General features: G+C 51.7%; 54 protein-coding genes and 1 tRNA gene. 35 read left to right on the top strand and 20 right to left on the bottom strand.

Annotated elements, in window-relative coordinates:
* Window positions 1–15: 15 nt before the first annotated feature.
* The 3 genes from WN53_RS11290 to WN53_RS11280 form a co-directional block, all read right to left on the bottom strand.
* A complete protein-coding gene (locus WN53_RS11290) occupies window positions 16–699 on the bottom strand; it encodes an EcpB family pilus assembly chaperone (protein ID WP_024484739.1) in 684 nt (227 codons plus the stop codon).
* A 65-nt stretch (window positions 700–764) separates the two neighbouring features.
* Window positions 765–1,361, bottom strand: coding sequence for a common pilus major fimbrillin subunit EcpA (ecpA, locus tag WN53_RS11285; protein WP_024484738.1), 597 nt, complete (start codon window positions 1,359–1,361; stop codon window positions 765–767).
* Between the two features lie 201 nt (window positions 1,362–1,562).
* Window positions 1,563–2,141 carry a LuxR C-terminal-related transcriptional regulator gene (locus tag WN53_RS11280; protein ID WP_024484737.1) on the bottom strand — a complete coding sequence of 193 codons (579 nt, stop codon included), beginning with the start codon at window positions 2,139–2,141 and terminating at the stop codon, window positions 1,563–1,565.
* Window positions 2,142–3,473: 1,332 nt separating this feature from the next.
* Here WN53_RS11280 and WN53_RS11275 point away from each other — a divergent pair.
* A complete protein-coding gene (locus WN53_RS11275; protein WP_024484736.1) occupies window positions 3,474–3,857 on the top strand; it encodes a helix-turn-helix domain-containing protein in 384 nt (127 codons plus the stop codon).
* 17 nt (window positions 3,858–3,874) lie between these two features.
* On the opposite strand, the gene WN53_RS11270 is transcribed toward WN53_RS11275, so the two are convergent.
* From WN53_RS11270 to WN53_RS11255, 4 genes are read right to left on the bottom strand one after another with little or no spacing between them, the layout of a single operon-like run.
* A complete protein-coding gene (locus WN53_RS11270) occupies window positions 3,875–6,385 on the bottom strand; it encodes an energy transducer TonB (protein WP_024484735.1) in 2,511 nt (836 codons plus the stop codon).
* Window positions 6,385–7,791 carry a DNA-binding protein gene (locus WN53_RS11265; RefSeq protein WP_024484734.1) on the bottom strand — a complete coding sequence of 469 codons (1,407 nt, stop codon included), beginning with the start codon at window positions 7,789–7,791 and terminating at the stop codon, window positions 6,385–6,387. Before WN53_RS11265 ends, WN53_RS11270 begins: the two co-directional genes overlap by 1 nt.
* 5 nt (window positions 7,792–7,796) lie before the next feature.
* Complete coding sequence (locus WN53_RS11260; protein WP_024484733.1) at window positions 7,797–8,525, bottom strand: PP2C family serine/threonine-protein phosphatase; 729 nt, start codon at window positions 8,523–8,525, stop codon at window positions 7,797–7,799.
* Window position 8,526: 1 nt separating this feature from the next.
* Window positions 8,527–9,204 carry a vWA domain-containing protein gene (locus WN53_RS11255; RefSeq protein WP_024484732.1) on the bottom strand — a complete coding sequence of 226 codons (678 nt, stop codon included), beginning with the start codon at window positions 9,202–9,204 and terminating at the stop codon, window positions 8,527–8,529.
* A 260-nt stretch (window positions 9,205–9,464) separates the two neighbouring features.
* On the opposite strand from WN53_RS11255, the gene WN53_RS11250 reads away from it, so the two are divergent.
* Window positions 9,465–10,337, top strand: coding sequence for a phosphorothioated DNA-binding restriction endonuclease (locus WN53_RS11250; protein WP_024484731.1), 873 nt, complete (start codon window positions 9,465–9,467; stop codon window positions 10,335–10,337).
* Between the two features lie 430 nt (window positions 10,338–10,767).
* Here WN53_RS11250 and WN53_RS27235 read toward each other — a convergent pair whose 3' ends face one another.
* From WN53_RS27235 to WN53_RS11235, 4 genes are all read right to left on the bottom strand, one after another.
* Entirely contained in the window at window positions 10,768–11,016 is a 249-nt protein-coding gene (locus tag WN53_RS27235; RefSeq protein ID WP_071784961.1) for a hypothetical protein, read from the bottom strand.
* A gap of 283 nt (window positions 11,017–11,299) precedes the next feature.
* Window positions 11,300–11,983 carry a response regulator transcription factor gene (locus WN53_RS11245; protein WP_046808059.1) on the bottom strand — a complete coding sequence of 228 codons (684 nt, stop codon included), beginning with the start codon at window positions 11,981–11,983 and terminating at the stop codon, window positions 11,300–11,302.
* 177 nt (window positions 11,984–12,160) lie between these two features.
* Window positions 12,161–13,678, bottom strand: a complete 1,518-nt coding sequence (locus WN53_RS11240) for a sensor histidine kinase (RefSeq protein WP_024484730.1) — start codon at window positions 13,676–13,678, stop codon at window positions 12,161–12,163.
* An 11-nt stretch (window positions 13,679–13,689) separates the two neighbouring features.
* The gene (locus WN53_RS11235; protein WP_024484729.1) at window positions 13,690–15,021 is read right to left on the bottom strand and encodes a vWA domain-containing protein; all 1,332 of its coding nucleotides are present in this window, start codon (window positions 15,019–15,021) and stop codon (window positions 13,690–13,692) included.
* A gap of 333 nt (window positions 15,022–15,354) precedes the next feature.
* Between WN53_RS11235 and WN53_RS11230 the strand changes: the two genes are divergently transcribed.
* Window positions 15,355–15,999: an acyl-homoserine-lactone synthase gene (locus WN53_RS11230; RefSeq protein WP_021807856.1), complete on the top strand. Its 645-nt coding sequence runs from the start codon at window positions 15,355–15,357 to the stop codon at window positions 15,997–15,999.
* On the opposite strand, the gene WN53_RS11225 is transcribed toward WN53_RS11230, so the two are convergent.
* Together WN53_RS11225 and WN53_RS11220 are read right to left on the bottom strand one after the other, a co-directional pair.
* Window positions 16,000–16,716 carry a helix-turn-helix transcriptional regulator gene (locus tag WN53_RS11225; RefSeq protein ID WP_021179139.1) on the bottom strand — a complete coding sequence of 239 codons (717 nt, stop codon included), beginning with the start codon at window positions 16,714–16,716 and terminating at the stop codon, window positions 16,000–16,002.
* A 122-nt stretch (window positions 16,717–16,838) separates the two neighbouring features.
* On the bottom strand, window positions 16,839–17,474 hold the full coding sequence (locus tag WN53_RS11220) for a carbonic anhydrase (protein ID WP_024484728.1): 636 nt from the start codon (window positions 17,472–17,474) through the stop codon (window positions 16,839–16,841).
* A 374-nt stretch (window positions 17,475–17,848) separates the two neighbouring features.
* Here WN53_RS11220 and WN53_RS11215 point away from each other — a divergent pair, with 374 nt between their 5' ends.
* The gene (locus WN53_RS11215) at window positions 17,849–18,352 is read left to right on the top strand and encodes a helix-turn-helix domain-containing protein (RefSeq protein WP_024484727.1); all 504 of its coding nucleotides are present in this window, start codon (window positions 17,849–17,851) and stop codon (window positions 18,350–18,352) included.
* Window positions 18,353–18,354: 2 nt separating this feature from the next.
* The gene (locus WN53_RS11210) at window positions 18,355–19,626 is read left to right on the top strand and encodes a type II toxin-antitoxin system HipA family toxin (protein ID WP_024484726.1); all 1,272 of its coding nucleotides are present in this window, start codon (window positions 18,355–18,357) and stop codon (window positions 19,624–19,626) included.
* Between the two features lie 77 nt (window positions 19,627–19,703).
* Here WN53_RS11210 and WN53_RS11205 read toward each other — a convergent pair whose 3' ends face one another.
* The 5 genes from WN53_RS11205 to WN53_RS11190 form a co-directional block, all read right to left on the bottom strand.
* Entirely contained in the window at window positions 19,704–20,702 is a 999-nt protein-coding gene (locus WN53_RS11205) for a PDDEXK family nuclease (protein WP_024484725.1), read from the bottom strand.
* Window positions 20,703–21,713: 1,011 nt separating this feature from the next.
* Window positions 21,714–22,226: a P-loop nucleotide/nucleoside kinase family protein gene (locus tag WN53_RS11200; protein ID WP_024484724.1), complete on the bottom strand. Its 513-nt coding sequence runs from the start codon at window positions 22,224–22,226 to the stop codon at window positions 21,714–21,716.
* A gap of 43 nt (window positions 22,227–22,269) precedes the next feature.
* Window positions 22,270–22,545, bottom strand: coding sequence for a type II toxin-antitoxin system RelE/ParE family toxin (locus WN53_RS27225; protein WP_071784959.1), 276 nt, complete (start codon window positions 22,543–22,545; stop codon window positions 22,270–22,272).
* Between the two features lie 3 nt (window positions 22,546–22,548).
* The gene (locus WN53_RS11195; RefSeq protein ID WP_024484723.1) at window positions 22,549–22,797 is read right to left on the bottom strand and encodes a CopG family ribbon-helix-helix protein; all 249 of its coding nucleotides are present in this window, start codon (window positions 22,795–22,797) and stop codon (window positions 22,549–22,551) included.
* Between the two features lie 245 nt (window positions 22,798–23,042).
* Window positions 23,043–23,127: transfer RNA gene (locus WN53_RS11190), tRNA-Leu, on the bottom strand.
* A gap of 548 nt (window positions 23,128–23,675) precedes the next feature.
* On the opposite strand from WN53_RS11190, the gene melR reads away from it, so the two are divergent.
* The 25 genes from melR to WN53_RS11065 all read left to right on the top strand — a co-directional run bounded on the left by melR (window position 23,676) and on the right by WN53_RS11065 (window position 47,968).
* A complete protein-coding gene (gene melR / locus WN53_RS11185) occupies window positions 23,676–24,614 on the top strand; it encodes a transcriptional regulator MelR (RefSeq protein WP_024484722.1) in 939 nt (312 codons plus the stop codon).
* Window positions 24,615–24,815: 201 nt separating this feature from the next.
* A complete protein-coding gene (nhaC, locus tag WN53_RS11180) occupies window positions 24,816–26,276 on the top strand; it encodes a Na+/H+ antiporter NhaC (RefSeq protein ID WP_046808058.1) in 1,461 nt (486 codons plus the stop codon).
* Between the two features lie 132 nt (window positions 26,277–26,408).
* The gene (locus WN53_RS11175; RefSeq protein ID WP_024484721.1) at window positions 26,409–27,617 is read left to right on the top strand and encodes a MalY/PatB family protein; all 1,209 of its coding nucleotides are present in this window, start codon (window positions 26,409–26,411) and stop codon (window positions 27,615–27,617) included.
* Between the two features lie 432 nt (window positions 27,618–28,049).
* The gene (locus WN53_RS11170) at window positions 28,050–28,817 is read left to right on the top strand and encodes a DeoR/GlpR family DNA-binding transcription regulator (protein WP_024484720.1); all 768 of its coding nucleotides are present in this window, start codon (window positions 28,050–28,052) and stop codon (window positions 28,815–28,817) included.
* Between the two features lie 27 nt (window positions 28,818–28,844).
* Window positions 28,845–29,807, top strand: coding sequence for a D-erythronate dehydrogenase (denD, locus tag WN53_RS11165; protein WP_024484719.1), 963 nt, complete (start codon window positions 28,845–28,847; stop codon window positions 29,805–29,807).
* 2 nt (window positions 29,808–29,809) lie between these two features.
* Window positions 29,810–31,195, top strand: coding sequence for a GntP family permease (locus WN53_RS11160; protein ID WP_024484718.1), 1,386 nt, complete (start codon window positions 29,810–29,812; stop codon window positions 31,193–31,195).
* A 234-nt stretch (window positions 31,196–31,429) separates the two neighbouring features.
* A complete protein-coding gene (locus WN53_RS11155; protein ID WP_024484717.1) occupies window positions 31,430–31,996 on the top strand; it encodes a TetR/AcrR family transcriptional regulator in 567 nt (188 codons plus the stop codon).
* A 40-nt stretch (window positions 31,997–32,036) separates the two neighbouring features.
* Entirely contained in the window at window positions 32,037–32,831 is a 795-nt protein-coding gene (locus WN53_RS11150; RefSeq protein WP_024484716.1) for a winged helix-turn-helix domain-containing protein, read from the top strand.
* A gap of 3 nt (window positions 32,832–32,834) precedes the next feature.
* Window positions 32,835–33,356, top strand: a complete 522-nt coding sequence (locus tag WN53_RS11145) for a FidL-like protein (protein ID WP_024484715.1) — start codon at window positions 32,835–32,837, stop codon at window positions 33,354–33,356.
* Between the two features lie 621 nt (window positions 33,357–33,977).
* Complete coding sequence (locus WN53_RS11140) at window positions 33,978–34,256, top strand: BMC domain-containing protein (RefSeq protein ID WP_004249182.1); 279 nt, start codon at window positions 33,978–33,980, stop codon at window positions 34,254–34,256.
* Between the two features lie 24 nt (window positions 34,257–34,280).
* On the top strand, window positions 34,281–34,565 hold the full coding sequence (locus tag WN53_RS11135; protein WP_021807825.1) for a BMC domain-containing protein: 285 nt from the start codon (window positions 34,281–34,283) through the stop codon (window positions 34,563–34,565).
* A gap of 14 nt (window positions 34,566–34,579) precedes the next feature.
* Complete coding sequence (locus tag WN53_RS11130; RefSeq protein ID WP_021179127.1) at window positions 34,580–34,858, top strand: BMC domain-containing protein; 279 nt, start codon at window positions 34,580–34,582, stop codon at window positions 34,856–34,858.
* 88 nt (window positions 34,859–34,946) lie between these two features.
* Entirely contained in the window at window positions 34,947–36,563 is a 1,617-nt protein-coding gene (locus WN53_RS11125; RefSeq protein WP_024484714.1) for an acetaldehyde dehydrogenase (acetylating), read from the top strand.
* A gap of 22 nt (window positions 36,564–36,585) precedes the next feature.
* Window positions 36,586–36,843 carry a EutN/CcmL family microcompartment protein gene (locus WN53_RS11120; protein ID WP_021179125.1) on the top strand — a complete coding sequence of 86 codons (258 nt, stop codon included), beginning with the start codon at window positions 36,586–36,588 and terminating at the stop codon, window positions 36,841–36,843.
* 18 nt (window positions 36,844–36,861) lie between these two features.
* Window positions 36,862–38,016 (top strand): 1-propanol dehydrogenase PduQ, encoded by a 1,155-nt coding sequence (locus WN53_RS11115; protein WP_024484713.1) that lies wholly within the window; start codon window positions 36,862–36,864, stop codon window positions 38,014–38,016.
* Between the two features lie 70 nt (window positions 38,017–38,086).
* Window positions 38,087–41,506 carry a choline trimethylamine-lyase gene (gene cutC / locus WN53_RS11110; RefSeq protein WP_024484712.1) on the top strand — a complete coding sequence of 1,140 codons (3,420 nt, stop codon included), beginning with the start codon at window positions 38,087–38,089 and terminating at the stop codon, window positions 41,504–41,506.
* Between the two features lie 64 nt (window positions 41,507–41,570).
* Entirely contained in the window at window positions 41,571–42,521 is a 951-nt protein-coding gene (cutD, locus tag WN53_RS11105) for a choline TMA-lyase-activating enzyme (RefSeq protein WP_024484711.1), read from the top strand.
* A gap of 10 nt (window positions 42,522–42,531) precedes the next feature.
* Window positions 42,532–42,966: a BMC domain-containing protein gene (locus tag WN53_RS11100; RefSeq protein ID WP_024484710.1), complete on the top strand. Its 435-nt coding sequence runs from the start codon at window positions 42,532–42,534 to the stop codon at window positions 42,964–42,966.
* A 35-nt stretch (window positions 42,967–43,001) separates the two neighbouring features.
* Window positions 43,002–43,637, top strand: a complete 636-nt coding sequence (locus tag WN53_RS11095; protein ID WP_024484709.1) for a phosphate propanoyltransferase — start codon at window positions 43,002–43,004, stop codon at window positions 43,635–43,637.
* A 10-nt stretch (window positions 43,638–43,647) separates the two neighbouring features.
* The gene (locus WN53_RS11090; RefSeq protein ID WP_046808057.1) at window positions 43,648–44,316 is read left to right on the top strand and encodes a hypothetical protein; all 669 of its coding nucleotides are present in this window, start codon (window positions 43,648–43,650) and stop codon (window positions 44,314–44,316) included.
* A gap of 261 nt (window positions 44,317–44,577) precedes the next feature.
* Window positions 44,578–44,937, top strand: a complete 360-nt coding sequence (locus WN53_RS11085; RefSeq protein WP_024486362.1) for a DMT family transporter — start codon at window positions 44,578–44,580, stop codon at window positions 44,935–44,937.
* Between the two features lie 11 nt (window positions 44,938–44,948).
* On the top strand, window positions 44,949–45,278 hold the full coding sequence (locus WN53_RS11080; protein WP_021179117.1) for a DMT family transporter: 330 nt from the start codon (window positions 44,949–44,951) through the stop codon (window positions 45,276–45,278).
* Between the two features lie 89 nt (window positions 45,279–45,367).
* Complete coding sequence (locus WN53_RS11075) at window positions 45,368–45,613, top strand: type II toxin-antitoxin system CcdA family antitoxin (protein ID WP_024486363.1); 246 nt, start codon at window positions 45,368–45,370, stop codon at window positions 45,611–45,613.
* On the top strand, window positions 45,613–45,930 hold the full coding sequence (locus WN53_RS11070) for a CcdB family protein (protein ID WP_024486364.1): 318 nt from the start codon (window positions 45,613–45,615) through the stop codon (window positions 45,928–45,930). The genes WN53_RS11075 and WN53_RS11070 overlap by 1 nt, the downstream gene beginning before the upstream one ends.
* A 241-nt stretch (window positions 45,931–46,171) precedes the next feature.
* Window positions 46,172–47,968 carry a glycoside hydrolase family 28 protein gene (locus WN53_RS11065; protein WP_051346379.1) on the top strand — a complete coding sequence of 599 codons (1,797 nt, stop codon included), beginning with the start codon at window positions 46,172–46,174 and terminating at the stop codon, window positions 47,966–47,968.
* Between the two features lie 101 nt (window positions 47,969–48,069).
* On the opposite strand, the gene lptG is transcribed toward WN53_RS11065, so the two are convergent.
* Window positions 48,070–49,140, bottom strand: a complete 1,071-nt coding sequence (gene lptG / locus WN53_RS11060) for an LPS export ABC transporter permease LptG (protein WP_024486366.1) — start codon at window positions 49,138–49,140, stop codon at window positions 48,070–48,072.
* A complete protein-coding gene (lptF, locus tag WN53_RS11055; RefSeq protein WP_024486367.1) occupies window positions 49,140–50,234 on the bottom strand; it encodes an LPS export ABC transporter permease LptF in 1,095 nt (364 codons plus the stop codon). Before lptF ends, lptG begins: the two co-directional genes overlap by 1 nt.
* A gap of 280 nt (window positions 50,235–50,514) precedes the next feature.
* Here lptF and pepA point away from each other — a divergent pair, with 280 nt between their 5' ends.
* From pepA to WN53_RS11030, 5 genes are all read left to right on the top strand, one after another.
* Window positions 50,515–52,026, top strand: a complete 1,512-nt coding sequence (pepA, locus tag WN53_RS11050) for a leucyl aminopeptidase (RefSeq protein WP_024486368.1) — start codon at window positions 50,515–50,517, stop codon at window positions 52,024–52,026.
* 81 nt (window positions 52,027–52,107) lie between these two features.
* Window positions 52,108–52,557: a DNA polymerase III subunit chi gene (locus WN53_RS11045; protein ID WP_021179113.1), complete on the top strand. Its 450-nt coding sequence runs from the start codon at window positions 52,108–52,110 to the stop codon at window positions 52,555–52,557.
* 14 nt (window positions 52,558–52,571) lie between these two features.
* The gene (locus WN53_RS11040; protein ID WP_024486369.1) at window positions 52,572–55,448 is read left to right on the top strand and encodes a valine--tRNA ligase; all 2,877 of its coding nucleotides are present in this window, start codon (window positions 52,572–52,574) and stop codon (window positions 55,446–55,448) included.
* A 172-nt stretch (window positions 55,449–55,620) separates the two neighbouring features.
* Window positions 55,621–56,124 (top strand): GNAT family N-acetyltransferase, encoded by a 504-nt coding sequence (locus WN53_RS11035; protein WP_024486370.1) that lies wholly within the window; start codon window positions 55,621–55,623, stop codon window positions 56,122–56,124.
* 256 nt (window positions 56,125–56,380) lie between these two features.
* Window positions 56,381–57,340, top strand: a complete 960-nt coding sequence (locus WN53_RS11030; protein ID WP_046807998.1) for an IS110 family RNA-guided transposase — start codon at window positions 56,381–56,383, stop codon at window positions 57,338–57,340.
* Window positions 57,341–57,671: the final 331 nt, after the last annotated feature.

Genomic DNA, 57,671 nt, shown 5'->3' with positions numbered 1-57,671 from the left:
TAATGAGTAAAGAGGCTATTTCACGTTGATATAATCTTCGTTGTGCCAAATGCCAACGCTGAGTTTTTGATTATTGATATCAACAAATTTCAAATGCACGCCTAATCCCGGCATAACGTAATAACGCTCACGGCATCCTTTAGTTTTCTCGTCACTGGTCTGTGGCTGCTTACAGGGGCCAAATGCCACCACGCGGAAAGAACTGTTTCCGGTGTTATAAGCAACACCATCTCGGTATTGATAATCGAACTTATCCTTCCGTGGTGTAACGACCATAATGGTACTAATGGTTGCCGAGGTGGTTGCCGAAGCGGCTTTTTTGGTCTTTGACAGCCCCTCTTCGGTAACCGGATTATCATTCCAGATTAAACGGTAATAACGCTCCTTATCGTCCTTCGGCCCGGAATAGAAAACGCGGAAAACATCTTTACCCTTGCCGGGCAAAATCAGGTTGGATGGCGTGGCCATTATTTCCTGCTTGCTCTCCATTGGGATCACTTTGCCCCCTTCCATCGGGGAGGAAATACGCTCGACCTTCAGGCTGACCAGACGGGCATCATCCACGGTATTAATCACCTCCTTGGCGATAACGCTCTGGTCAGGGGAAATGATTGATGTAATCGCGCCAACGTTAATTGCACCGGCGTGAGTACAATAAAAGAGTGCTGAGCACATCAGCGTAGGAAACCATCTGTTCATCATGCGTTCCATAAGGATCGGGGCTATCCACCCCGATCCTGACTACGTTAAGACAACAAAATCACTTACAGCGTGGTGAAAGTACCGTCCCAAGTTGCTGTGAATTCAACGTTTACGTTGCCATCCCAGTAACCATCGGTCAGGTCTTTGAACGCAGTATCAGTACCCGCAACGGTCGCTTTCGCGATATCAAAGGCGAACACGCCCTGAGTGCTGGTACGGTTAGCACCAGCATAAGCACTTTCCATAGCCAGAGCAGACAGGCCAGCGCTGATGCCTGCAGAAGTATCGATCATCACCATCTCGCTGCTTTCAGACAGTGCTTTACCGTTCCACTTAACGCCAACGGTCAGCGCAGAGTCATCGCTGGTGCGGCTCAGGGTGTTGGAGATGATTTTAGAGGTCAGTTTGAAATCACTCGCGCCAGACTGGCCAGCGATGGTGATATCGAAAGCGCCGTCTTGAGAGTTAAAACGCTCCAGACCTTCTGCGTAATTAAAGGTCAGTGACTTTATCGGGGTAACAACCAGCATGCTGCTGGTATCTTTAATGGCTTTTGCATCCCAAGACGCTGTCGCGTTCGCAGTACGAGTGTCCGCATTAGCCAGATTAATTGTTCCCAACGCTGAAGCTGCAATCAAAGCCAGAGCTAACTTCTTCATAAAATTTCTTCCTTTATTTATATCAATTAATTTCCCGCCAATATTCACTGGCGTGGCACAATAAATGCGACACAAGGGCGCATTCGAAAACTAAATTTTCGAAAAGGTCCTACGGCAATTAAATAATAAAAACCCTGCGATATAAAAGCATCGCATGTTTTATTTAGTTTCGATAACCCTATGACGATAGGTAGTTATAGTTTATCTGACAGAAAGATAGGCCCGCGTGAAAATATCACTCATTTTAGTCAACCCCATCTTGCCCAAAATATTATGACGCAGGGCATAAACTGTTTTAGGACTAAGCCGCAACCTGCTGGCAAGATCACCCACGGTGACACCATGGATCAGAGTACGTAATAAACATATCTCACGCGAAGACAGCCTGACTTGCGATGTCGAAGAAACCTGCTCCCCGGCAATAACATGATCGATTTTAGCAAAAATATCACTGGATGCCCCCGTTCTCTGGATCACAGAATCAACCTGCCGAAACATGCTCTTATAGTAATTGGCCAAGGGTAACAGGTAACTATCGGTTACCAGAACAACGCGATTACAAGCGGAATACATTAGCCAGTCCTGATCCAGGAAAAGGCGCAGGTTAGCTAATTGAAAGTCAATAAATACGACTTTGAGTTGTTCTGGGGAAGTATTAACTGAGTCACAGTAGCCTACGATACCTTCATGGAAATACTTATTGGTATCAGGCCAGGTTAAAGGTCTTTTTGAGCGAGTACCGCCCCGTGGGGGATACCCACCATCTACTATCTTTAGCATAAGACTCCCTTCCTTTCTTCTTCATTTACCAACTCCATTACGCCGTTGGACAAGCAGAATACTATTTTCAAAAACTAAGTTATTTCCTAACTTTCAAAACAATATTAATGGCGAAAAACAATTATTCAAAATCGGTTAAAACGATCGCATAAGTACATATTCATCGCCAATACCTATCAAGTTGTTATTATCTATTCAAGAAGTAGCGAGGATTAATGGTATATATTTCAGTTCAAATAACAAATTAGGAGGCTTATAGTAAACTAAGAATATTCTCTATTTTTATCCTGATTTTAAAATAAGTCTTTTCTTATCACCTACTGACACAGCGGTAGAAAAAGGGTATTAACAAGCAAATAACTCGGAAGGGTAATCAAGAATATTTCCATACTGGGAACGGTAAAACGAGCTGCTTGACTCATTAGCCAGAATAGTCTGTTCTCACCGCATTTAGCAGACACGAAAATGCAACATAATGGCAACGGAATGGCTATTTAATGAACGACTCTAGGGTTGTTATTTGTGATTAACATCACTTTTTCATTAAAAATAAATCATTTCTATCTCAAACAAGCCCGTTTGAGGGCCATTTCAAGGCCTCCAGCCGGATGGTGAGACCTCACTTTTCAGCTATCGGTGAAGCTCAAGCTTCGGGTCACCGTGACAACAATCTATGGGGCAACGCATAGAGCAGGCTTGAGGTTACGCTTTAATTTTTTCTGCACGCCAGCATGGCAGACCTGTTCCACCCAATGATATCAACAGCCCGATTAGCGTCTTATAGCAGGCTGTAAACAGCAATAACGCGGACTCAATATGGTTATATTGAGGTCCCACAAGAGTTTTCTGTTAGAAAAACAGGCCTACAACTGATCAAATAATGATCAGTTAATAGTGAATGACCAACGCAGCCCTGAGTAACTACCTCAGATAATGCCAAGAATTAGGAGCAAGAATATCAATGCCGATGCCGTGCCGCTGCAATGAACAACGTAAGGCAATACAAATCCTAGGCCGAATAATGGTGATAGACAGCCAAAATCCAGCATTGAGCGCTTGCCTCAACCAAGAAAATGGCTTTAAGATAATGGCAGTAAAAATTTCCCTGGTGTTGGCCAATGTGGCAACCTGACCCAACGAGGTCAGGTTTTTTTTGCTATTTTATCGAAACAAGCAGGCAAGCCAGTATATTATCTGGCGTTCAATAACGGTTAGGTTAGTAGTGTTACTATTTCATATTGAGGTAATTTTATGCCTACATTATTCTCTGCTAGCCACGATAAAAAAATGTATTTAAAAACCATCTAGATAAACAAATAACGTAATTTGGCGATGCTGACGCTTAATGACAGCAAATCCATCGATATAGAGGGTCAAATACCCCCTAACAAAGCCCGTTTGCAGATGCTGTTGGCTAACATCCACGAAAGGATCACCACCCGGCACCGAGAAACCGCGCGAAATAATCGCTACAACTTCAGCGCAGAAAAATATCCCTTGTCAACGCGGGAGAACGAAGTGCTCTATTGGGCCAGCATGGGGAAAACCTACCAGGAAATTGCCATTATTTTAGACGTAAAGGCCCGTACTATAAAATTCCATATCGGCAATATTGTGAAAAAGATGGGCGTGACTAATGCCAAACACGCCATCAGGCTGGGGCCGAGTGGCAGCTTGTCAAACCGATTACCCGCTGAGGCAACCATTCCCGCTTAACCCACCCGATGCTCCCTTTAACGCCTAAACGACACCGTCACCCGCTGTAAGTGGCCAACCGGCTGTTTTGCAAACTGCCAGGTCCAGGCGGCGGCCAATGCGGCCTCATCATACAACGCAACGCCGCTGCTCGATGAGATCAGCACCAACTGCGGCTTCCCTTGGGCACTCACATCCAGGTCTATCACCACGGTTTTCTCCCCCGCCGCCTGTGGACCAACGTCCGGGAAGAACGGCAAGGTGCGCGTTGCTTGAGTGATACCGGCTTGTTCAAAGCTAACGCTGACTATGCCAGCAGAGTATTTCTTCGCCTGAGGCACTTCAGGCACCTGCAGTTCCAACGACCTAGGGAAAGGCATCGGCCTGATGGCGACCTTCTCAACCAACTGCGAGGATTGCTCTTGGGACATATATGCAGGTTGACTTGGGGCACCAGAGCCGGTTGAAATCATGTCCTGATAATTTTGGCTGACGCGCGCGCTCAGGATATCCAACCATCCGACGCGTTGATGCTGTAAATTCATCCCCAGCAGCAGCCGAAGCTTCAAAAACTCTAGCGCACGTTCCGATTGGCTCATAGTCTCAGAGTAGAGAGTAGACTGGGATGTCTCCGCTTGATGTAGCAGGCGCTGAGCATAAACCAGCGCCCCCACCAGCTTTTCCGGATCTTCATCGGCCCACGACAGCCCCCAACCGTACCAGGCATCTGCCCGCTTGGGATCCATAGCAATCGCTCGCCCAAAATTGCGCCGAGCATCCCACAGTAAATGTGCCCACGGGTTACTCACACCAGAAGACGCGGCCTTCTGCTTTTCAGCACTCTTGAGACGCATGCCGTAACTGAAATACAGCATTTGCTGGCGGGCCAGCAACAGTAACAACTCCGGGCTTTGGTTATATTTACCGACCAGGCTGTCTATTTTATTAATGGTGGTCGTGAAATAGTCGTCATTCAGCGTTTTCGGCATCAGCATTTTATTCAGCTCATAGACCTCATCCCGCTTCAGGCCAAAATTCCGTTTCCCTACCCAAACCGTACCATTCAGCCTGCGGATCAACGCTTCTTGCTGGCGTAAACCGGCGTGGTCGTGGCGGGCTACCAGGTTCGCCAAGGTGGCGATATGTTGCTGCATAAGCTGTAAATACATGCTGGAGGTCAGCTCGGTATTCACAAAATCAAACGGTATAAAACGATGCTGAGGCTGATTGGAAGCAGGGAAACGCCAGCTGTACGCCAGCCTTATGGCGCTCAGATCCAGTTCGCGAGCGCCGCTGCTAACAAAGGGCAGGACAGAGACCGGTTCACCACGCTCATCGACATCAACGGATAACATCGTGGTGGCGTAATCTTTGTCTTTGCCGAAGACGCGTCGAACCCCGTCAGTCGACAGCCCGGCACGGCTGAATGGCGCCACGCTGGCAATGTGAATGGAGCTATCCGCAACAGGCTTACGGCCGCTTTCACCAGAAGACGCCGGTATCAGATTCTGATTGGCCAGCTCAACCACCGCCGGATCAAAAGGCTCTGCCGACCCCACCAGCAAGGTGGCTCGCGCCTGCAAGATATCCAGCTCACGTTTTTCTTTGGCTGGTAATGCGTCAATAAATTGCTTTAAGCGCCGATGGATGATTGGCTGATATTGCCCCTTCTTTTCCAACTGACCGGCGACTATCAACGCATTAGTCACCTGCTGGAGCCGCGGTGCAGGGGAGCCATATAGGGGGAGTTCGCTGTCGCCTACCAGCAGCGTGGCCAACGCCCAGCCCATCCAGGCATCCGCATCCCGAGGATTACTTTGAATAGCTGACTGAAAAATTTGGCTAATCGCACCAAACGACTCTGGCGCTATGCCTGACGTTGGCGTTATTGTCAGGCTAAACAACCCCGTGGCCAGCCACAATTCGGCCTGATCGGGCATCCAGAGGGTGGCGTCTTTCATCTTGCTCAATGCACTGATTTCGGCTTGAGTATCCGGTTGTGGCGATTGCAGGGCAGCGGTCCACAGCTTGGTGATGTGCTCACTGTCCTGTGGCGAATAGCCGAGAGGTGGGAACTTCTCTCTATTCTTTTCCAGCGTGTTTAATACCCGCCATTCATCCAACTGCCCGGGGAAGCTCTGTATCAGTTCATCAAACTGTTGCCCGCTGTAGGCCGTAGCCTCTTTCCATTCACTCTGCTCAAGCTGATGCCCAACCAACCAACGGCGTTCAGCCTCTGGCGTGAGCGGCATATTGAGATAACTGAGCAGCAACAGCGATACTGCCGCCAGCGCCCCTCCGGCAGCATAGCTAAAGCTACGACGCCGGAACGCCACATACAACATACCGCCCGTCATCAGGCTGCCAGCCAGCCATAAACCGGATAAGAAGCCGCGCTCGCGGCCATTTAATACCGCAGGCCAAAGCTGTGCGCCAATCCACTCAATCCCCTGCCATAACCCGGCAAGCGCGGCCATGATGAGCCAGGGGAGAAAGACCACCAGCAACACCAGCAACGTAATGACAAACTTGATAAAACCCGAAGACATCAGGGCTTACTCCGCACTATCGAGCTAAAAGCCCATTTGAATACCAACACTAGAACGAGGGCGATGCTGCAATAGATTATGCTCCTCACCCCCATAAACCACTGATCCTTCCAGGGCATGGATAAGAACGTTGAAAGCCCTATTTGTAAACTGGTCAGGGAAGCAAACTGGCTGAACAACCAGGCGAACACCAACGGCAACAGCACGGCAAACGCGGTATGCAGCACAACGCCAGGGACAAACGCAGGCATCGTCAGTTTAAAACTGGGCGGTGGAGGTGTGGGTGCAGGGCGCGGAGGTGGCACATAAGCAGGCGCGACCTGGCGCTGCGGAGCCTGCCGCTTGGCCGAACGAGCCGCTTGTAGCGCTTTCTGCATCTGCTTTTTACGCGTGCATTCCGGGCAAGCCAGGCCAGCAAAATGCTGATGGCGCTTATTTGCCTTACAGACAACGATCTTCTTCTGCGCCGGCAAGGCATAGGGCCGCAGTACGCTAGCCCATTCCCGTGCGGAAGGCCGTGAAGCAGCCAGCGGGCCAAACGCCTTGTCAAACATCAGCCGCAGATCGTTCGGCAACAGGGTATGCATGCTTACTGGCGCAGGAGCCATTAATTTATTGGCGGTCAAGCCATAGGCATAACAGCCCGCGGCAATACGCCCAGGCAGATCGGTAGCAATCTTCGAGGACTGCGGGCGACCACTGTAGGGATGCAGCCCAAAGTTCAGCAACTGGAACAGGATCACCGCCAGCGCAAAACGGTCCTGCCACTCTTCCTGTTTCTCTGGCACCTTGCCGGTTTTCTGGAATTCAGGGGCCAGATACTCTGCGGTAAACTGCCCGGCAGGGAAGCGCTCGCCGCCCCCCTCAATGCTGAAACCATCGCAATCCAGCAGCGCAACGTACAGGCTTTCCCGATAAAAGCGCAGGTTAACCGGCTTCATATCGATAATGCGATGCTGCTGTTGATGCAACGCGGCAACCAGCGTGCAGAGGTTGGTGGCCAAGCTGACCTTCACCCCGATCCCGTCTGGTAATTTCGCCGCCTCAGCCTGCCGAGGCTGCAGGATATATTCCAATTCGATACTGCGTTTGACATCCAACTCAGGCATGACAAAACCAACGAACTCACCCCGAGTATTCAACAGCGGCGAGGTTGGCCAGGCCAGTTGCACCAGCGAATCCTCGGCCAGGGCTATAGGCGGAATATCGGGCACGTGCTGAAGCATTGCCTGGATTTTGCGCTGATAGAGCGCTTTATCGATGCTGTCGTGATAGATTTTTGCGACGCTGCCAGGCTGCGAGGCAAGGTGATAAACACTGCCCGCCCCACCGCTTTTGATCAATGCCCCTAGCTGCAATGGCTGGCGCTTTTCGTTGTAAAAGACCTGGGATTTATTTTGAGCCATGGGGATTAACTGCGTAGCGCTATGAGCAGAGTTTTATCGTCGCCGGTGATTTCACTGGTACGCGGATCGCCCAACGTGGCCTGTAAGGCGGAGCTGCCCGGCTCCTCTGCGGTCTGCTGTAAATAGCGGATCACCGGCCCCATAAACGGCTCAAACAGCGCCTGCCCCGACTTATCTAACGCAAAGGGCTGCACGCCGTCTGACATTAATATCAGTTGGTCTACCGGCAAGCTCACAAAGGTGATACGTAAATGTTCACGCCAGTTTTCGCTGGTTAAAAACCACGTCTGGTTGGCATATTCCCCGTTTTCTGGCACGGACAGTTGCTCATCTCCGCTGGCGGTTCGCACCGCAGCCACCCCATCGCCAAGATGGATCAGGCAAACCTGCTGCTCATCGATCCATGCCGCCACTAGCGTGCAGGCATAATCTTCCAGCTGGTTATTGGCCTCGGTCGCCAGAAAGTACAAATCCATGCGGATTTGTTCCAACATCTGCTGAATAAGCTCGGGCGTCAACGCCCCGGAGGGTTGCCATGATAGGCGCTCCACCAGTTGGCGAGAGACAAAGTCCGCCCCCGTTGCACTTTGGGATGCCGACCCCGCACCATCACAAACGGCGGCGACCAGGCGCTCATCAACCACGGCCCAATGAAAAGCATCCTGGCACGGAATATCCCTTGCCAGATGTGCCGCACCGGTGGCCGATGCGGCATATACCTGCCATTTTTTCATATCACACCGGGACGTTGGACCAGCTATCGGTCGCTGGCAACTGTGCTTTTCCGCCCGGTACAGACTGGGAGACGACTTGCATGCTGGCGCTCAACCACAAGAACAGCTCGCGGAACTGCAAGCCACTCAGCCGTTTGACACCATTACTGCCATGCTGGCTAAAACGCCCCATGACTTCAGTTGAAGCATCTGCCACGCTAATCGGGAATACGGCGACTTTGTTGCTAGCCTCTGCCTGACGGCACAGTTCGGCAACGCCTTCCCATTCATCGGTAGGCTGCCCGTCGGACATCAAGAATAACCAGGGGCGGGTATAGGAAATCCCGGCCTGCTTCAGGCGCTGTTTCTCTGCTTCGATCTCGTTCAATGCCAGCATGACCGCTTGCCCCATCGGAGTGGTGCCCCCGGCGGCCAGACGTGGCGCGACGAAATCCATGGCATCTGTCCAATCCCCGTGCAGTTTGCACTGGTCATAACCGCCGTATTCAATAATCAGCAGCCTGACCCGTTTGGCGGCAATCACATCGTCCTTCAATTCCTGCTCCAGCAGAGCAAGGCCTTGATTAAGCTGATCGATCGGCTCACCGCCCATACTACCTGAGCAGTCGAGCACCAAAATTAAAGGGGTTCTTTGATCGCTGTTGTTAATAAAAGCCACATCAGGGATACCACGATCCATGTTAAATCCTTGTTTATCAAAAGCATAAAAAATACACGACGCAATAAACATACCATAGCAGAAATAACCGAGAATGTGTCGTGGCTTTGGGCATTTAGGATTGTTACGTAGAGCTGCGCTCAATGCTGGCAGGCACGCTCTTCCCTATTTAATGAAATAACGAGGCTCTGTCTTGCCCAAGATATGTGTAGAAGCGATTGAATCCCTTCCCTTTTGCGAGCATGATCGCAATCACTTTCGCCGCCCGCCAGGATGCACCGATGAAAACCAGCCAGGAACTGCAAACCGCCATATCTCATCTGACCGTGTGGCGCAAAGGCGATCAGCGTGCACCACATAAGCCGTTACTGCTGCTGTACGTGCTATCCCAATATCAGCAAGGGCACGATCGGCTGTTCAATTATGGCGAAGAAATCCACGGCCCCTTGCTGGCATTACTCAACAGCTTTGGCCCACAGCGGCGTGACCATTACCCCACTATGCCGTTCTGGCGTTTACGCGGCGATGGGTTCTGGGAATTACAGAATGCGGAGCTTTGCAGCCCGCAGAAAGGCAGTAAAGAGCCACCGAAGCGGGAAATTATCGAACATGGTGTCAGCGGTGGCTTCGACGAAGAGAGCTACCAGCTGTTATGCAGCCAACCCGCGCTGATCGACAAGCTTGCACAGCAAATCCTGTGTGAGCATTTCCCCGACAGCGTTCAAGAATTGATAGCCAACCGCTTGGACTTTCGGCTTGATGGGATACGTAAAGCACGCGACCCAGCATTCCGGCAAACGATCTTACGCGCCTATAACTATCAATGCGCGGTGTGCGGCTATAACCTGCAGCACGACACTACGCCCGTTGGCTTAGAGGCGGCGCATATCAAATGGAAGCAACACGGCGGCCCCTGCACCGTGACCAACGGATTAGCGCTATGCTCGTTGCACCATTCCGCATTTGATATGGGAGCTATCGGGCTCGACGACAGCATGAAACTGTTGGTTTCAGCAGGTGTGAACGGTACCCATATGATCGACCAATTGTTCTGGGACTTTGCTGGGAAGACGATTCGGTTGCCAAAGATCGCCGAACATTATCCTTTGGATAAGTTTGTGGAGTGGCATCGGGGGCAGGTGTTTAAGGGGTAACGCGAGAGAGCTAATTGTTTATAGTTCCCTTTGCGATATAGCTAACGATCTTTGGTCACGCAACCAAATGGTTAACCTCAGCTAAAAACTTGCTGAATTATAAACAGCCCCCAATATATCGGGGGCATAAAAATATTTAAAGCTGATTACAAGTGAGTTCTTTAGTTAGGTCGACTGTAGAATCCTCACCAGGTTCAAGTCGGCGACAATCTAGGCAATGGCTTTGTGGGCCGTCAGGATTTTGCGGTGTCACTCGGCTTGGGGTTGTGCCGAAATCATCCGGGTATTTTCTGAAGATATGAAACTGTCCATGAGTTTGGGAGCAACGAGGGCAAGACTTATATCTCCCATCTTCACTTTTTAAGGCACGATTCAACGGTTTGCCGCAACAGCTACACTCAATCATTCAAACCACCTTAATTATAAAATACTAACGATCTTTATTCGATTGAGATAAAACCGTACCTGCGAGCGTTTTGGTTGTTGAACTGTATTTTGTACTGGTCAAAACGCCTGATGCTTTCGTTTCCATGACCGCACCAGTCTGCTTTGATGTACGAGATTGCGCCAATGCAGATGCTGCCAAGCTTTTTTGAATTACAGATGCATTAGGATCGGCTAAAACGCTACCAGCAAGGGAAGAAACATCTTTTGAAGTAGATTTATTGTTCTTACTCATTATTAATCCTCTTTTTTACCACAGGGCACGAGCACTACATATGGATTATTTTAAAAAAAAAGACACCATATGATGTAAATACTGTACACAAAAACAGGATAAACAGGCAAGTCATGAACATTGATGAAGATCAATAAATGATCTAAAACATTAGTGTTTTTTACATAATATGACCTGAAATTTCCAGGTTAATTTCAGCCCCCACAGCGTAAATCAAACATTCGACAACCTTCCTACGACAGAAGCTAGTTCGATAAAATCACTTTACTCATAGACTATTACCTCACCCCAAATACCGATACCCCATCCCATGCACGGTGCGAATCAATAACGGACTATTCGCATCGAGCTCAATGGTCTTGCGCAGCTTGGAGATATGCTGATCCAGCGTGCGGCTGTTAGGCAGGAAGTCATAGCCCCAGGCGGCATCGAACAACATCTCGCGCGTGACGACCTTATTCTTGTGCTGATAGAGGCACTCCAGAATTTTCACCTCGCGCAGTGAAAGCTCCAACCTCGCCGTCTGGCGCAGAGCGCATAGCTCATTCGGGTACACGGTTAAATCACCAAAACCAAAGCTGACATCTGGCTGCGCGGTTTTGCTACGCAGGCAACGCCTGGCGATGGTCTTGATCCTGGCGCGGATCTCGTGAATGCCAAACGGCTTGCTGATGTAATCATCTGCTCCCAGCTCTAACCCGACCACCCGGTCGATCTCTTCATCCTTGGCGGACAAAAAGATAATCGGGATCTGCTCATCCTGTTTGCGGATCTCTCGGCATACCGCGTAGCCATCCAGCTCCGGCATCATGATATCGAGGATGATAAAATCCGGTTTTTCCCGCTGATACATCTCCAGCGCCACTTTGCCATTCTCTGCGGCGATCAGGCTATAGCCCTCACGGGAGAGCGCTTCTACCAATCCCTGGCGGATGTTCGTATCGTCTTCAACGACCAGTATTTTCATCATGACTCCCTGTGGTTAATGCTATTAGCGGTGGCGATTACCGCCTGACGTGGGCGATATCATCGGCTACAGCGCTGTGCCCTCTCCCCAACCCTCTCCCCAAAAAGGAGAGGGAGCTAGAGCGCGGTTGTTGTCAGGTATAGAAGTCACTCTGCGGCACTTATCCAAAAACAGCGGCTACGGTGCTGTAATCAGGTTACGTGCCAGCCGCAAGGTGAAGCGCACCCCCGGCGACTGCTGAGCCACCAGGATCTCCCCGCCCAGGCTGTGCGCCAACTGCTGGGCAATCGTCAGGCCAATGCCGGTGCCTGATACGCCCTCGGTAATACCTGACTTCACCCGGTAAAAGGGCAGGAAAATCATCCTGAGCTCTTTCTCGGCGATACCGGCACCATAATCCCGCACGTGGATATCCACATTGTCCGCACCGCACTCCACCTGCACATCGACCTGTTTCCCGGCCGTGGCATACTTTTCCGCATTGCTCAGCAGGTTATTGATAATCTGCGTCAGGCGATCGATATCACTCTGCACCACCACGCTTTCGCCTAATGAGAGGGAAATCGTCATCCCCTTGGCCTGATATGACGGAGTGAAAGTCTGAGTAATCTTCGCCAGCAGCGGGTTGAGGTCAATGGGCTGAATGTGCAGCTTCGGCTCGCGGGTAAAACTCAAAATGTTCTGGATCAGGCGCGATAGGCGCTGGCTCTCGCCGATAATCACGTCCAGGTAACGCAGTCCTTCATTGTGCTGTTCATCCAGCTCTTCTTTCAGCAACTCTGCATACAGCGTGATATTAGTCAGCGGCGTTTTCAGCTCGTGGGACACCTGGCTGACAAAACCCACCTGCTGGCGCGCCAGCCGTGCCGTCTGGGTGTATTCCCGGTAGAGGCGGAAAATGATCAAGCCCATGATGGCCAGCATTAGCAGGATAAACGCCCCGCCCCAAAGGTAGACCGCCGTAGTACTGGCCGCTTTGCCGTAATAACTCACCTGCCAGCCGGTAAGCGGATAAGGCAGGCTCTGTTCGGCCAACGGCTGCAGGTTTCCCAGCTCGACATACGGATTGCTTTGGTACAGCAGGCGTCCGTTCTCTACCAGCACCAGCGTGTCTCTGCCAAAATCGAAGTTGACCGCATTGATCACGTCCGATAGCAGTTTGATATAAGGAACCCGAAATCCGATGGTCTCGCTGCCGATAGTGCGCCAGTAGATCAACAGCGGCTCCTGCACCTCGCCGGTGATATACCAGCCGGATTGTGGGATAGCCATTTCGCTTTTTACGCTGTGGCCGTAAAGCAAGGAAGGATCGTTCACCAGCGGCGTGATGGCCTGAACCCAGGCGAGTTCTTTTTGGCTCAGCGGGCCGTTTTCGTTGGGATACAACAACCGATTTTTCTGCAGGACAAACACGCCATCAATGTCGTGATCCTTCTCAACCAGCTCCTTGAGCGCCTGTTCGTTGGGTTGAATGTAGTCGGTGATCGCGTCCAGCCGCGTCGCTTTCTGCCGCAGAATATCCATAACGCTGTCGCTGGCTTGCGTAACGCGCGTTTGTGCCATGGTCTGGGATTGGTAATGGCGTAGCAACACTTCGTGCTCGAGGGTGCGCACTCCCAGATAGGCGATCAGGCTGAAGACCGCCACGGTGATGATGATAAAAACCGTCAAACTTCTGGAAGTACGCTGGCTCATTAGGCTCCCTGCTACTGGTTCTTCTGGGTTTTGATGTTGTAGTTCTGTTCTTTCACTGCCTTACGGGTCGATTCCTTGCTGGCGCTCTCCATTTTACCCATCAGGTCTTTGTTCTTCTGCGCGCTGGCTTCGGCTTTTTGTCTGGCTGGAGCGGCACTGACGGGTAGGCTTTCCAAGGCTGCCGCATTAGCGCTAAACACCTGTTTGGCCTCTTCCATTTTGCCTGCATCCATCAGCTCTACCGCGCGCTCATTTTCAATCGCTGCCTTCTGAATGGCCGAGTCCACCAGCACTTCATCAACCTGCGCTGCGCTGACATCCTTAGCGGATTGGCTATAACGTACCGCCACCTTCTCATTGAAGGTATCCACCTGCTTGGTACTCAGGTTGGCGTAACGCACGTTCACATCGGCCAGCGGTTTGCTCTGGGCGTTGCTGCCCTTGGCCGGGATCACTTCCAGCAGAACATATTTTTCCTGATTGGAATACAGCTGGTTCAGTTTTACGGTGACCGTATTGCCGCTGATGCTGCCATCACGCCCCAACAGACGAACCGGCGTAACCTTATCGGCGGTTTTGATCACCACCACCACATCCTGCGCCACCACGGACATGGCGTCGTTAAACTCGTGGGCGAAGGTCTTTTCCAAATCGCTGGATTGCTCAACAAAGGCATGGTTACCATCGCTATAGCCCGCAATGGTGGTCATCAGATCTTCGTTATAACCATCACCAATGCCGATGGTGGTAATGGCGATACCTTTCTTGGCCGCCAGTTTAGCCAGCTCGGCCAGCTCACTGTTGGAGGTTGGCCCAACGTTGGCTTGCCCGTCGGAAAGCAACACAATGCGGTTAACCTGCTCTTTATCCAGATGCTTGCTCACCTGATCGATACCCTTGCTCACCCCGGCAAACAGCGCCGTCATCCCACGCGGTTCAATACTTTTGTTAATTTTATTAATCAGTTCTTTTGTATCTTTGACCTTGGTCGCCGGGATCACCACTTCAACCCCGGAGTCATAGGCAACGACCGAAAGCGTGTCATTACCGTTGAGCATGTTAACAGCGGCGATCGCCGCCTTTCTGGCGTTTTCGATACGATCGCCACTCATTGAGGTGGAGCGGTCGATGACCAGCGCCAGATTGATCGGGCTGCGTTTTTCCTGCGGCAGCGGATAGCCCACCAACGAGATTTTCAGGTAGTTTTTATCCTGGGTATTTTCCAACACCACGGGCGAGGCAACTTCAGACTTTACGACGACCTTGGGGGCAGCCGGAGCGGCACTGGCACTCCAAGGCAGCACAGACAGGGTGAATAACGCAAAAATACATTTCAGATCCATGGTGAAGCTCCTTGTCAAAAGAATCGAATCCATTCTTGCCCGTATCGGCCGGAGAGTTGTCTGTTATCTGTATAAAGATGTAAAAAATAGGTAAAAGTTGCCGTTGCCGCTCCCTCGGGTTCGTACTCGGTAAGAAACATATCACTTTTAAGCCCAGAGTGTCGCCTAAAACGCCCCACCCAACACCGGCTAAAACCAGTTTATTCCTATAATAAGGTTAGCGTAAATCTATTAAAAAGCATTATCATTCCTTTGTACCGGCATGCTCTTAATGAAACTTCACTGATGTTACCGGATGAACTTATCTCTATATATTCATTCACAGGTGACATTATGTTTAATATTTACAGCGTTAACTATGCTTCAATGAGCAATGAGAAATCTGAAGATCTCTTTATGTTAAGAAAAAATACTTTTAAAGACAGACTGCAATGGGCAGTCGACTGTTCGGACGGCAAGGAGGTCGATCAGTTTGATAATGATAAGACCAACTATATTTTTGGCGTGGAGAACGGCATGATTATATGCGGAACCAGGATGATAGACATGAAATACCAAAATATGTTGAACAGTACATTCTCCTCATTCTTTAACAATGTCAACATTCCAGAAGGTAACTACATTGAATCCACGCGTTTCTTCGTGGATAAAGAAAGAACCCACTCGCTGTTAGGCCGTAAGTTTCCCGTCACTATGGCTTTGTTTCTCTCACTGATTAACTATGCGCAACAACATCATTATGATGGCATTCTTGCCGTTGCCAGCCATGCGATGATGCACATCATCAGAACCTCAGGTTGGAATGTCACCGTGTTGGAAACCGGTGTTTCCGAGAAAGATGAGCCGGTCTATCTGTTGCTCGGCCATGTCGACTCTGAGAGCCAGAGGAAGCTAAAAGCCAAGATATTCAGCAAGTACAGCACAGCGGACGAAACCAGGCTGAACGACTGGCCGCTGGCGGCTGAGCCTTCTTTGTAATCAACTAACCGGTTTAATCAGTTGAAGTTCCACACCTAGACGTATTGCATGCCGGGCATTTGCGACTCCCAGCTTTTTGACGATGTTGGACATATGAAACTTGACCGTACGCGTAGTGATCCCCAGGATCATCCCCGTCTCCTGATAGGTTTTGCCCACGCTGGCCCAGTAGAGGATTTCGTTTTCCCGTTCGGTAAATTGGGCGCTTTTTTCCGAGCGTGAGGCGTTTTTTTCTGACAGCGAATTCAGGGTTAGATAAATCTCATGCACTGACGCCAGTAAAACAGAGATGTCACCTTTATTCTTGATCAGCGTTTGGGTTAATTCCGCTCTGGTTTCAGGGGCAAGAATAAAAGATAACGTGACCAGGTTATTATTATAATCATGCAATACAAACGTATAGCCATTATTCAACCCAAATTTCCTGGCCCGCTCGAAGAGTTCGGAAAAATGAAACCCTCCGCCTGTCATTAGATTTTCATCCCAGGAGAAAGGCGTTAACCGGTTCAGCGCAGTGATCACCACCGGATCGGTATACTGTAAACCGTTGGCTTTATAATGCTCTACCCACTCACCAGGATAGTTGGTTACCCCAAAGATACAGGACATATCTTTTTTCGATAACACCACATACGCCCAGATAAATTCCCCGAGATCGTTTAATGTCGCTTCGAGGTGCGTTTTGATAATGTTACTGATATGTTCTTCGTTTTCCATTAACTGCTCGCCCCCGACAACATAAAATAATTTCCACCTAGCGAATATAGCAGATAAGGACGCCAGGCAGAAGGCTCCTGGCTTTCTGCCCAGGAGCGGTCCCACTCATAGCCAATCATCTGTTATTCGAAGTACACCTCGGGGTTATCCGCTAGCGAGACGAAATTCTTGGTATTTTTGTCCAGTGTGCGGATCTCACCACTTTCGATGTCGTACACCCAGCCGTGCAGGCGTAGGGCGTTGTCACGCAGACCAACGGCAACGGACGGGTGAGTCTTAATATTATTTAGCTGGGCTATCACGTTCTCTTCAACCATAGCGTTAACTTTGTCGATTTCGCTATCCCAGGTCTTCTTCTCTACCACCGCTTTTGCCGCGTCCGCATAGTGTAGCCAGTGAGCAACAGCAGGCATCGGGTCAAGGCACTGACAAGAAGCTATAGCCTTCATGGCGCCGCAGTTCGAGTGGCCGCAAATCACGATATCAGTAACGCCTAACGCCACCACCGCGTATTCAATGCTCGCAGACACGCCTCCTGGCTCCGGGCCAAAGGAAGGGACGATGTTGCCTGCGTTACGGATAACGAAAAGCTGCCCCGGCTCTTGCTGGGTCACCAACTCGGGTACCAGGCGGCTGTCAGAACACGAAATAAAAAGTGCTTTAGGGTTCTGGCTGGAGGCAAGGCTGCGAAAGAGCTCCTTACGCTGAGGGAAAATCTCTTTCTGGAAACTGAGGAAACCTTCAATAATATGTTGCATAGCACACTCTCTAGATCTGTAGTCTCGATCGTATGATAATCCTTGCTGGCTGAGCTGGAAAGCGGGCCAAACCTTAAGCTAGACGCCCCAGAGGTTCAGCGGTGTGCTTTTAGTATGAGTAGGCTATCTGCAAGGAACATAAGAGCCCAGGTAACACAGACTTTGCATAAATGGACGATGCAGATACGGGGCTAGTGAATACGTACAAATCCCCTTCCCTCCTTCAAAGCAATTTCAAAAGTGCTAATATTCTGGCGTTTTAAACCATTTTTAGTAAAAATATTAGTATCACATGTCATCCACTTTCTGCTTCATGTCAAAATTATGCTAATATTATGGTGTAATCTGTACTAAAAAGATAAAATATTGATATTATGGCGAAAAAAACAGCACCACTACTTCCTACAACTAACCAGTTGCTGACTGATTTTGGTGAGCGTCTGAAACTTGCGCGTCTTCGGCGCAAACTAACGGCCAAACAGGTGGCAGAACGGGCTGGTATGTCGCCAATGACGCTACGTTCGCTTGAAGCCGGGGGTGCAGGCGTGACGATAGGTGCATATCTATCAGTCATGCAGGTGTTAGGGCTTGAAAGCGACCTGAATAAGTTGGCCGCCGAAGATCAACTAGGCCGCCAACTTCAGGATTCCCGGCTGATAAAGAACGAGATCGTTTTCACTTCCAAGGCAAAACCGAGTAAAGCACCAGCAGACAAAAAGCCGCGCCCTGAGCTTGCCCACAAGTACGAAGGATCAGATAAGCAGGCAGCTACAGCAACGAAAGCTGGCTCCGTAGCAAACAATACGGCCCGCAGCACAACGTCGGCCGATCTGGCTGCCCTGCTAAAACCATTGAAGAAGTCAATCAAAGGGAGTTAACGATGGCGATGATCGGGGTATATGCAGACTGGGATGGAATGCACGGGCCAAAGCGAATTGGCTTCCTGCATAGCCGACAAACTCGTACGCGAGAGTTATTTGAATTTCAGTATGACCCTCTAGCATTGGCCGATCCCGACCTCAATCGTTTGCAACTTGATCCAGAGATTCTTTTATTCGAAGGTGCCCAGTACCCCACTCACCCACGGGATAAATTCGGCATATTTGGCGACTCCAGTCCCGATCGCTGGGGCCGAATACTGATGAAGCGTCGCCTTGAGCGGGATATTCGTGCCGGTATCCAAGCTGAAGGAACCAGGCTATACGAATCAAATTATCTCTTGGGTGTACATGATCTTTATCGAGTAGGAGCCCTACGCTACAAGCTTAATGATGAAGGTGAATTTCTTGATAACCGAGCTGACGAAGCAGCTCCTCCCTTTACCGAAATTCACGCTTTAGAAAGGGCAAGCCGCGCACTAGAAGATGATCCAGACAATACATCCCTACAGGGTCAGGAATGGTTGCGGATGCTCATTGCGCCAGGTGGTTCTCTAGGTGGGGCAAGACCCAAAGCAAGTGTCGTGGACAAGCATGGCCATCTCTATATCGCAAAATTTCCCAGCACCAAAGATGATTACGATGTTGGCGGCTGGGAGATGGTGGCCAATGCTCTCGCCGTTGGCTGCGGGCTGAACGTCGCAACAGCTGAAGCGCATAAATATGCCAGCGATTACCACTGCTTTATGGTCCGTCGGTTCGACCGTACAGGATCCGGCCAGCGCCTTCATTTTGCTTCTGCCATGACAATGACCAGACATCAAGATGGTGATGATGCCTCTAGCGGCGCCAGTTATCTTGAACTTGCAGACGTCCTGATAAGGCATGGCGCACAAACAAAAACCGACCTGCAAGAGCTCTGGTCAAGGATTGTTTTCAATATTCTTGTCTCTAACACCGATGATCACCTACGCAATCATGGTTTCATTTTGGTCCCTGGCAAAGGCTGGCGGCTTTCTGAAGCCTACGATATGAACCCCGTTCCCTGGTCTGACGGCCTAAAGCTTAATATCACCGAAGCAGATAATGCACTAGATCTCGAACTGGCACGTGAAGTCGCTGAATATTTCCGTTTGAGCTTGGCGCAGGCCGATGAAATTATTGAAAACTTTATGGGGATTGTGGCTCAATGGAGGACGATTGCTGATGGTTTGGGACTACCTCTTCGGGAGCAGGAACGAATGTCTGAAGCGTTCAGAGTTGCGAACATTTAGTTCCAACCTTAGCACAACCCAAGAAAATTTATTGGCGATGCTAAGGTTATCGACGTTTTAAAACGATCTGTTCACAGTTATTGCTCTATCTTTTCAATGATAAAGCCATCACGCCGAACAAAGTCTAGCAATCGGTCAATATTTCCGATCCCCCACTGATTAGAGATGGCAACCAGTTCTCCTGATGGTAACTCAATCAAACAGTCTTCCTGCATGTGGAACCTGCTTTTTCTCTCTTCTGAGATTTGGTCTGCCAATGCAATCGTGCGGCTTCTTAGCACATCACCTAACTTGCGTTTAAGATCGTTAAAGTCTGCGGGATTATGCTTATTAATCCAATCGGTAAACAATTCAAGTGCCAATTTACGTTTATTATAGACTCTACCGTTGTATTGATATCCAGAGTAATCCTTCTCAGATTTTTGACTGCTTATTATCTGTTCGCTACGTTTTTCTCTGAACCTAACCTGGTACTCTTCAAGTTCTGGAACGGGTATAATCTGCTCGGCGTTAATTAATACGTCACCATTGAAGTTATAGGGTGTAAGCCTAACACATCTAATATCTACGCCTTTATCTCTGAGCCATATCACCGTGGTCGTCAATTCTTTACCAAAGTCAGCCGAGGCAAGCACGATACGAATATCCTTACCAAAATCAACCAATTCCGTTTCATCAAGCTCGACAAAATCAAGAATTTTCTCTTTAGCATTAATATCTATATTATTTTCTTTCAAATACTTTTCATAGTATTCGCAGGCTTTAGCGAAGCTCATGGTTGAAATCATTGCGGCATACCTAAGGGCTTGCAACTCCATATGAGCGCCAACTTCATCTCGCTTGAGTTCAATAACCACCAGGTTTGCTTGTTTATCAATGGCTAGCAAATCAATTCTGCGCCTACTGTCTTCCCAGTCAGAGAACTCTTCGGAAATCACCAGACAATCCGGGGATAGAATTTCAATGTTTTTCTTGATAGCCTCCTGCAAATCATATCGTTCCTGCAATCCCTCCAGAGAAAATGATGTCTTTTTTAAGGCCGTAAGGTTTTTATCAAGAATATTATATAGTCCCATACGCGATTCCTTTTAGATTATATTTTAAAAAATTAAAACAGTATGAAATTAGCACAAATTAAATATAACTACCAGCCTAGCTGGTGGTTTATTTATTAGCTTTTATTTTATCTGAAAAGCTACGGATCATGCCCAGATTAAGCAGTGATTGTTCTATCTCAGGGATCCAATGTTCCGGACAGGGTTTAACCCATTTTGTAGGATCTTGGCGATTTATTGATTGTCGAGTGGTCAACCCATACATCGATTTTACATGTGCTATCCAACACGAGTGGTGTATCGTTTTGCCTGTACGAGCTTTAACATCAGCAATAATTTCTTTGTAAGTCACCATAAATTCTGCCCCGCATCTTTGTCTACAATAAGCTCTGGAAAACTGACGCCTTTAACCGTCAGCGTCTCCATGCTCACAAAACCTGAGCTCAGTTTATCAGCATTCTGACCGCTACTCTTACAGAATTGGCGTCATTCGCGTTATCCATAAGCTCCCAGACCAAGACATCAAATCTCTGAAGTCCAGCCTATCCCTGATGCTTCCAAGAAAATTCGTGATGTAAGGGGCACTCTGCGTTCTAGTGTCGATAGTTCTATTTGGTATCCTGCTCATTTTGGCCATGGTTACCTGTCTCTACCCACAACAGAAAGTTGATGTAGATTGACTGAAAAAGCGAGGGGAGCCTTACGGGGGCCGAATTCCAGGCACAAAAAAAGCCGCTCGAAGCACGACTTGATTTGCGTACTGACTAATGGTGCGAAGGCCGGACTCGCGCATAATCCATAACCTCATGATTTATTGTCAGTTAATATAAAAATAAAGACATTATACCAACACAGATATCAACGCTTGAAATTGTTAAATTTGTGACTCGAAGCCGCGCAGACATGATGTTGTCGGTAATGCTATTTTGGCAAACTTTGGTGTAAACCCTATAGCCCACTTCAGCAATAGAGGTTTACTGACCAGATTTAACACTTGCCAACCTCGACTTAAAGTACACCGTGACCTGAGAGTCAAAGCCTGCATGATTCAATATGCTGGAGAATAACCTCTACGGCCTGATCGGGCGTTAACACTGAAGTATCTAGGGTGATATCAGTGGATAACCAAACTTCATACTGGCGAGTGATGACTTTCTGCCAGTCGGGCAATACATGCCCAGTAATGTCTGCGCTACGGTGCTCAACCCTCTCCTTATGCTGCGCTTTATCGGAACAGATAATTTCAATTTCCAACACAGGCACTGCATTTTCTGAAGCCACATCTCGCCAAGCCTGCCGAGTAATAGCGAGAGAATTTACCGAATCGGCAATGACGTTGTTAGCCAACTTAAGATTATCCGCGGCGATAGCATACCCGACCAGATATCCGGCAGGTCCCATATCAGACATGGTGATTTTTTCCGACCGAATCAGTGATTGTTCGATAGAGTCGATACGCACCCAGACCGCGTTCAGTCTGGATGCCAATAAACGGGCAATGGTTGATTTCCCAGTTCCCGGTAACCCACCAAAGATGATTAGCATGAGCATCCTTTTATGACTTATGGCTATAAGCAGACCTGGATATTCAGCGATCTTCTCGGGTGTGCCAAAGATCGACAATATAAATAGTATCGTGCTGAATTTCATAGTGAACGTCATAATCATCAAACAAGATTTTTCTCACTTCTCGTGGTTCATATCTTATCTGAGGTACACCGATTCTTGGATGGTCGGCGAGCCCTGAGGTTCCGATGATCAAACGCTCTAACACATTGTCAGCATGTTGCCGACTGAACTGACAGGCAAACCTATAAATACGCTCCAAGTCATCCTGAGCCTTTTGGGTCCACTGTATTTCCATAGGTTATGATTTTTTCAGTTTGTTAGCGAAGTCAACCACATCCGCATGGCTAACCACCCTTCCCGCATCGACATCAGCAAGGCCTTTCAAAATCTGCTGATGCCGCCGCTCTCTCTCTTCAATCATGGCAGTCAATGCTTCCTTAATCACCCAGCTTTTGGATCTGTCCAGTTCAATAGCCAGGTTTTCAACCGCCGCAGCAAGCTCTGCGGGGATCTGAGCGCTGATCGTCTGTTTCGCGGGTTGTCCCATGAGCATCACCTTTTAATAACAGTTAATAACACTTATTAAAATAGCATTGTTTTGTTAGCGTAACTACCTGTGGCGAAGACAACATTAGCCCCCCCATCATCTCGATGGCCAACATTCCAGTTGGTAGATGTTCGTTGAAGTCGGTTGACCTTGAGGGAGCTAATATAGCGAGAAAGGTGGGTAACTGCTGGATTTCAGGCACAAAAAAAGCCGCTCGAAGGCGACTTGATTTGCGTACTGACTAATGGTGCCGAAGGCCGGACTCGAACCGGCACGTATCTCTACGGTTGATTTTGAATCAACTGCGTCTACCGATTTCGCCACTTCGGCACTGAAGTAGTATGCGGAAAACGTGGGCATTATACCTTCCCACTTGCCTCGCGCAACACTTATCAAGCATTCAACGAGTTGAATGTTGAAAAAAACGTCACCCGTCGATTTTCTCGGCTTACTCTGCTCATTTCTCGCTCTAAATTGATCTCATCAGCTCTTCCCCCCTTATCCCTACCCTTCTCCCTGTAAAGACCAGGGACGTATGAGCCAAGTGAGCAACGCGAAGGTCTTCAACAGCGATATCGAAGCGTTCGTTCAGGCCGTCAGAGAGCCAGCGGTATAACCACTTGTAGCTCGCGGCTGGCACAGTAGACTCCAATGAGTTTTCAGCATCCCGTTGCTAAAATGGGCGAATGACATCACCTGTTGCAAAAGACCCGGTATTCCCGATAGCTCAGATCTTCCATTGACGGGCATCAAATATGAGTTTCTGGGAATGATTTGGCGAAAATGGAGATAAAAAGACAGTTTTTTTCGGTTAAGCTATCAGCATGCTTTGGTATCACATCTCGTGTCAGACTGAGGATCCAGGAACTCTGCTTATCATGGAAAACAACATCCCGCGACTGCCACATGATCCGCATATGTGTCGCAGTTATGAAAAAAAGACTCGTAGCCCACTGGCACTCTACTCAGAGTATCAGCGTATGGATGTCGAGTTGCGGGCACCGTTGGCAATGACTTACAGCCACTGGCATGGTCAGGTCGAGGTTAATGTCCCGTTTGATGGCGATGTGGAATATCTTATCAATGACGAGGTAGTAAGGGTCAAACAGGGGTATATCACCCTGTTTTGGGCTTGTACGCCCCATCAGCTCATAAATCCTGGCCACTGTAAACAGATGGCGATATTCAACTTGCCAATGCATCTGTTTTTATCCTGGCCGCTGGATCGTGAGCTGGTCAACCATATGACCCATGGCATGGTGATTAAATCGTTATCGGCACAGCAGCTCAGCGTCTTTGAGGTTCAACGTTGGCAGTCTGAACTCAATAGCGTTAATGAACAGATCCGCCAGTTAGCGATCGATGAAATCGCCTTAATGCTCAAACGTTTTAGTCTCTCGGGTTGGCAGCCTGTGCTGGTTAATAAAACGCCACGCACGTTGAAGAATAGCCTCTCGCGCCATTCCCAGTTTTACGTTAGCCAGATGCTTGAGTTTATAGCCTCCCATTGTGACAAAATCCTGACGGTCAATGCCATTGCTGAATACGTTAAACTCAACCCCAATTATGCTATGGGGATTTTCCAGCGAGTGATGCAGCTAACCATGAAGCAGTATATTACCGCAATGCGTATCAACCATGTACGGGCACTGCTCAGTGATACTGACAAGACGATTATCGACATTGCCGTTATTGCAGGCTTTCGTTCCAGTAGTCGCTTTTATAGCACTTTTAACAAATACGTCGGCATGCCGCCGCAGCAATATCGTAAATTGAGCCAACAGCGACGAAATCATCCACTCTATACGGACATATAGTTTTCAATAAGAAACGCTTATTATTAACATGGATGTATCAGTTAACACTGCTAAACAGAGTGTCTTATATAGCCAGGGAAAACCAACAATTATTTTGTAGAACCTTGAAATCATCTTACTTAAGGACCGGGCGAACTCTCGTAGAGATTTATTTTATCTGTTCAATCATCAACTATCAACCATTAACTATTGGATGGAATTATGGATTTGAATAGCGACACCTCAAAAAATAAAAGGCAACTATCCTTTTTTTGGTCAGCCTTACCTATGGTGGTAATGCTATGCGGGATCAGCATTGGGTACTTTATCTTTAATATTCGTGCGGAACCCATGATCCTGATGGGTACCGCTACGGCTTCATTCATAGCTATAGCTCATGGTTTTACGTGGGATGATATTCTAAAATCCATTTGTAATAAAATATCTGAAGCACTCCCTGTAATACTGATTGTCGCGAGCATCGGTTTTTTAATTGGATCATGGATGGTATCGGGTACGATACCAATGATGATTTACTATGGTTTAAAGCTCATTAATCCTCAGTATTTTTATATTTCAGCTTTCCTTCTGGGGGCGTTGATCTCTGTTTGTACCGGTACCTCCTGGGGTTCCATTGGTACCGTTGGGATCGCGATGATTGGCGTTGCTATTGGACTTAATGTCTCACTCCCCATTGCCGCAGGGGCCATTGTCTCAGGCTGTTGGTTTGGTGATAAGCTCTCCCCAGTATCTGACTCCACCAATATGGCGGCCTTAGCTGCCGGTGTAAATCTCTATTCTCATATAGGGCACCTTCTGTGGACAACCGGCCCAGGCTTTATTATATGCTGTGTCATATACAGCTATATGGGGATGGGCATTGATGCCTCTATAAGCGCACCTGAAAATATTGTCAAGCTGATGACATCGATAGGTCATGTTTATCATTTTAACCCTCTTCTGCTATTGCCACCGGTTATTGTCTTATATGGTTCTCTATCAAAAAAACCCCCTATTCCTATGTTATTCCTGTCTACCTCAGTCTCAATGATCCTTGCTTTAGTCTTTCAGGAATTCTCTGCGTCATCGGTAGGTGAATCGGTGGTGAGTGGTTTTAAACTCTCTATGATCGAAGAGGGTAACGTCTCTGCTCTCTCTTCCGATGTCTCTCGCTTACTTGAGCGAGGTGGTGCAATATCTATGTTTAGTAGTTTTGTTACTGTTTTTAGTGCCTTTAGCTTCGCCGGAGCGATGAGCGCAACGGGCTCTCTGCACACCGTTATTCATGCGCTGACAAAAGGGGTTAAATCAACTTTCCGCCTCGTACTCACCACGATTGCGACGACCTTCATCATCTGTGCCTGTACAGCAAACGGTACTTTACCCTTGTTGCTATGTGGTGATGCCTTTAAAGACGAGTACCGCAAACGAGGTCTTGCAGCCAAGAATCTCTCCCGGACAACCGAGGACGCCGGGACGGTCGTCGAACCTATTATTCCTTGGTCTGCTTCCGGAGTTTATTGTGCAACTATGTTGGGCGTTTCAACGCTTGATTATTTACCTTGGGCAATCTTGTGTTACAGCGGCGTCATCTTTGCACTACTGTGGGCGGCAACGGGGATTGGTATTGCCAAACTTGATCCGCATGATACTCCTGATAATGTCATGGAGCCTCAACGATAATAAGAGAGTCATCAGGAAGATGACTTCCCCTGAGACAATAGCCAAGATATGCATATTGCCGTAGATATGCCCTATGAATAATTTTGTTATACGTGTTGTTTAAATGATATTTAATCGCACCTGGAGCTTGTAATGTCTTTGTTTGATTACGTTGTCACAAGAGATGCTCATTGTCGTAAGTATGGGCAATTGCAACAAATGTTTGGTACTGATGATGTATTGCCGCTTTGGATTGCAGATATGGATTTCAAGACTCCGCAACCCATTATTGATACGTTGCGTTCCGTCGTGACTGAGCCGGTTCAAGGATATAATCTGGATCACCCCCACTGGAAGCAATCGGTTACCGAGTGGTATAAAAATCGGTATGGTTATGATGTCAATGCGGATTGGCTGCATTTTGTTCCGGGTGTAATCAAAACCATAGTATTGTCTCTAATGGCTCTAACCAAGACAGGCGATAATATATTAACTTGCACGCCAATATATGATCCTTACCCTAACTTTATAAAAAAAAGTGGCAGAAGCCTGATACAAACCCGCCTAATTGAGAAAAATGGTCGCTATGAGTTTGATTGGCATGATTTCAGAGAGAAACTAAAAAACTGCCAGATGTTCCTTTTTTCTTCGCCACACAACCCCGGCGGTATGGTATGGGATCGGGAAACGGTTGAGAGGATAAACAGATATTGTCACGATGCAGGGGTGATCATTGTATCAGATGAGGTTCATGGTGACTTAACATTGCCCGGCAAGCTACACATCCCTTTTTTTACGGTAAATGAAGCGCTGAACAGTCAATCGATAGTGTTCACTTCTATCAGTAAGGTGTTTAATACACCCGCAATACAGGGAGGTATAGCCATTATTAAAAATGAAGAGCTACGCAATAAGTTCTATAGTTTTCTGGATGACTGTTACCTTGCCGAGACAAACTCGTTACAGCAGGCAGCCATTTATTCAGCATATACCCGCTGTGATGACTGGCATCAAAAATTACTGTCCTATTTATCCGATAACGTGAAATATGTCAAAGGTGAAATAGAAAAAAACTGCCCATTGATTTCAGTTGTCTACGGTGGTGCATCCTATTTGCTGTTTCTTAACGCTGAAGAAATGGGGCTCAGTGATAAGCAGTTAATATCGTTTTTTGTCCATGAAGCTAAACTCGGTCTTTCACCAGGTATTCAATATGGCCCTGGCGGAGAAGGGCACATGAGGTTAAACGTTGGATGTCCGCGTTCAGTACTGGTGGAGTCGATGAAGAGGCTAAAAGAGGCGTATGAGAATCGGAAGAATGCTCAACGCGATCATCTGGAGCTTGCCCATAAACCGGTGTAGCAAAGCCTGTTTCCGAGTCTGCATAAATACTATTTTTCAGAAGTGACCGTCAAGGCGATCGCACCGAACCCAGGTCACGGTCGGATAAAGCCCCCCTCCCGCCTTAAGCGAGAGGGGGCTGTCTGATCGGGCCTGGTCTGCGTTCTCACCAAAAAGGCGATGATACTCTACGCAGCGCAACTGCACCAAGACCTGCGCTTTTTTGTTACACCTCACACTTTTCATCACAACCTTCTGTGATTCATCCCATCGCAAAAAATAAAATCAACACGTTGAATATAAACATATTTACACCAATCAACCCACCCCACACCCACCCACCCTTCTGTGACAACCCTCGTTTATTTGTTAAATCAAATGATTGAATATTAATAACATAACAAAAAATAACAGCTACCCAGCGGCACCATCGCTACCGACCAGGAGTTGAGCATGATCCCATCGGAACGCCGCGATTTTATCTATCGCTATGTACATGAGTATCAGTTGGTCACCATCGTGGCCCTGGCCGAGTTAATGAGCGTTTCACATATGACCGTCAGGCGCGACATCCATCAACTGGAAGAAGAAGGCAAGGTGATTAGCGTCAGTGGCGGCGTGCGCCTGAGTGACGCGCTACGCCAGGAGCTGGCCTACAAAGAGAAGGCCCAACTGCACCATCGGCAAAAACGGGCCATCGGCAAATATGCCGCCGAGCTGGTCGAAGATGGCCAGGTGGTCTATCTAGACGCAGGTACCACCAGCTTCGAGATCGCTCGCCAGCTGGCCGAGCGCTTCAACCTGACCGTGGTCACCAACGATTTTTCCATTATCCAGCACCTGATGAACCGCCCACAGCTCAACCTGTTTCACACCGGCGGGCGAATCGATCAACGCAACTATTCCTGCGTCGGCAGCTGCGCCGCCATGCTGTTGCGCACCTTGAATATCGACGTGGCCTTTATCAGCACCAGTTCCTGGGATCTGGAACATGGTCTGTCTACCCCACACGAGGAGAAAGTGCTGGTGAAACAGGCGCTGCTGGACGTGGCCCGGCGCAAGGTGCTGGTCTCCGATAGCAGTAAATACGGCAAGTACGGCATGTTTCGCGTCTGCTCACTGGCGGCGCTCGACGACATCATCTGCGATGCCGCCCTGCCGCCAGAAACGCAGCAACAACTCCAAGAGCGTGGCGTGCGGCTGCACAGCATCAACCTCTGATAACACCCCCTACAAAGGAATATAACCATGAAGGTCATCATTACTGGCGGAGCAGGATTTTTGGGTCAACGCTTGGCAACCGCGCTACTGCGAGACAATACGCTACCTTTTGACGAACTGGTGCTGGCAGATATCCAACAGCCTAACGCCCCGCTAGCCGATCCGCGAGTTCGCTGCCTGGCACTCGATCTCACTCAACCCGATGCCGCCGATCGGCTGATCGATAGCGATTGCAGCGTGCTGTTTCACCTGGCCGCCATCGTCAGCAGCCATGCGGAAAGCGACTTCGATCTCGGGATGCAGGTGAACTTTGACGCCACTCGCCAACTGTTGGAAGCCGCGCGCCGCAATGCCCCGGCAATGAAGTTTATCTTCACCAGCTCGCTGGCGGTGTTTGGCGGCCAGCTTCCAGCCACCGTCACCGATGAGTGCGCCGTGCAGCCACAATCCTCCTACGGTGCACAAAAGGCTCTGTGTGAACTGTTGATCAATGATTACGCCCGCAAAGGATTTGTCGATGCGCGGGTGCTGCGTCTGCCCACCATCAGCGTGCGCCCCGGCAAGCCGAATAAGGCAGCATCCTCCTTTGCCAGCGGCATCATCCGTGAACCATTGCACGGGGAGCCTTCAGTCTGCCCGGTCTCCCCAGAGTTGACGCTATGGCTGTCCAGCCCTGGCACCGTGGTACGCAACTTTATCCATGCCGCCACGTTGCCTGCCGCGCAGTTCGGCACCTCACGCATCGTCAACCTTCCCGGCATCAGCGTCACAGTAGAGCAGATGCTAGCCGCACTGGAGGAGGTGGCCGGTGAGCAGGCTCGCGCCAAGGTGAACTTTGTGCCGGACGAAGCCATCAATCGTATTGTCGCCAGTTGGCCGGGCAACTTCGATGTACAACGTGCATTGGCGTTGGGGTTCCGTGCCGATGAAAACTTCCAGCAGATCATCCGCGCCTTTATGCGCGATGAGATGCCGCAGGCCGGGAGCTGAATATGGCACTTTATACTCCCATCATTGGTTTGGCGGTCGCCGTATTCGTGCTGGTGTGGCTGGTATTACGCACCCGGGTTCATGCGTTGATCGCCATGCTGGCAGCAGCCTCTATCGCCGGGATCAGCGGCGGGCTGAGCGCCATGCAGACGGTAGATACCATCTCCAAAGGGTTTGGCAGCACGCTCGGCAGTATCGGGATTGTTATTGGCCTGGGGGTGATGATGGGCCGCGTGCTGGAAGTTTCCGGCGCGGCGGAGCAGATCGCCTTCAGCTTTATCAAGTGGCTGGGTAAAAAGCGTGAGGAGTGGGCGTTGGCGATCACCGGCTATATCGTCAGCATCCCGATTTTTGTCGATTCGGCCTTCGTCATCCTTTATCCGCTGGTCAAGGCGCTGGCCAAGAAGGGCAAACGCAATCTTCTGACACTCGGCGTAGCCTTGGCGGGTGGCCTGATCATTACCCATCATGCAGTGCCCCCAACACCGGGACCATTAGGGGTGGCGGGGATCTTCGGCGTGGATATCGGCGCTATGATGCTGGCCGGGCTGGTGTTAGCCATTCCCTGCGTGATCGGCATTGTGATCTATGCGCGCTGGCTCGGCACCTATTACCCGGATTTTACACCAGAAGACCAGGAAGATGAGCCGGAAGACCTACGGGCCGCCCACCAGCGCTATCTGGCTGAGAAAGAAGCCAAAGTGCTGCCGAGCTTAACGTTATCGCTGCTGCCAATCATCGCCCCCATCGTGCTGATTTTTATCAACGCGGTGAACAATATGCTGGCCAAATCTGAAGGAATGGCCTGGTTGGGGGAAAGCCTGTGGGGGCAAGCCTTTGCCTTCCTCGGTGCACCGGTGATTGCATTGGCCATCAGCGTGCTGCTGGCGGTTTACACCCTGATGCCGAAGGTCGACAAGCACGAAACGCTGGAGCGGCTGGAAGAAGGCTTGCAGGCCGCCGGGATTATCTTGCTGGTGACCGGTGCCGGTGGCGCGCTTGGGGCAGTATTACGTGAAAGTGGCACCGGAACCTTGCTGGCGCAGCACGTCGCCAATCTGCCGCTGTCCCCGGTATTGATCCCGTTCTTTATCGCTACGCTGGTGCGCTTGATACAGGGTTCGGGCACTGTCGCCATGATCACCGCAGCCTCCATCTCAGCCCCTATCGTCAGCCAGTTACCCGGCGTCAATATGCTCGCTGCCGCGCAGGCCGCCACCATGGGCGCGCTGTTCTTCAGCTACTTTAACGACAGCATGTTCTGGGTAGTCAACAGGATGATGGGGATTAAGGACGTGAAGCAGCAGATGATGGTCTGGTCAGTGCCCACTACTATAGCCTGGGCGATCAGCCTGGTCGGTGTCCTGATACTGGATTGGTTGTTGTAAACGCCCCTCACCCTAGCCCTCTCCCACAAGGAGAGGGAACCGTCCGAGCCACTTGTCAGCCTTAACGCCCCAGTTAGCTCCCAACCCCGATTAAGCTAGTAAAAACTTTCCTAATTGATTGATAACTAAAATAGTTTGACCTACCTATCATTATTCAGGATTGGTCAGACCTTTAGGGTTAGCGGATTGACCTCGATCAAAAATGACATACCGGCTGGTCGGTATGATCGCCGCATGAATACCCATGTGCATCGCAAAAAAGACCCGGAACGGCTGCAAGAGCAGCTGCTGGAAGCCGCCAGTATCATCGCCGCTAAAGATGGGATTGCCGCGCTGTCGCTAAACGCCGTCGCCAAGCAGGCTGGGGTCAGCAAGGGCGGGCTGCTGCACCACTTTCCCGGCAGGCAGGAGCTGATACATGCGCTGTTTATTCGCCTGCTGGCCGTGATGGATCGCGGCATTATGGCGCTGATGGCCGTGGACGATAACCCACGTGGGCGCTTCTCCCGGGCCTATCTGATGTACCTGGCAGGCATCAGTGAAACCGACACCAGCCGTCAATTGGCCCTGCTGTCGCTGGCCATGCCGCATGAAATGGTGTTGCGTAAATGCTGGCGGGACTGGGTGCTGCAACATCTGGCCAATGCCGATGAACTGGATCGCAGCTACGTAGGTAATTTGGTGCGCTATGGTGCAGACGGCCTATGGCTTTCTGAACTTACGGAAGGAGTCACTATGACGCCGGAAGAGCGGCTTGCATTGGTGACGAGGCTGGCGGCAATGACCTTCGAGGAGCTTTAACCTCCGCGGTTTGCGGGCAGCCAATCACCCAGGGGCGATAATGAAATACAAAATTAATGCCTTTCTTATTTATGACGCCACCGAAGGTTCGCTAAAGCTGGACGATGGCGGCAAGTCAGATAGCCAGCTCACCATCACTGCCAACGCCCTGCTGTTCTTCATGATCCAGCATCCTGGCGTGATCAGCCGCGATACGGTAATGCAGCGGGTCTGGGACGACAACGGGCTAATGTCCTCCAACAGCAACCTGAATCAGTACCTGAGCATCCTGCGCAAAGCCTTTCGCCGTTATGGCATTGAGAACGTGATCGTCACCGTGGCCCGTGGCAGGTTGGAAATCAATCCAGAGCTGACGATCGAGGTAATCGATGACTCCTTGTTGCATCCGGTAATACATGCCAGCGAACAGGAACCCTCTGCCGAGGTAGCTCCAGAACCAACGCCGGTAGCGGCGGCCACCACCAACAACGATCGCTACTGGGGTTATGCAGGGGCAATGATATCGCTGTTGGCCATCGCGCTGATCGGCTGGTCGTGGAGTAACAACGGCAGCCTGACCCCTCTCGTCTTCACCCCCGTCGCGCAGGAACCCATTGAGGTGTTATCCACCGACGCCATGATAAATCCAAGAATGCGCGAGAATTACCTGAAAAACTTTATTGCCGTCAAAGAAAAAAAGAACATAAAGTATGATAAAGACGAACGTTTTCTGTTCTTTTATGGTGATAAGCTGCAATCCAACGGGTTAGGCCGGACGTTTCTCGCACACTGCGCCAAACATCAAGATAATACATTCAGCTACTGCGATAACTATTTTTATTATTCATGGAAATAAATTATGAAAACAATGGGCTGGGGGAGAAGGCTGTTTGCCGTCTCTATCATATTGCTACTGGTCTCACTATTTATCACCGTTAAGCATAATGTTATCCAGCGCGATGATGTTTTAAATTGCTCAACCAAAGCCATTATGCACTTTGAAGATACCGTTACCGAATCCGTTAACGTCAATATTCACTTTAACTTTAATGTCAAAGGTAAAGGTTCCATCGTGGTGGAAGGATATTCAGACTCGGAGGCAGGCTGGCTTTATTTACAACGCTACGTACAGTTTGATTATACCAGCAAGCGTGTTTCCCCCGGAGCCCGCTATTATCAGATCAACCGCTGGGTGTCCAGCAAGTCCTCTATCGATCAATCTCCCGACGTGATCTTTGATTACTTTATGCGGGAAATGTCAGACAGCCACTACGGCCTACAATTGGCGATGGAGAAAATCAATGCCGACACCGTGCTGCTCAGTTCGATCAACTCCCCACTGTTTATCTGCGCGTTGAAACCCGGCAGCCAGTTAGAGTAACGCCCGTTCCCCAGCAAAGCTGTTCCCCCTTGTCCTAAGCCTCTGGCCTGCCTCTCATTACCCCAAAAACCGCCCCTGATAGTCATAATGCCTGTCGGTTATTCGGCGATCGCTATTTCCCCTCACCCCAACCCTCTCCCCAAAAAGGAGAGGGAGCCAGTACGGAGCCGAAGTTAGGTACAGAGGCTAATCTGTGGCACGTTCAGTCCCCTCTCCCTACGGGAGAGGGTTAGGGTGAGGGGAGATTGCCGACCTTAACAACTGCCCAAAAAAACCTGCGCTACTCCACAGTCTGCAAGCCCCTCCGCTACCTAAAAAACCCATTTGAATACCATAGATTTAACATTATTTCCCGCCCTTAAGTGAATGCCAAAACCCGCCATTTCTTGCCAGGGAGCAGAACTATTATCGGGCTGATTATCAGAGCAAACAGATAAACAGATGATAAATAGAGGCTTATTATCAGAACAAAAAACTAAATAGATATCGATTAATGAATTTATATTTTGAATAACTACCGGAGGGGTATAGTGCCCTTAGCCGTCGGAAACCTTGATCCCCTCATGGCCGAACGGCACAGCAGATGACAACTCATAAACCGGCTTTGTGGAGGAAACAACAATGGGTGATGCATTAGGCTTAATCGAAACCAAAGGGTTGGTGGCCTGTATTGAAGCGGCGGATGCCATGTGCAAGGCGGCCAACGTCGAACTGATCGGCTATGAAAACGTCGGTTCCGGCCTGGTCACCGCCATGGTGAAAGGCGACGTCGGTGCGGTAAAAGCCGCCGTCGATTCCGGCGTGGAATCCGCACAACGCGTGGGTGAAGTAGTGACTTCACTGGTTATCGCCCGCCCACACAACGACATCAACAAAATCGTGATTAAGCACAAAGCGTAAACAGCGCATCAAGGAGAACGGATCATGGGTGACGCATTAGGATTGATTGAAACCAAAGGGCTGGTGGCCTGTATTGAAGCCGCCGATGCGATGTGCAAAGCGGCCAACGTGGAGCTGATCGGCTATGAGAACGTCGGTTCCGGCCTGGTTACCGCGATGGTGAAAGGCGACGTGGGCGCGGTCAAGGCGGCAGTGGATTCCGGTATCGAATCGGCCAAACGCGTGGGTGAAGTGGTTACCTCACTGGTCATTGCCCGCCCGCATAACGATATCCAGAAAATCATCTCGCAGTACAAAATCACCGAATAACAAGGAATTCACTGATGAAAGATGCACTCGGATTGATCGAAACCAAAGGGTTGGTGCCTGCTATCGAAGCCGCCGATGCTATGTGTAAGGCCGCCAATATTGAACTGATTGGCTATGAAAACGTCGGCTCCGGCCTGGTCACCGTAATGGTGAAAGGCGACGTGGGTGCCGTTAACGCGGCAGTGGAATCCGGTATTGAAGCCGCCAGCCGAATTGGCGAAGTGATTTCATCACGGGTTATTGCACGCCCACACAATGATATTGAGAAAATCGCCTCACAGCATAAGGCGTAATTCAGCCTGATTACCGGCGGTGGCAGATAAGTACTCTACCCGATTGCAGCAAGTAAAAAATTAAACTCCTATTCAGGGGAATAGACTAATGACCACATTAGATCCGGATTTACAATCCATTCAGCAGGCTCGCACGCTGATTAAAAATGCCAAACAGGCACAATTGCTGTTTGCCAAATATTCACAGGAAAAGATCGACGGCATTATTAAACATATTGCCAGCGAAGCGGCCAGGCATGCCGAAGAATTGGCAAAGATGGCCCATGAAGAAACCGGCTTCGGCAATTGGCAGGACAAGGTGTTAAAAAACATTTTCGCCTCTGAAAAAGTTTTTGAGCATATTAAAGATTTAAAAACCGTCGGTATTATTCGTGACGATCAGCAGAATAAAGTCATGGACGTGGGCGTCCCGTTAGGGGTGATTACCGCCCTGGTGCCGTCCACTAACCCAACCTCAACCATTTTCTATAAAACGCTGATCGCGCTGAAGGCCGGGAACGCCATTATTTTCTCCCCGCACCCTAATGCGCGCCAGTGCAGCCAGCGGGCGATTGAGATCGTCAAGCAGGCCGCGCTCCAAGCCGGTGCCCCTGCGGGTATCGTTGACGGCCTGACCCAGCTGACGCTGGAAGCCACCAAAGCCCTGATGCACAGCAAAGACGTCGCGCTGATCCTGGCTACCGGCGGCGAAGGTATGGTTCGTGCGGCCTATAGCTCCGGCACACCAACCATCAGCGGTGGCCCAGGCAACGGCCCGGCGTTTATCGAACGCAGCGCCAATATCCAGCAGGCAGTGAAGGACATCATCACCAGCAAGACCTTCGATAATGGCGTGATCTGCGCCTCTGAGCAGTCGATCATCGTGGAAAAGTGCATCTATCAGGACGTACACCGCGAGTTGCTGGCCCAGGGCTGCTACTTCATGAACGACGATGAATCTGCCCGCCTGGCCAATATCCTGTTGCGCCCGAACGGCATGATTAATCCTGAAGTGGTGGGCAAGACCGCCATCTACCTCAGCGAGCGCGCCGGGTTCTGCGTACCTGCGACCACCAGAGTGCTGATTTCGTTGCAAAACAGCGTCTCGCGTAAAAACCCTTACGCCCGCGAAAAACTCTGCCCGGTGCTGGGGCTGTACATCGAAGAAGACTGGATGAGCGCCTGTGACCGTGTGGTAGAGCTACTCACCAACGAAGGCCTGGGGCATACGCTAGTCATCCACACCCAGAACCAACAGGTGATCCGCGAGTTTGCGCTGCAAAAACCGGTGCACCGCATCCTGATCAATACGCCCGCCGCGCTTGGAGGCATTGGCGCAACCACGAATCTTATACCTGCGTTAACGCTCGGTTGCGGTGCCGTTGGTGGCGGCTCCAGCTCGGACAACGTCGGCCCGATGAACCTGCTGAACGTACGTAAAGTCGGCTATGGCGTTCGTAGCATCGAGGATCTGCGCCAACCACAACCCGCAGCTCAAACGTGCAGTGCGCCAACCAGCCATAGCACCAGCATCTTCGACGATAACCGCTTTGCAGCGCCAACGGCGGCGGTAGCCCCGCAGGCCGCACCGGCACCGCTGTATGCCCAGGGCGACGATCGTTTCGGGGCGGTCACCCGCGCAGTGGTTAACGCCGCAGCCAATGACATCACCGAAGAGAACGTCGAACGGATCATTACGGAAGTGCTTGGACGCCTGTCCCGGTAACACATCAACCAAGGGTGAAAACATGATCCTCGCAAAGGTAACCGGCCATGTGGTGGCCACGCAGAAAAGTGACGAACTACGCGGCAGCAACCTGCTGCTAGTCACAGCTCTGGGTGACGACCTGGAAGCCATCAAAGATCGTACCTACGTTGCCGTCGACAGTGTCGGTGCCGGTGAAAACGATCTGGTGTTGGTGGAAGAGTATTTCGCACTGAGTAAAGACCGCTACAAGGCCATGTCGATCGTTGCCATTGTCGAGAAGGTTCACCGGGAGCGTTAAGAGTAAGAGGAAGTAGGCATGAATGAGTTTCTGATTAAGCCAAAAATCCATTTCGGTGAGGATGCGCTGCTCGCGCTGAGCAGCTTGCCTGGACGCTCGGCGTTTTTGGTCACCGATCAGGCGATGGTGAAGTTTGGCTTGGCCGAGCGGGTGACCAGCCTGCTCCAACAGCAGCAGATCCGCTGTCGTCAGTATGACCAGGTGGCCTCAGACCCGGATATTTCCGCCATCGTCAGCGGCATGAAGCTGATGGATGACGACTACCCGGACCTGGTGATTGCCTTGGGTGGCGGCTCGGTCATCGATGCCGCCAAGGCGGTGATGTATGCGCTGTGGCATTGCCGTAAAGACAGCGGCCGTAGCAAGCCCTGTTTTGTCGCCATCCCCACCACCAGCGGCACCGGTTCCGAAGTCACCAGCTTCTCGGTGATCAAGTCCCGCAGCCAAAAGCTGGTGTTGGTGGACGAGTTCATGCTGCCCGACATCGCCATCCTCGATCCTCAGCTAGTGAAGTCGGTGCCAGCCAGCATTACCGCCGATACCGGGATGGATGTGCTGTGTCACGCCCTGGAGGCCTATGTCTCCCGCAAGGCCAGCGACTTCAGCGATGCGATGGCCGAAAAAGTGGTGCAGATGGTATTCGGCCACCTGCTGACCTGCTACCAACAGGGCAGCAATCTGCCTGCGCGGGAAAAAATGCATAACGCTTCATGCATGGCCGGGATGGCGTTCACCAACGCATCGTTGGGTATCACCCACAGCCTGGCGCACGCCCTCGGCGGCATGTTTGGTATCCCGCATGGCCGAGCCAATGCACTGCTGATGACATCGGTGGTCGCCTTCAATGCCGACGTTGACGGCAACTGCGACACCCCGGCCGCGCACAAGTATGCCGCTCTGGCGCGCCTGTTGGGGCTGCCAAGCACCTCGGTACGTGATGGCGTCAACAGCCTGTTGGTGGCGATCGAAACGCTGAAACAGGAAATGCAGCTACCGGCCAATCTGCAAGCCGCAGGGGTAGAGGAACACCGCTTCCAGGTTTGCCTTGGCGAACTGGCCACGCAGGCGTTGCACGACAGCTGCACGCCAACCAACCCGCGCGACGTTAACGCGGCAGATTTGGAGAAACTGTTCCGCCTCGCCTACAGCGGCGGCCCGGTACAGCTTCAATAACGCACTCATTACAGTCAACGGATTTTGCCAATTTGTGTGAAAGCCGCAGGACATCAGGAGAGATTTGAACATGGCCCATTATTCACTGACGCCACGCGTAAAACTGCTGGCAGAAAGACTCTTATCCCAAAACAGCACCATCAGCACCGAACGTGCCGCCATTCTGGAAACGCTGGGTGGCGATGTGGCCGGCATGCCGCAGTTGGTCAAGAATGCCAAGCTGTTCAATGAGCTGGTCAAGCAACTGCCCGGCTACATCGGCCCCGATGAGTTGATCATCGGCAGCCAATCCTCCACCCCGCGCGCCGCCGTGTTCCACAGCGAAAACGAACTGCGCAGTCCTTCGGCCTTCACCGCATTTGGCCAGACCTCACCGGACTATCTGGCGGTGATCACCAAAGGGCTGTTCGCCATCGAAGCCGAAATGGAAGACCGCGCCAGAAGCATCGGCAGCGCCGTCAGCCGTTCTGGATTGGACGAAGTCAACCAATGCCGCGCCATGATCTACGCCTGTAATGCAGCGATGCATCTGGCGCAGAAACTGGCTAGCAAAGCCGAAAACATGGCTGCGGTAGAAAACCATCCGTACCGCAAGGCGGAGCTACAAGAAGCGGCCGCCATGCTGAAGAAAGTCCCTGCTTACGGGGCCAGCAGCTTTAAAGAGGCTTGCCAGTCGTTCTACTTCTTCCAACTGGCACTGCACCTGGAAAACGGCAGCTACGCGGTTTACCCAGGCGGCTTCGACAAATTGTTGTACAGCTTCTATCAGCAAGACATCACCCGTGGCGTGCTGACGCCGGAGCAGGCTTATGAAATCGTCGAGTGCCTGTGGCTGAAGCTGTGTGAGCTTTCCGAAGTGCGCGCACCACGTGAGCTGGACGGCTACCCGATGTTTGACGCCATGCTGCACGGCGTGCGCCTCGACGATCCGGCATTAGTGATCAACGATCTGTCCGCCATGTTGCTGGCAGCCCGTAGCAACCTGATGACACTCAACAGCAACTTGCAGGTAAAACTGTTTGCTGGCCAGGCAGGTGCTCGCCCGCAGTACAGTGCGCCATCGGCCCCGTTCGTGGCGGCCTCCGCGCAAGACGTGGCAACGCACAAACTGATGGAAGGGCTGACGCCGCGCCTGCAACGCCTGCGTGACAACTACCTCGATGCTCGCCCTAGCGTTTCTATCTATCGCGCCATCACCTTTACCGAGATGGCAAAAAACAACCCAGGTCTGCCAACCATTCTGCTGCGCGCCAAGTCTTTCCGTGCTGCCTGTGAAACCGCACCGATCCTGATCCAGAAAGATGAGTTGATCGTCGGCCATCCGTGCGGCAAACCGCGTGCCGGGGCGTTCTCACCGGATATCGCCTGGCGCTGGGTGCGTGACGAGCTGGACACCATGGGCACCCGCCCGCAGGATCCGTTCGTTATCTCCGAGGCCGACAAGAAGACAATCCGCGAAGAAATCGTACCGTTCTGGGAAGGCCGTTCGCTCGATGAGATCTGTGAAGCGCAGTACCGCGAAGCAGGCGTTTGGGCCTTCAGCGGCGAAACCTTTGTCAGCGACCTCTCCTACCACCAGATTAACGGCGGCGGCGACACCTGCCCAGGCTATGACATCCTGCTGTTCACCAAAGGGATGAACGGTATCAAGGCCGATGCCCAACAGCACCTCGCGGCGCTGAGCATGGAAAATCCGGCGGATATCGACAAGATCTACTTCTACAAAGCGGCGATTGAAACCTGTGACGGCGTGGTGGCCTACGCCAAACGTATCGCCGACAAGGCCCGTGAACTGGCTGCCGTTGAGCAAGATCCGGCACGCCGTACGGAACTGCTGACCATCGCAGAAACCAACGAGAACGTCCCTGCCAACCCACCGAAGACCCTGCAAGAAGCGCTGCAAAGCATCTGGACGGTAGAGTCGCTGTTTGAAGTGGAAGAGAACCAGACCGGACTGTCACTGGGCCGTCTGGATCAGTATTGCTACCCGATGTACCAGGCCGATATCGAATCTGGCCGCCTGACGCAGGAACAGGCGTTGGAACTGTTGCAGGCCTTCATCATCAAGTGTGCCGAACTGATGTGGATGTCCAGCGAACTGGGTGCCAAGTACTTCGCCGGTTACCAGCCGTTTATCAACCTGACCATCGGCGGGCAGAAGCGCAGCGGCGGCGATGCCTGTAACGATTTGACCTACCTGATCATGGACGCCGTGCGCTTCGTCAAAGTGTACCAGCCGTCGCTGGCCTGCCGTATCCATAACCAGTCGCCGCAGAAGTACATGGAGAAGATCGTTGACGTGGTGAAAGCGGGTATGGGCTTCCCGGCCTGCCACTTTGATGATTCCCACATCAAGATGATGCTGCGCAAGGGCTTTGACTTTGAAGATGCGCGCGACTACTGCCTGATGGGCTGCGTAGAGCCGCAAAAATCCGGCCGCATCTATCAGTGGACCTCCACCGGTTATACCCAGTGGCCGATCGCCATCGAGTTCGTGCTCAACCGTGGCCGCATGGTGCTGTTCGACAGCTATCAAGGCTTGGATACCGGTGAGCTGAGCACCCTGAAAACCTACGAAGAGTTCGACAATGCGGTGAAGGCGCAGATCGCGCACATCGTCAAACTGTCGGCTATCGGTACCGTGATCAGCCAGCGTGTGCACCGCGATGTAGCACCAAAACCGCTGATGTCGCTGCTGGTGGAAGGCTGTATGGAACAGGGTAAAGACGTGGCCGCCGGTGGCGCGGTGATCAACCACGGCCCAGGGCTGATCTTCTCCGGCCTGGCGACCTATGTCGACTCCATGGCGGCGATCCGCAAGCTGGTGTATCAGGATGGCAAATACACCCTGGAGCAGATCCGTGACGCGCTGCTGGCCAACTTTGAAGGCTTTGAACAGCTGCGCCGCGACTGTCTGAATGCGCCGAAGTACGGCAATGACGATGACACGGTCGATCAGTACGCGCTGGACATCACCGAGTGGACCGAGCGCGAGTGCCGCAAGTACAAGATGCTCTACTCCACGCTGAGCCACGGCACCCTGTCGATTTCCAACAACACGCCGATCGGTGAACTGACCGCCGCAACGCCAAACGGCCGCTTGGCCTGGATGCCACTCTCCGACGGGATCAGCCCGACGCAGGGCGCGGACAAACAGGGCCCAACCGCCATCATCAAGTCCGTCAGCAAGATGAACGTGGAAACCATGAACATCGGCATGGTGCACAACTTCAAGTTCCTCAAAGGGCTGCTCGATACCCCTGAAGGCAAGAACGGACTGATCACCCTGCTGCGTACCGCGTCCATTCTGGGCAACGGCCAGATGCAGTTCAGCTACGTGGATAACGAAGTGCTGAAACAGGCGCAGGTGGAACCAGAGAAATATCGCGACCTGATCGTCCGTGTGGCCGGTTACAGCGCCTACTTCGTCGAGCTATGCAAAGAAGTGCAGGACGAAATCATCAGCCGTACCGTTATTGAGAAGTTCTGACTTTAGCCTTGGATAAGACAGGGATGTCTTATCCCATCAGCCTTCGAAGAAAGGGGAAAATAGTATGGATAACACGCTGGAGAAAAAGGGTCGGATATTCAATATCCAGAAATACTCGATCTATGACGGAGACGGTATTCGCACCCTGATTTTTTTCAAAGGTTGTAACATCCTCTGCGCCTGGTGCGCCAACCCCGAGGGGCTCACCAGCAATTTCCAGGTGATGTATTCACATGATAAGTGCGTTGACTGTGGGCAATGTGTCAGCGTCTGCCCGGTGGGGATCCACTCCCAGATCCAGAATGCACAAGGCGATCTCAAGCACCATCTCGATCGCAACATAGACTGCATCGGTTGCCGCAAGTGCGAAGAGGTCTGCATCTCTGGCGCGCTGGACATCATGGGTAAGGACGTCACGGTGCAGGAGTTGATGGATATCATCCTGCAGGACGTCGATTTCTATCATGCCTCTGGCGGTGGCGTCACCCTGGGCGGTGGCGAGCTGAGCCTGCAAACCGACTTTGCGGCCGCGCTGCTGACCGAATGCAAAAAACAGATGATCAACACCGCCATCGAAACCAATGGCACCACCACTTTAGCCAATTATGAAAAGCTGGCGACCTGCACCGATATGTTCCTGTTCGATATCAAGCATATCGATAGCACACGGCATAAAGCGTTATTTGGCGTTGGCAACGAGGGCGTAAAAAGAAACCTGGAGCGCCTGGTGGAACTGGGCAGCCATATCGTGGTGCGCATGCCTTTGGTACGCGGCTATAACGATTCTTACGATGCCATCACCGGTGCCATTGACTATGTCATGGCCCTGGCACGCAAAGGCAATATCAGCCGCATCGACGTTTTGCCTTATCACCAACTGGGTAAAAACAAATACCAGCGGCTCGACATGATCTATCCGGTCAAAGACGACCCAAGTTACAGCAATGAAGAACTGGACCAACTGGCGGCTTTTTTCCAGCGCTTTGACTTTGATATCCGCCTGGTAAGGCACTAAGGAGATTGAGATGAACTTAAGCCTGGGAGTGATTGAAACCTATGGCCTGACCGCCGCGATCCACGCGGCCGATGCGGCCTGTAAATCCGCTGCGGTAACGGTGCTGGGATACAAGAAGATTGGTTCCGGCCTGGTTAGCGTGTTCTTTGCCGGGGAAATCAGCGCGGTGAAAACCGCCATCGACAGCAGTGTGGCAGTGATCAAACAACCGGCGTTTATCAAAGGCCAGTTGGTGATTGCCCGCCCGGAAAAACAGGTTGTCGCGCTGCTGACCGGGCTGAAAGGCAAGGAGCTTACGCCGCCAGCGGCCAAGGTGCAGCAAGAACCGCCTGCGCCAGTAGCAGAAGTGGCCGCCCCGCAGGCGGAGGCCGCAGCACCGGTAGTCGAAGCCCCTGTTGCCGACAACAAACCCGCCCGCACCGGCGGCAAGAAAGAGTCTAAATAACCGTACAGCTTCTGAGATCGGGTAGGAATAACAGTATGTTTAATGAGTCGTTACTGGAAAGGATCCGCCATAACCTGGCAGAGAACTATTCTTCTCCCACCGGCATCGCCATCCCGGTTGGGGTTTCAAACCGGCATGTCCATCTGTCGCAGCAGGATATTGAAACGCTGTTTGGTGCCGGTTATCAGCTGACGCCATGCAAAGAGCTACGCCAGCCTGGGCAGTTCGCCGCGAAAGAGTGCGTGATGATCGTCGGCCCGAAAGGCTCGCTCTCCAAGGTGCGGGTGTTGGGGCCAGCACGTGATTGCACTCAGTTGGAAATCTCCAAGGCGGACTGCTTTACCCTGGGGCTGAAGGCTCCGGTACGCGAATCCGGCAATCTGAACGCCTCCGGTGACGCCATGCTGGCTGGCCCGGCGGGCTACGTTTCGCTGCATTCACAGGTGATTTGTGCCCAGCGCCATATCCATATGAACCCGCAGGATGCCGCCAGGTTGGGCGTGCAGAACGGGCAGAAGGTGCGGGTGAAAGCGGCAGGGGTGCGTGGGCTGATCTTTGACGAAGTCATCGTGCGGATCAAAGCCAGCTTTGCGCTGGAACTGCACATTGATACCGATGAAGCCAACGCCGCCGGGCTAGCTTCCGGTGACAACGTGGTTATCGTTCCCTAAGGCGGCAAATATGATGCAGCGTGAAGTCATCGACAAGTTGGTCAATGAAGTGCTCTCACGGATGCGGCCACGGGCGTTGGTGCTGTTAACCGCAGCGGATGGTTACCACGAAATTATCCGCGCGCGCTTACAGCACTGCCAGGCGTTCTCGCCAGTGATCCTGTTTAGCGATAATGCCCAGCAGTTTCACGCAGAAGCAGATTGGAGCCAACTAGGGCCAATTACTTCGCTGGCGGAAATCAGTCAAACCGGCGCACTGGATAATATTGAGCGGATATTAATTCCTTTTCTCGATTTCGCGACGGCGGCAGAAGTGGCCAACGGTTTATTACAGTCTGACGCTGCCCGGTTTATTCATCTGGCTCGCATGAGCGGCAGGCCAATAATGGCACTGGATTATAACTGCAACCCGACCAGCGAATTAAATCAGCTGAAAGGCCTGAGCCGCGCAGGGGAAAACGCCCCCCAGGCAGATTATCTGCCGAAGCTGGCGGCACAAGGCATTGAGCTCTGTACGTTGGATCGGATGTTATCGGCCCAGCCCGCAGCCACGGAGCCGTTGGCAGCGCCGCCACAGGCCTACGTAACGCTTAGCGAACTCAAGCGGCTCAATGGTCGCTCACCACCGGGGGCCAAGCTGACCGATTTGGCATTGGAATATAGCCGAGGAAAAAAATAATACAGAACCGGGTGAGGATATTTACCCCTAAGAGAGGCCCCTCACCCACAGGGAGAGGGGACCGATCGAGTGGGTCTGAAAACTCAGTGACGCACGTTGGATGAGTGGGCGTTCGAGTTTGCTGAGATTACCTCTTTATTGCCAAAAGAGCAGGAGCTAACAGCTCCCTCTCCCTGTGGGAGAGGGTTGGGGTGAGGGGTAATTAATATAAGTCTCACGTTTTAACTTTATATAAATCATTACTTATCAGGAGCGAACTCTATGTCTACCAAGGCAAAAGCATGGGTATGGATGTTATTGGTCATCTTCTCCGAGACCTCGGCCACCTCTACCTTAAAAATGTTTGATAACAGCGAAGGTACCACCAAGACGTTATTACTCGGCTTGATCGTAGTGTTGTACTGCGTTTGTTATTACTCGTTATCCAACGCGGTGAAATACATTCCTGTCGGTCTGGCTTACGCCACCTGGTCAGGCACCGGGATTTTAATGGTCTCAAGCCTGGGCATGGTGTTTTACGGCCAACACCCTGATATGCCAGCCATTATCGGCATGATCGTGATTGCCAGCGGCATCGTGATTATGAACCTCTTCTCCAAAATGGGCTCCTCCGAAGAATAAGGGTATCAACTATGTTTAATATTGGCTTCTTGTGGCTGGCACTGTCGATCGGTTCAGAAATCACCGGGACCTCGATGATTAAAAAAACCAACAACTTTAAAAAGCTGGGGCCTTCGGTGCTGGTGATTAGCGCTTACTGCCTGTGCTATTTCGCCCTGACCAAGGCGATGGGGTTTATCCCGGTGGGCGTCGCCTACTCCCTGTGGTGCGGCTTTGGCATCGTCGGGGTGACCTTCGTTTCCATGCTACTCTACAAGCAGAAACCGGATCTCCCTGCCATCTTCGCCATGGCGCTGATCATCGGCGGTGGCGTCATTATGAATATCTTCTCGCAGATGTAAGATCTTAGCCCCCAACAGCGCAGCGGCAACGTTGCGCTTTTTTTTTGATGCGCTATAGTTATGCGCATAAATTATGTTCAGGAGGTACTATGGGAGCCGTTTCAGTAATAAAAAAACGCAATACTAACGTATACTTGCGTGTCGACCTGATTGAACAGGCTAAAGCATTAGACCTAAACTTATCGGCTACACTAAACCACGCATTAGAACTCGCAGTGAAGAAGGGGCAACGTGAACGTTGGTTAGCGGAAAATCGTGCTGGTCTTGAAGCATTGAATGGCTTCGTTGAGGAGAACGGTCTTTTTTCTGATGATGCTGACTTTGGTGTCCTGTAATGAAACAATTTTCTGTTTATAAAAATCAATCTAAAAACAAAAAAGCCTATCCTTTCTTTATCGTTGTTCAGTCCGATTTACTCGATCACCTTAGCACTCGTTTGGTCATGCCCTTGGCTTTAAAGCATGCAACAAACTCACAGGTCAAAGCACTGACTCCTGTTTTGTCTGTGGATCAACAAGATTACGTGATCCTTACTAGTTTACTGACGACTACGGATGTCAAAAATCTTAATGCAGATTGCCTAGTTACCAATGCAGCCCATCTGCGTGATGAGCTGGTTGCGGCCATCGACCTGTTAGTTTTGGGCATTTGAAAAACTGCCCCACTGACTATGAACAAATTGGGCCTGTTCAACAAAGAGGTGGAAGCAACCGTTATTTCTGTTTCAGCAACAGGCCTGAAAGCAACGCCCCAAGATCGGCGGCATGCTGAATAGAGGTATATGCAGGCTAATGATTTGATACCGCATAATCCTGTCATGTAACAGTTGCGGCAACGTATTTTGCAAGACAATATCCAATTTCGGAACACTGTTTCATTATTAGGGATAAATCATGCAAAGAAATATCAAGTCATTATCAGCTATGGCGATTTTTCTGCTGGCCCTGACGGGTTGTGATAACTCGGATGGTAGTATCGCCTCTCCTGTTGAGCCAGTTAAACCCGTTGTTCCCCCCGAAACTGAGAAACCTGTCGCTGACCGCAGTGGTACCTGGCCAGCCTCAGCCCTTAACGATCCAGAATTGGCCGGGAAAGAACCGGTAATGCCTGAAGTCTGCCAAACACTCTCAGCCGAACTGAACCAGAATGCCAAAGGGCTACTGGATGAAGCCATTGATGCTGACGTGAATAATTCCCAACCCGATACCCAACGTATTCAAGCCGCGATCGACGCCTGCACCACCGGTGCCGTTAAACTGGTCGCTGGCAGTAACGAAGAGAATGCGTTCTTGAGCGGTCCACTTACACTAAAAAGTAGCGTCACGCTCTGGGTAGATCAAGGGATCACCCTGTTTGCCTCACGTAGCCCAGTGGATTACCAGATTGCCGGTAAGAATAACTGCGGCGAAACCGCCAGTGCCGATAATGGCTGTAACGCATTGATTACCGCCACCGATGCGATAAACAGCGGCGTGATTGGCGAAGGTATTATCGACGGACGGGGGGGAGCAGTGCTCACCAGCGGAAAATATGCCGATATCCTAACCTGGTGGGATGTGGGCGCATTAACCAAAACCGTTTCCGGCGCCAATCAGAACAACCCGCGGCTAATTCAGGTCACCAACAAGAATTCCGCCAAGCCGACCAGCCAGAACTTCACGCTGTATAAGATCACCTTACAGAATGCGCCCAAATTCCACTTTGTCCCCAGTGGGGTCAATGGAGTGGTCGTCTGGGGCGTGAAGGTGTTAACTCCTTCACTGGCCTATACGGTTCCAGGCTATGATTGCCCTAAAGGGACAACCCCTGCGACATCGGGTTCCCCTAACTATACCCGAGCAAGCACCTGCTTTACCCCGGATACGACCAAGAACACCGACGCGATCGATCCTGGCCAATCGCAGAATGTCCTGATTGCCTATAACCACATCAGTACCGGTGATGACGGTATCGCCATCAAAGCCCATAGCAGCAATGCCTGTGTCCCACCGATTGCCGAAAAGTATGCAGGGCAGTTGCCTATTTATACCGTCAGCAACGTCAAAATTCTGCATAACCGCCTCTACTTCACCCATGGCATGTCAATCGGCAGTGAAACCGACTGCGCGGTTAAAGACGTGGAAATTCGGGATATGAGCATTGACGGCCATGATGCTGACTTTGCCGTCGGCGTGCGTATCAAAACCGATATGAGCGTTGGAGGAGAAGTGAGGAACATCAACTATGATGGTATTTGCATCCGCCGCGCTCAGGAAGCGCTGACCATAGATACCTACTACAGCAAAAAAACCGGACAGGCCTACCCCGATATTCAAGATGTCACCATCAAAAATTACCACTATGTGGATACGCCAGACTCCATTTATAACGGAGATAACGTTCGGGTCACCTTACGCGGCTTCAGCTCTGATGGCCAAGATCTGCCATTAAGAAATATTGTGCTCGATAACACCGTGTTTGACAGCTCACCACAGTTGGCTAGCAAAGCCTCGGCAACAATCCCTGCCGCGCCTTCTTATGCCCAGATCCTGATGGGACCTGGCCCGGTATCCCTGGCGGATCTGCTGTTGGAAGCCGCGGACAACGGTGCCGCAGAGTTTGAAGTGCTGGATAACCGTAATGGATCCGAAGAGCCTTACGATTGCAGCGAAGCTTTTGCACTGTTCCCTTCTAGCGCCTCTGCACTCTAAGCGAAAAACGGGTAGGATCTCTCCCACCCGTCTTTCCTCTGCTGCGGTGACTAACACATCGCGGCTTTGATTTGCATACAGGCCCAGTCTATTGGGCCTGACTATTTCCGCTTCAGCAACAGCACAAGGCTAATTAACAGGAACAACATGCTTGGCAACAGCGCCCCCAGAATTGGCGGCATGCTGTACACCAGGCTCAGCGGGCCAAAGATCTGATCCAGCACGTAGAACAGGAAGCCGAAGCTGATACCGATCACCACCCGCACGCCCATTGGCACGCTACGCAGCGGGCCAAAGATAAACGACAGCGCCATCAGCATCATCACCGCCACCGACAGCGGCGAGAAGATCTTGCTCCACATATTCAGCTGGTAACGGCTGGCCTCCTGGCCACTCTGCTTGAGGTACTTCACATAGTTGTGCAAGCCGCTGATGGAAAGCGAATCCGGATCCAACGCCACCACGCCCAGCTTGTCCGGTGTCAGGTTGGTTTTCCACACCCCGGTTAGCGTCTGGGTACTGGTGACCTGATTCGGATTGGTCAGATCGGAGGTATCCACCTGCGAAAGCTGCCACGCGCCGTCTTCAAAATCTGCAGTACCGGCATAGCGGACCGTCTCTAACCGGCGCTGATCGTTGAAGTGGTAAATGTTGACGCCAGCCAGCTCTTTTTCACCTGCCACCCGTTCGATGTAGATAAAGTCGTTGCCGTCCTTCGCCCACAGGCCGCTCTTGGTGGAAAGCAGTGAGCCGCCGTACATCTGCTGTGCGCGGTAGTTACGCGCCATCTGTTCGCCCTGCGGTGCCACCCATTCGCCGATTGCCATTGTCAGCAATACCAGCGGAATAGCGGTTTTCATCACCGACCCAGCAATCTGCAGCCGGGTGAAGCCAGAAGCTTGCATCACCACCAGTTCGCTACGCGTAGCCAGGGTGCCCAAACCGAGCAATGCCCCTAGCAGCGCCGCCATCGGGAAGAAGATCTCAATATCCTTTGGCACGCTGAGCAGGGTATACACCCCCGCGCCCAGCGCCGAGTATTCACCCTGCCCGACTTTACGCAGCTGATCGACAAACTTGATGATGCCGGAAAGCGAAACCAGCATGAACAGCGTCATCATGATGGTGTTGAAAATCGTTCTACCGATATAACGGTCCAGTACACCAAACATCAGGCCGCTCCTCTCAGGCGTGCACGCAGTTTGCGCATCGGCACGGTATCCCACAGGTTAAGTGCCAGAGCAATCGCGAAGTACGCCAGGTTCACCAACCACATCCACACTAGCGGATCCAACTTGCCCTTACCGGCATTGGAACGCAGCGAGGTCTGCAGCAGGAAGAAGATCAGATACAGCAGCATCGCTGGCAACATGCTCAGCACACGGCCTTGGCGCGGGTTGACCACGCTAAGCGGCACCACCAGCAGCGCCATCAGCACCACGGAAACGACCAGCGTCAGACGCCAGTGGAATTCGGCGCGCGCATCCGGTTCATTCGATTCCCACAGCGTGCGCATCGACATCTGCTCAGACTGGGTATTATCGACAGTGACCGACTGATGGCCGATAACCGCTTTATAGTCGTTGAAGTCGGTAATGCGGAAATCACGCAGCAGCGCGGTGCCTTCAAACCGGGTGCCCTTGTCCAGCGTGACGACCTGCGATCCATCGCGGCCCTGGTTGATCACCCCATGCTCGGCCACCACCACCGAAGGGCGTTGGTTGCCGCTCGGGCGTAGCTGCGCCAGGAACACGTCGTTGAAAGTGTTGCCCTTTACGCTGCCGACAAACAGCACGGCGTTACCATCCTGTGAGGGCTGGAACTGCCCTTCAGCCAGCCCGGCAATGCTGGGGTTGGCTTTGGCTTCGGCAATCACTTCGTCCTGATGGCTGGCCGCCCATGGCCCGACCCAGAAGACGTTTACCGCAGCCACTGCCGAGGTAAAGATCGCCAACACCATAGCGGCAATGATCAGGGTTCGTTTCCCCAGACCGCAGGCGTGCATAACGGTGATTTCGCTTTCGGTATACAACCGTCCAAGCGTCATCAAGAGGCCAAGAAACAGGCTTAAGGGCAAGATTAGCTGCGCCATCTTCGGCACACCCAATGCAAGCAGGGATAAGACTAAATTTGTCGGGATATTGCCGTCTACCGCATCACCTAACACCCTGACCAGGTTCTGACAAAAGAAGATCAGAAGCAGGATAAACAGGATGGCAATTTGGCTCTTCAGCGTTTCCCGTACCAGATATCTAATGATGATCACGCTTATTACGCCTGTGAAAACTTGTCTTTTTGCAGGAAAATCGATAGTTTCATCGCTAATCCGCCATTTTTTCTCATCATGTGGCAACCTTCACAGCTAAAATAGTATTAGAACATCAAGCTGTTTGGTCATCCTATAGGAACAGACCTATAGTAGCCAAAACAGAACGTTTACGCCGTTCAGGTTAACCTAGTTAGTTAACTCAATGACGGAAGATCTTGGCGGAGTAGGTCATTCTAGCCGTAGCTTTCGCCGTTGTCTTTAAGATTCAGGAGAGTGCATGGAGTTCAGTGTAAAAAGCGGTAGCCCGGAAAAACAGCGCAGCGCCTGTATTGTAGTAGGTGTTTTCGAACCACGCCGCCTGTCACCTATCGCAGAACAGCTCGACAAAATCAGTGATGGTTATATCAGCGCACTACTGCGCCGGGGCGAACTGGAAGGCAAAGTCGGGCAGACGTTACTGCTGCACCATGTGCCGAACATTCTCTCCGAACGCATCTTGCTGATTGGCTGTGGCAAAGAGCGCGAGCTCGATGAGCGCCAGTACAAGCAGGTGATCCAGAAAACCATCAATACCCTTAACGACACCGGTTCCATGGAGGCCGTCTGCTTCCTGACCGAACTGCACGTCAAAGGCCGCAATACTTACTGGAAAGTGCGCCAAGCGGTAGAAACGGCTAAAGAAACGCTCTACACCTTCGATCAGTTGAAGAGCAATAAGGTGGAGCCGCGTCGCCCGCTGCGTAAAATGGTGTTCAACGTGCCAACTCGCCGCGAGCTGACCAGCGGTGAACGCGCCATCCAGCACGGCCTGGCCGTTGCTTCTGGCATCAAGGCCGCCAAAGATCTCGGCAATATGCCACCGAACATCTGTAACGCCGGTTATCTGGCCTCACAGGCTCGTCAGTTGGCAGACGCCTTCAGCACCCATATCACCACCCGCGTCATCGGCGAACAGCAGATGAAAGAGCTGGGGATGAACGCCTATCTGGCGGTCGGTGCCGGTTCGCAAAATGAATCACTGATGTCGGTGATGGAATATAAGGGAAATCCTAACCCGGACGCTAAGCCGATCGTGCTGGTAGGTAAAGGGCTGACCTTCGACTCCGGCGGCATCTCGATCAAACCGGCCGACGGCATGGACGAGATGAAATACGACATGTGCGGTGCTGCAACCGTGTACGGCGTCATGCGTGTGGTAGCAGAACTGAACCTGCCGCTGAACGTGATCGGCGTGCTGGCTGGCTGTGAAAACATGCCGGGTGGACGTGCCTATCGCCCAGGTGATGTGCTGACCACCATGTCGGGCCAGACGGTAGAAGTGCTGAACACCGACGCCGAAGGCCGCCTGGTGCTATGCGATACCCTCACCTATGTGGAACGCTTCGAGCCAGAGCTGGTGATTGATATCGCCACCCTGACCGGTGCCTGCGTGATCGCATTGGGCCACCACATCACCGGCTTGATGTCGAACCACAACCCGCTGGCTCACGAGCTGATCGGCGCTTCCGAGCAATCGGGTGACCGTGCGTGGCGCTTGCCGATGAGCGATGAGTATTACGAGCAGTTGGATTCCAACTTTGCGGATATGGCCAACATCGGCGGCCGCCCAGGTGGTGCCATCACCGCCGCGTGCTTCCTTTCACGCTTTACCCGCAAGTACAGCTGGGCGCACCTGGACATCGCAGGTACCGCCTGGCGCTCCGGCAAAGCCAAAGGGGCCACTGGCCGCCCGGTAGCCCTGCTGGCGCAGTTCCTGCTCAATCGTGCTGGTCTAAACGGCGACGATTAAATCCGCGCGGTAATTCAGGTATAATCACCGAGGGCACAGCACGCTGTGCCCTTACATTTTTTGGCCACGGTGAATTGAATCATGAAACAGGCAACGTTCTACCTTCTTGAACACGCAGAACCCGCTGGTGCGCTCAGTGCACACGAGGCTGTGGCCTGTGCCGTTGCCGCCGAAAGATGGCGCGCTGGCAAGCGGGTGCTGATCGCCTGTGAAAGCCAGGAGCAGGCCCAGCGGCTGGACGAAGCCCTGTGGCAACGTGAGCCACACCAATTTGTACCGCACAACCTGGCAGGCGAAGGGCCAAACTTTGGCGCCCCGGTCGAGCTGTGCTGGCCAGGTAAACGCGGCAATGCCCCGCGCGATCTGCTGATCGCCCTGCTGCCGCAGTTTGCAGATTTTGCTACTGCTTTCCATGAAGTGGTAGACTTCGTCCCTTACGAAGACACCTTGAAACAGTTGGCGCGCGAACGTTACAAAGCCTATCGCAGCGTCGGCTTCCATTTGACCACGGCCACGCCGCCAACTAACTGAACCTTGAAATAAAAATGGAAAAGACCAACACCGATCTCGATACCGCCTATGACCCAACCCAGATCGAACAGAAGCTGTACGATCACTGGGAAAGCCAGGGCTATTTCAAACCGAATGGCGATACCAGCCAGGAAAGTTTCTGCATCATGATCCCGCCGCCGAACGTTACCGGCAGCCTGCATATGGGCCACGCGTTCCAGCAGACCATCATGGACACCATGACCCGCTACCAGCGCATGCAGGGTAAAAATACCCTGTGGCAAGCCGGTACCGACCATGCCGGTATCGCGACCCAGATGGTGGTTGAGCGCAAGATCGCCGCAGAAGAAAATAAAACTCGCCATGATTATGGCCGCGATGCGTTTATCGACAAAATCTGGCAGTGGAAGGACGAGTCCGGCGGCACCATCACCCGCCAGATGCGCCGTCTGGGCAACTCCGTGGATTGGGAGCGCGAGCGCTTCACCATGGATGAAGGCCTGTCCAACGCGGTTAAAGAAGTGTTTGTCCGCCTGTACAAAGAAGACCTGATCTACCGTGGCAAACGCCTGGTGAACTGGGATCCCAAACTGCGCACCGCCATCTCCGATCTGGAAGTGGAAAACCGCGAGTCCAAAGGTTCCATGTGGCACCTGCGCTATCCGCTGGCCGATGGGGCAAAAACGGCGGAAGGCAAAGACTACCTGGTGGTTGCCACCACCCGTCCGGAAACCGTGCTGGGTGATACCGGCGTAGCGGTAAACCCGGAAGATCCACGCTACAAGGATCTGATTGGCAAAGAGATCATTCTGCCATTGGTGGGCCGCCGCATCCGCATCGTGGGTGACGAGCACGCCGATATGGAGAAAGGCACCGGCTGCGTGAAAATCACCCCGGCGCACGACTTCAACGACTATGAGGTGGGTAAGCGTCACGGCCTGCCGATGATCAACATCCTGAGCTTCGACGGTGACATCCTCGAAGTGGCCGAGGTGTTCGACACCCTGGGCGAAACCAGCACCGCCTACAGCGGCGAGCTGCCAGCGCAGTTCCGTGGCCTGGAGCGCTTTGCTGCGCGTAAAGCCGTGGTTGCCGCCTTTGACGAACTCGGCCTGCTGGAAGAGATCAAACCTCACGATCTGACCGTGCCTTACGGCGACCGTGGCGGCGTGGTTATCGAGCCAATGCTGACCGACCAATGGTACGTGCGTACCGCACCGCTGGCGAAAGTCGCGGTGGAAGCGGTTGAGCAAGGTGAGATCCAGTTCGTGCCTAAGCAGTACGAAAACATGTACTTCAGCTGGATGCGCGATATCCAGGACTGGTGTATCTCCCGTCAGCTGTGGTGGGGCCACCGCATCCCGGCCTGGTACGACGCCGAAGGCAAAGTCTACGTTGGCCGCACCGAAGAAGAAGTGCGCCGCGAAAACAACCTGGGTGCCGACGTGGCGCTGAACCAGGATGAAGACGTGCTGGACACCTGGTTCTCCTCCGGCCTGTGGACCTTCTCGACCCTGGGTTGGCCAGAGCAGACTCCAGATCTGAAGACCTTCCACCCGACCAGCGTGCTGGTCAGCGGCTTCGACATCATCTTCTTCTGGATTGCCCGCATGATCATGCTGACCATGCACTTCGTCAAAGATGAAAACGGCAAACCGCAGGTTCCATTCAAGACCGTATACATGACCGGCCTGATCCGCGACGACGAAGGGCAGAAGATGTCCAAGTCGAAGGGTAACGTCATCGATCCGCTGGATATGGTTGACGGTATCTCGCTGGAAGACCTGCTGGAGAAACGTACCGGCAACATGATGCAGCCGCAGCTGGCAGAGAAAATCCGCAAGCGCACCGAGAAGCAGTTCCCGAACGGTATCGAACCGCACGGCACCGACGCCCTGCGCTTTACCCTGGCAGCACTGGCCTCTACTGGTCGTGACATCAACTGGGATATGAAGCGCCTGGAAGGCTACCGCAACTTCTGTAACAAGCTGTGGAACGCCAGCCGCTTTGTGCTGATGAACACCGAAGCGCACGACTGCGGCTTCAACGGTGGCGAAATGCAGCTGTCGCTGGCCGATCGCTGGATCCTGGCCGAATTCAACCGCACGGTGAAAGCCTACCGCGAGGCGCTGGACACCTATCGCTTCGATATCGCGGCGGGCATCCTGTACGAATTCACCTGGAACCAGTTCTGCGACTGGTATCTGGAATTGACCAAACCGGTCGTGATCAACGGCAGCGAAGCGGAACAGCGTGGCACACGTAATACGCTGATCACCGTGCTGGAAGCATTGCTGCGCCTGGCGCACCCAATCATTCCATTTATCACCGAAACCATCTGGCAGCGTGTTAAGCCTCTGACCGGTGAAACCGCAGATACCATCATGCTGCAGCCGTTCCCGACCTTCGACGCCGCGCTGGAAGACCAGCAGGCATTGAACGATCTGGAGTGGATCAAGCAGGCAATCATCGCGGTGCGTAACATCCGCGCCGAGATGAACATCGCGCCAAGCAAACAGCTGGAAGTGCTGCTGCGTAACGCCAATGGTGATGCCCAACGTCGTGTGCAGGAAAACCAGAGCTTTATCGAACGTCTGGCACGCCTGAGCTCGATCACCCTGCTGCCTGCAGGCGAGAAAGGCCCGGTTTCAGTCACCAAGCTGGTGGACGGTGCCGAACTGCTGATCCCGATGGCAGGCTTTATCGACAAGGATGCGGAAATCGCGCGTCTGTCGAAAGAGATGGGCAAGCTGGATGGTGAGATTGCGTCTATCGAAGGCAAGCTGTCCAACGAAGGCTTTGTGGCTCGCGCACCGGAAGCGGTCGTGGCCAAAGAGCGTGAGCGTCTGGCAGCCTGCAAAGAAGGTAAGCTGAAGCTGCAGGAACAGCAGGCGACTATCGCCGCACTGTAATTCTGCAAACTACCGATCAAAAACAGCGGGTGATTTTTCCCCGCTGTTTTTTTATCGGCATTGCCAAGAGCCAGGCTTAAGTGTTATTACAAAGTATTATTGATGCGGTGCATTCCGTAATAACAACGAAATTCCGGGTCCCCTCAGGTTCCCTTTGATGGTGAGTGTAAACATGACAACAGCCACCCCAGTGCGCCTTCTGGTGCGCCCAATCACGGCCGACGATAATGCCGCTATTGCTCACGTCATTCGCGAAGTCTCCGCCGAGCATGGCCTGACGGCGGATAAAGGCTATACCGTTTCCGATCCCAATCTGGACGCTTTATACCAACTCTATAGCCAACCGCGCAGTGCCTACTGGGTGGTGGAGATAGACGGTCAGATTGCCGGTGGTGGTGGCGTTGCGCCGCTGCAGGGCGGTGAGATCGACGTTTGCGAATTACAGAAAATGTATTTCCTGCCGGTGCTGCGTGGCAAAGGTTTGGCAAAACGCCTGGCGCTGCAGGCGCTGGAGTTTGCCCGCCAGCAGGGGTTCGGCCGTTGTTATCTGGAAACGACCGCCACGTTGCAGCAGGCGATCGGTCTGTATGAACATCTTGGTTTTGAGCATATCGGCTATGCCATGGGCAATACCGGCCACGGCGACTGCGAAGTCACCATGCTGAAGGCGCTTTAACCGCCGCAATGGCCCCTCACCCTAACCCTTATGTCTTGATCTTCTCCGCCTTAGCGGAGAAGATCCCCGACTGATCATCGGGAGATAGCCGGTGAGCTCCCCCTAACCCTAGTGCCTATGAGCCCGTGGGAGAGATTGTGCCCCGGCTGTCTATTTCCCTGTCGCCTTCTAGACCGAACGGTATCCTGTGCCTATGAGCACCCACATATAAGGATGGTCCGGCGATAAATTTCAGACATGGTTATGGAGTGCCATAATGCGTAGAACCCCTGTCGGCGTTGATATCGCCAAACACAAATTTGATGTCGCCGTACTGCTGGACAATCAGAAGTATAAAACCAAAAAGTTTGCCAATACCCCTTCTGGATGCCGCGAGTTCGCAGCCTGGTTGAGCCGCTTTGGCGACTGTCATGTCTGTATGGAAGCCACCGGGAGCTACAGTACGGAACTGGCCACTTATCTGGCAGACAACAACTACCACGTCAGTCTGATGAACCCGGCGTGTATCCATTCCTTCGGCAATACAGAACTGGCCCGGAACAAAACGGACAAAAGCGATGCAGCGATGATAGCCCGCTACTGCGCACTGCATCAGCCTGACCCGTGGTTCCCAGCCCCGTTGAGCGAACGCCAGTTGACCGCGTTGGTCAGGCATCTTAAGAACCTGGAAGAGATGCGTCAGATGGAAGAAAATCGCCTGGAGGTGGCCGAAGCAGTCATCGTCCCTTCACTCAATGAGCACATCGCCACGTTGGATGAACTGATACGAGAAACGAAGAAGAAAATCAGTCAGCACATCGATGATAACCCTGACCTGAAACGGGACAGCGAGTTGCTAAAAAGTATCCCTGGAGTGGGAGAGATGCTGAGCTCCAGCCTGCTGGCCTTCGCAGGAAACCTGCGTCGGTTCACCAGCAGCAAGGCCCTGGTAGCGTACGCAGGACTGAATCCACAGCGATGTGAGTCGGGGATGTTTAAAGGGAAAAGCCGGTTATCGAAAGTGGGACACGGTGAGCTACGAAGCGCGTTATACATGCCCGCGGTGGTGGCAAGCCAATACAATGTTGTGGTTAAAGACTTAACAGAAAGGCTGAAGTTGCGTGGGAAATCGGGCAAAGAGAGAGTGTGTGCGGCGATGCGAAAACTGCTGCAACTGGCCTATGGTGTGGTGAAATCAGGAAAGACATTTAATGCGGAAATACCGCTTGCCGGATAGCCGACAAGACGGTATCTCTCCCACAGGGAGAGGGGACCGAATGTGCCACAACTTAATTAACGGTATACACCCTCGATATCCCCCCTGTTACCAATTAACTTCTTTACCTGACAACTGCGCCTATCGGCTCCCTCTCCTTGGGGAGAGGGTTGGGGTGAGGGAGAGAACACATCACTCACACAAAAATTATTAACATCAACATTATTCAAAAATTCACACGGTAACTTTATATTTCAAACAGTTAAACTGATTCTCAGTTCTGTAATGTAAATTTATTGTGATATTCGTTAATAAATTAACGATCGTAAATTGACCTACCCTTCCTCTGAGT

Origin of the sequence: Serratia fonticola (assembly GCF_001006005.1) — a bacterium.
Classification (GTDB): domain Bacteria; phylum Pseudomonadota; class Gammaproteobacteria; order Enterobacterales; family Enterobacteriaceae; genus Chania; species Chania fonticola.
Note: the sequence above shows the minus strand (reverse complement) of the source record. Positions and strands in the feature narration are given on the sequence as shown.

Coding starts and splice junctions, on each gene's coding strand:
- WN53_RS11235 (WP_024484729.1), bottom strand. CDS start 15,021: ATGGATCTGAAATGTATTTTTGCGTTATTCACCCTGTCTGTGCTGCCT.
- WN53_RS11045 (WP_021179113.1), top strand. CDS start 52,108: ATGAAACAGGCAACGTTCTACCTTCTTGAACACGCAGAACCCGCTGGT.
- WN53_RS11075 (WP_024486363.1), top strand. CDS start 45,368: ATGGGAGCCGTTTCAGTAATAAAAAAACGCAATACTAACGTATACTTG.
- WN53_RS11245 (WP_046808059.1), bottom strand. CDS start 11,983: ATGAAAATACTGGTCGTTGAAGACGATACGAACATCCGCCAGGGATTG.
- denD (WP_024484719.1), top strand. CDS start 28,845: ATGAAGGTCATCATTACTGGCGGAGCAGGATTTTTGGGTCAACGCTTG.
- WN53_RS11240 (WP_024484730.1), bottom strand. CDS start 13,678: ATGAGCCAGCGTACTTCCAGAAGTTTGACGGTTTTTATCATCATCACC.
- WN53_RS11140 (WP_004249182.1), top strand. CDS start 33,978: ATGGGTGATGCATTAGGCTTAATCGAAACCAAAGGGTTGGTGGCCTGT.
- WN53_RS11120 (WP_021179125.1), top strand. CDS start 36,586: ATGATCCTCGCAAAGGTAACCGGCCATGTGGTGGCCACGCAGAAAAGT.
- WN53_RS11070 (WP_024486364.1), top strand. CDS start 45,613: ATGAAACAATTTTCTGTTTATAAAAATCAATCTAAAAACAAAAAAGCC.
- WN53_RS11260 (WP_024484733.1), bottom strand. CDS start 8,525: ATGAAAAAATGGCAGGTATATGCCGCATCGGCCACCGGTGCGGCACAT.
- ecpA (WP_024484738.1), bottom strand. CDS start 1,361: ATGAAGAAGTTAGCTCTGGCTTTGATTGCAGCTTCAGCGTTGGGAACA.
- WN53_RS11155 (WP_024484717.1), top strand. CDS start 31,430: ATGAATACCCATGTGCATCGCAAAAAAGACCCGGAACGGCTGCAAGAG.
- WN53_RS11030 (WP_046807998.1), top strand. CDS start 56,381: ATGCGTAGAACCCCTGTCGGCGTTGATATCGCCAAACACAAATTTGAT.
- WN53_RS11065 (WP_051346379.1), top strand. CDS start 46,172: ATGCAAAGAAATATCAAGTCATTATCAGCTATGGCGATTTTTCTGCTG.
- WN53_RS11095 (WP_024484709.1), top strand. CDS start 43,002: ATGTTTAATGAGTCGTTACTGGAAAGGATCCGCCATAACCTGGCAGAG.
- WN53_RS11265 (WP_024484734.1), bottom strand. CDS start 7,791: ATGGCTCAAAATAAATCCCAGGTCTTTTACAACGAAAAGCGCCAGCCA.
- WN53_RS11250 (WP_024484731.1), top strand. CDS start 9,465: ATGAAAACCAGCCAGGAACTGCAAACCGCCATATCTCATCTGACCGTG.
- WN53_RS11255 (WP_024484732.1), bottom strand. CDS start 9,204: ATGGATCGTGGTATCCCTGATGTGGCTTTTATTAACAACAGCGATCAA.
- WN53_RS11220 (WP_024484728.1), bottom strand. CDS start 17,474: ATGCAACATATTATTGAAGGTTTCCTCAGTTTCCAGAAAGAGATTTTC.
- WN53_RS11170 (WP_024484720.1), top strand. CDS start 28,050: ATGATCCCATCGGAACGCCGCGATTTTATCTATCGCTATGTACATGAG.
- pepA (WP_024486368.1), top strand. CDS start 50,515: ATGGAGTTCAGTGTAAAAAGCGGTAGCCCGGAAAAACAGCGCAGCGCC.
- WN53_RS11135 (WP_021807825.1), top strand. CDS start 34,281: ATGGGTGACGCATTAGGATTGATTGAAACCAAAGGGCTGGTGGCCTGT.
- WN53_RS11205 (WP_024484725.1), bottom strand. CDS start 20,702: ATGGGACTATATAATATTCTTGATAAAAACCTTACGGCCTTAAAAAAG.
- WN53_RS11175 (WP_024484721.1), top strand. CDS start 26,409: ATGTCTTTGTTTGATTACGTTGTCACAAGAGATGCTCATTGTCGTAAG.
- WN53_RS11270 (WP_024484735.1), bottom strand. CDS start 6,385: ATGTCTTCGGGTTTTATCAAGTTTGTCATTACGTTGCTGGTGTTGCTG.
- WN53_RS11280 (WP_024484737.1), bottom strand. CDS start 2,141: ATGCTAAAGATAGTAGATGGTGGGTATCCCCCACGGGGCGGTACTCGC.
- WN53_RS11225 (WP_021179139.1), bottom strand. CDS start 16,716: ATGGAAAACGAAGAACATATCAGTAACATTATCAAAACGCACCTCGAA.
- WN53_RS11130 (WP_021179127.1), top strand. CDS start 34,580: ATGAAAGATGCACTCGGATTGATCGAAACCAAAGGGTTGGTGCCTGCT.
- melR (WP_024484722.1), top strand. CDS start 23,676: ATGGAAAACAACATCCCGCGACTGCCACATGATCCGCATATGTGTCGC.
- WN53_RS11195 (WP_024484723.1), bottom strand. CDS start 22,797: ATGGGACAACCCGCGAAACAGACGATCAGCGCTCAGATCCCCGCAGAG.
- lptG (WP_024486366.1), bottom strand. CDS start 49,140: ATGTTTGGTGTACTGGACCGTTATATCGGTAGAACGATTTTCAACACC.
- WN53_RS11290 (WP_024484739.1), bottom strand. CDS start 699: ATGAACAGATGGTTTCCTACGCTGATGTGCTCAGCACTCTTTTATTGT.
- WN53_RS11040 (WP_024486369.1), top strand. CDS start 52,572: ATGGAAAAGACCAACACCGATCTCGATACCGCCTATGACCCAACCCAG.
- WN53_RS11085 (WP_024486362.1), top strand. CDS start 44,578: ATGTCTACCAAGGCAAAAGCATGGGTATGGATGTTATTGGTCATCTTC.
- WN53_RS11215 (WP_024484727.1), top strand. CDS start 17,849: ATGGCGAAAAAAACAGCACCACTACTTCCTACAACTAACCAGTTGCTG.
- WN53_RS11230 (WP_021807856.1), top strand. CDS start 15,355: ATGTTTAATATTTACAGCGTTAACTATGCTTCAATGAGCAATGAGAAA.
- WN53_RS11100 (WP_024484710.1), top strand. CDS start 42,532: ATGAACTTAAGCCTGGGAGTGATTGAAACCTATGGCCTGACCGCCGCG.
- WN53_RS11125 (WP_024484714.1), top strand. CDS start 34,947: ATGACCACATTAGATCCGGATTTACAATCCATTCAGCAGGCTCGCACG.
- WN53_RS11275 (WP_024484736.1), top strand. CDS start 3,474: ATGCTGACGCTTAATGACAGCAAATCCATCGATATAGAGGGTCAAATA.
- WN53_RS11145 (WP_024484715.1), top strand. CDS start 32,835: ATGAAAACAATGGGCTGGGGGAGAAGGCTGTTTGCCGTCTCTATCATA.
- WN53_RS11090 (WP_046808057.1), top strand. CDS start 43,648: ATGATGCAGCGTGAAGTCATCGACAAGTTGGTCAATGAAGTGCTCTCA.
- WN53_RS11160 (WP_024484718.1), top strand. CDS start 29,810: ATGGCACTTTATACTCCCATCATTGGTTTGGCGGTCGCCGTATTCGTG.
- cutC (WP_024484712.1), top strand. CDS start 38,087: ATGGCCCATTATTCACTGACGCCACGCGTAAAACTGCTGGCAGAAAGA.
- WN53_RS11200 (WP_024484724.1), bottom strand. CDS start 22,226: ATGCTAATCATCTTTGGTGGGTTACCGGGAACTGGGAAATCAACCATT.
- cutD (WP_024484711.1), top strand. CDS start 41,571: ATGGATAACACGCTGGAGAAAAAGGGTCGGATATTCAATATCCAGAAA.
- WN53_RS27235 (WP_071784961.1), bottom strand. CDS start 11,016: ATGAGTAAGAACAATAAATCTACTTCAAAAGATGTTTCTTCCCTTGCT.
- WN53_RS11115 (WP_024484713.1), top strand. CDS start 36,862: ATGAATGAGTTTCTGATTAAGCCAAAAATCCATTTCGGTGAGGATGCG.
- WN53_RS11080 (WP_021179117.1), top strand. CDS start 44,949: ATGTTTAATATTGGCTTCTTGTGGCTGGCACTGTCGATCGGTTCAGAA.
- WN53_RS11035 (WP_024486370.1), top strand. CDS start 55,621: ATGACAACAGCCACCCCAGTGCGCCTTCTGGTGCGCCCAATCACGGCC.
- WN53_RS11210 (WP_024484726.1), top strand. CDS start 18,355: ATGGCGATGATCGGGGTATATGCAGACTGGGATGGAATGCACGGGCCA.
- WN53_RS27225 (WP_071784959.1), bottom strand. CDS start 22,545: ATGGAAATACAGTGGACCCAAAAGGCTCAGGATGACTTGGAGCGTATT.
- nhaC (WP_046808058.1), top strand. CDS start 24,816: ATGGATTTGAATAGCGACACCTCAAAAAATAAAAGGCAACTATCCTTT.
- WN53_RS11150 (WP_024484716.1), top strand. CDS start 32,037: ATGAAATACAAAATTAATGCCTTTCTTATTTATGACGCCACCGAAGGT.